The sequence below is a fragment of the Lentzea californiensis genome, from assembly GCF_024648825.1.
Classification (GTDB): Bacteria; Actinomycetota; Actinomycetes; order Mycobacteriales; family Pseudonocardiaceae; genus Lentzea; species Lentzea californiensis.
The window spans coordinates 394,534-452,204 of the sequence record NZ_JANBBE010000004.1 but is presented as its reverse complement, the minus strand read 5'-3'; the positions used below and the strand labels follow the sequence as shown (position 1 = coordinate 452,204).

Sequence of the window (57,671 nt, the reverse complement as noted above, 5' to 3'; positions counted from 1 at the left end):
GCTGCGCAGAAGCGCACTCCTGTTCACGGCCGCGGTGCTCACCGCGGCCATCGCCACACCGGCCGCGGCGGGCACTCCGATCCTCGACCCGGTGGCCACCGCCTCGGCCTACGCACTGACGGTCAACGGCCAGACAGAGGGTCTCTCGATCACGTGGCGCCCGTCCGACGAGACGGACCCGTCGATCAGTCTCTACAAGAACTTGGTCGGCCCGAACGCCCTGCACGCGGGCTGGGGCGTGCACGTGTCCGACCCGGACGTGGCACCGCAGTTCCCCTTCATCGACTACGTCCTCCGCACCCGCGTAGTCGGCCAGAACATCATCCCGGAACGCACGCTGTCCTTCGCGCTGGTCGATTCGCGCGGCGCCTTCATGACGTTCGGCAACCTGGACGACAAGACGTACTGCAATCTCAATCCCGACTACCCCAACGGCCACGGCAGCAAGAGCGACTTCGGCCTCTACCTCCGCAACGCACAGGGCGAAATGGTGCGAGCACCGGGTACGGGTCTCGGCGTGGCATTCAACGTCCCCGGAGTCGACGCGGGTGACCAAGCCGCCCCGGACGGCCAGGAGCGCACCACCACCGTGCACTTCAAGCGCAGGGTGACGACGGTGGCGGGCCTCGCCCCGTGGGCCGGCCAGTTCCCCGCCACGTACGAGGCGGCGGCCGGCCTGAACCTCGTGGTGACTCAGCGCCTCGGCGACAACCCGCCGGTCGTCTACGACTTCCTCGTGGGCGGAGGCGCCTGCGCGGCCTGATGGCCGGGCTCCGCACGACCGAACTCCGCCCCCACCCCGCTTGGCCGCCAACAGCGGCCAAGCGGGGCACCACGACATCGCCACGAACGACGACGACACAGGCGCAACAGAAAGCCCAGGCCTACCGTCACCACAGCCGGCCGCATCTCAGCGGAGAACCATCCGCCGGCGGACGCCCCGACGAGCACGATGCAACGCCGCCGCCCACCCCAGGCGCGGCGTTGTTTTTGGTTCGCCTGGCGAAAGGCTTAACTGAAAAGAGTCACCCAGCTACGGCCCGTCAAAGCGCTCCGGACAATTTCACTCTTTCGGCGGCAGCCGCCTTTCGCGACCGATCAAGATGACTCCATAAGCACCAATCTGTCCTCCGCAGCGGACAGGTAGCGTTACTGCTCCCGCACCATCCGTAACAGGACCACGGGAACGAACGAGAAAAAGTCGTCGCACCGTTTTACCCCGAGGATCCGCCTGATGGAGACACGCCAGCTTCTCGCGTTCACGACCGTGGTTCAGACAGGGAGCTTCACCAAGGCCGCTGCCACGCTCAACTGTTCGCAGCCGACCATCACCACCCGCATCAAGGCACTGGAGGAGGCCCTCGGCGTCGTCCTTTTCCGACGCCTCCCCAGAGGTATCCAGATGACGTCCGCAGGCGTGGAACTACTCCCGTTCGCGCGAAACATCATCAACCTCACCGAAAAGGCCCGAAAAGCCATCACGATGAACGGCGAGCCGCACGGCAAACTCGTCATCGGTTCCGCACAGAGTTTGACCGACTACCGTCTGCTACCGCTCATCGAATACATGTGCTGGCGTTACCCGTCGGTACAACTCTCGTTGCACTCGCGCAACGCGCTGAACAACCTGAACTCGGTGCGCGACGGCCAACTCGACTGCGCCTTCTTCATCGGCGCCATCGAACCGCGTGAGGGTCTGGAGACGACGGTCCTCTGCCCCGAGCCGCTGGTCATGGTGGCGGGCCCGAACCACATGCTCACCCAGCGCCAGTCGCTGGCCGAGGACGACATCACCAGCAGCACGCTGATCCGGGCGGAGAACGGCGCCTCGTACCACGAGCTGTTCGAAAATTCTCTCGGCTACGACGACACCCGCGCCCCGGTCCTGGAACTGGACTCGGTGGACGCCGCGAAACGAGCGGTCGCCTCTGGCCTGGGCATCGCACTGATGCCGGAGGTCACGGTGTCCGCGGAACTGGCCGACGGCAGGTTGGTCCGCTTGCCCTGGTCCCCGACGTTCCGCGTGTACACGCAGTTCGGCTGGCGCCAGGACAACTCGACGAACCCCGCGGTGACGGCCCTGGTGTCGGCTGCGGCCCAAGTGGTGAGCGACCAGGTCGCCTCGCTGACCTGACGCGTGGGTGGGGTGACACCACCCCACCTACACCGCCGGCGCAGGCCCGGAACTCCCCCGCACCACCAGTTCGGGCAGCACGTCCTCGACGTCGGTCGGCGAAGCACCGCCGATTACGGCCACCAGCGCCCGAGCGGCCCGGGCCCCGAACGCGAACGTGTCCCGGGACAGCGCGGTCAGCCGCCCGTGCTGGCACAGCACCGAGTCGTCCCAGGCCACGATCGACAGCTCGGACGGCACAGCGACTCCGAGCGCGGCTGCCACCTCGGCCCCGGCCACCGCCATCACGTCGTTGTCATAGACGATCGCCGTCGGCGGCTCCGCCATGCCCAGCAGTTTCCGCGTCGCGCGAGCCCCGGACTCGGCCGTGTAGTCGCCGGCCACCACCACACCGTCCACAACGGACGACGCGAACGCCGAGTCCCGCCGGACCGTGTGCAGCAACGACGCCAACCCGGCCACCCTCGCGATCCGCTTGTGCCCCAGAGCTTTCAGGTGCTCCACCACGGAGGTCATGGCCGCGTAGTCGTCGGCCCAGACCGAGGCGAGCGCCCCGTGGTGCCCGGCCCCACCGACGACCACGGCCGGCAACCCGAGCGACGGCATCAGCTCGACCCGGGGATCCGACACCAGCAGGTCGACCAGGAACACCCCGTCGACCCGGTGCTCGGCCCACCACCGCTGGTACAACTCGATCTCCTCCTCACGGGAGGACACCACCTGCAGCAACAGGGCGCAGGACATCTCGGACTGCATCCCGGCGATCAGCTGGAAGAAGAACGCCTCGTCCCCCAGCGCGCGAGGCGGCCGCACCAGCACCAGCCCCACCGCGTCGGCGGACGCGGACGACAGCGCCCGAGCGGTGACCGACGGCCGGTACCCGAGCGTCGACGCGACCTCCAGCACCCGCGACCGCGTCGACTCGGACACGCCGGAGCGCCCGTTCAACGCTAACGACACCGCTCCTTTGGACACCCCTGCCGCCGCCGCGATGTCCTTGATCGTTGGCCTCTTCACCCACTGCCCTTCAAGCGCCGCACCCTGTCCGGAACAAGACAACAAGACGGTCGGAGACTAGCCGGAGATAAACCGGTTTAGCTAGGGTCCGCGACCAAGGAGGTGGGTGTCATTGGCTTCCTCCTCAGCGGAAGGCTGAGGAGTCCTGTCGGGCTCGCGCCCGTTGGTTCCTGCTTCCTCACCCTCGAAAAGGAGGTTGCGACGGTTGCCTCGCCAGCGAATGCCGGGTCGGTCTGACACCATCTCCACAGGCTGTGACCGCCAGCCCGGCGGCCAGAACGTTCTTCGCGGCGTTCACGTCCCTGTCGTGGACAGCGCCACAGCGGCATGTCCATTCCCGCACGCTCAACGGCAGGGCATCGACTCGCACGCCACAGACCGAGCAGGTCTTGCTCGACGGGAACCACCGGTCGATCGCGATCACTTCACGGCCGCGCCAGACCGCCTTGTACTCCACCATGGATCGCAGCTGCGACCACGAGGCGTCGGAGATGAGGCGCGTCAGACGGCCGCTGCGGAGCATTCCGGAAACGTTGAGGTCCTCGATCACGATCGTTTGGTTCTCACGAACGAGCCGAGTGCTCAGCTTGTGCAGGAAGTCCCGCCTCCGATCGGCGGTGCGAGCACACAAGCGCGCGACCTTGCGACGAGCCTTCTCCCGGTTGACCGATCCTTTCTGCTTGCGGGCGAGCGCGCGCTGCGCCCTGACCAGCCGTTCTTGATCCTTTTGCTGATGTCGCGGGTTGGCGATCCGCTCCCCTGTCGACAGCGTCACCAGCGACGTCACACCCACGTCCACGCCCACCGCGGTTGCGGATGGCGGGTAGTGATCCACACTGCTCTCCACCAGGAGAGACACGAACCACCGTCCAGCGGAGTCCCTGCTGACGGTGACGGTCGAGGGCTCCGCTTCCTCGGGCAAGGGCCGGGACCACACGATCGCCAGCGGTTCGTCCATCTTCGCCAGCACGAGCCCGCCGTCGCGCCAGCGGAACGCCGACCGCGTGTACTCCGCCGACGCGCGAGACTTCTTGCGCGACTTGAAACGCGGATGACGGGCACGCCCTGCGAAGAAGTTTCCGAAAGCGCCTTGCTGGTGCCGCAGCGTCTGTTGCAGTGGAACGCTGGACACCTCGCCGAGGAACGCCAACTCCTCGCTCCGCTTCCACTCGGTCAACATGGCCGATGTCTGGCCATAGGTAACACGCCGCTGCCCGCGATCCCATGCCTCAGCCCGGGCGGCCAACGCCTTGTTGTAGACAAGACGCACGCAGCCGAACGTGCGCAACAGCTCCGCTGCCTGCGCACAGGTCGGGTAGAAGCGGTACTTGAACGCCCGCTTCGCCAGCGTCTTGCTCATAGTTCACATTCTGGCAAGAGATCATCTGCCGCTGACTCCGCGGGTGCACACCCCAGTGCCTGGACTGGCACGGACGCGCGGGGTCCCTTTTCCCTGCCCGACAGCAGGACCACCCGTTGATTGGAGCTTCAATGAAGAGGCGCACGTTCCTCGCGGGCCTGGCGGCGGTGCCCGTCGCAGGATGCGGACTGTCCGGCACGTCCAGCACGTCCACAGGCGGAACCGGCCAGGTCACGGGAGAGATCACCTTCCAGACCTGGTCGCTCAAGCCCAAGTACACCGACTACGTCAACGGTGTCGTGGAAGCTTTCCAGAAGCAGCACCAGGGCACCACGGTGAAGTGGGTCGACCAGCCCGCGGACGGGTACCTGGCCAAGGTCATGGCGGACGCGAGCGCGGGGAGCCTCCCCGACGTGATCAACGTGCCACCGGACCTGAGCTTCCCGCTCGCGAAGGCGGGCCAGCTGGTCAACCTCGACGAGTCGCTCGAGGACGCCAAGCCCGAGTACCTCGGCAATGCCTGGCAGGCGTTCGAGATCCCCGGCAAGGGCGGCTGCTACGGCTTCCCCTGGTACCTCAACACCGGCCCGATCTTCTACAACAAGGCGCTGTTCAGGCAGGCGGGCCTCGATCCGGACAAGCCGCCGACGAACTTCAGGGAGCTGGAAACCCAAGCCCTGAAGCTCGCCGAGAAGAAGATCGCGATCCTCGGCCAGACCCCGAGCATCGCCGACTTCGGGCTCTACGGCGTGAAGCTGTTCGAGAACGACAAGTTCACGTTCAACGCGCCCAAGGGCGTCGAGTTCGCCGAGAGCTACAAGCGCATGTACGACGCGGGCGCGCTGATTCCCGAGGCGCTCACGCAGAACTACACCGGTGCCGGCGCGAAGTTCATGGCACAGCAGACGGCGCTCAACTCCGGCAGCGCGTACGACCTCGGGAAGTTCAAGACCGACGCGCCCAGTCTCTACGCGAACATCGGCATCACCACGCCCATCACCAACACGGGCAGCGCCAACATGTTCCTGCACGGCGTGAGCGTGCCGAAGAGCAGCAAGAACCAGGCGACGGCGCTGGCGTTCGGCAGGTTCGTCACCAACGCCGAGAACCAGGTGAAGTTCGCCAAGCTCGCCTCGATCTTCCCGAGCACCTCCAAGGGCGGGGACGACCCGTACTTCACCACGGAGGACGGCACCGACGAGGCGCGCGTGCGGGTGGCGGCGGCCAAGCAGCTCAAGACCGCGGTGAACTACACGCCCGTGCAGTTCAGCGACCAGATGCGGGAAGCCCTCCTGCAGCAGCTGGCCGACGCCATGCTCGGCAAGAAGTCGCCGAAACAGGCGCTGGACGACGCCGTCGCCGAGTGCAACCGGCTCCTCAAGTAGGCCCGAACATGACTCATCGCCCGTACACGCCGTGGCTGTTCCTGGCTCCAGGACTGGCCATCTGCCTGCTGTTCGTCATCTTCCCGTTCCTGAACATGATCGTGCTCGCGTTCACGGACGCGAGCGCGCTGGGCGGCGGCCAGTTCACCGGTGTCGACAACTTCGTGCGGATGGCCCAGGACCCGAAGTTCTGGGCGGCGGCGCGCAACAGCGGTCTCTACCTGGTGGGTGTCGTCCCGCCGCTGGTGCTGTTGCCGCTGCTGATCGCGATGCTGGTGCAGAAGGTCGTGCCGGGCATCGGGATCTTCCGGACGGCGTTCTTCACGCCGGTGATCGCGTCCACGGTCGTGGTCGGGCTCATCTGGACGTGGCTGCTCGACAGCCGCGGCCTGGTGAACAACGTGGTGGAGGCGTTGGGCGGCAGCAGGATCGGGTTCCTGACCGACTCGACGCTGCTGCTGGTCAGCTCGATGGTGGTGACGGTCTGGCGCGGTCTGGGCTACTACATGGTGATCTACCTGGCCGCGCTCGCGAACGTGCCGAAGGACCTGCACGAGGCGGCGATGGTCGACGGCGCGGGACCGGTCAGGAGGTTCTGGTCGGTCACCGTGCCGAGCATCAGGCCAACGATGGTGCTCGTCGCGGCGCTGAGCGCGGTCAACGGGTTCCGCGTGTTCTCGGAGATCTACCTGCTGTCGGGCGGGTCCGGCGGGCCGGGCGGGGCGAGCACCACGCTGGTGATGCTCATCCAGCTGACCGGCCGCGGCCTGACCGGTGAGGTCGGGTACGCGTCGGCGCTGAGCATCGTGCTGTTCGTGATCCTGCTGGGGCTGCTGCTGGTCACCCTCAAGCTCAACCGCAGGGAGGACCAGCTGTGAAGCGCGCCCATCTGCACCTGGCCCTGCGCTACCTCGGACTGCTGGCCGTCCTCGCGATCAGCATCGGGCCGTTCCTGTGGCAGTTCGCCACGAGCATCAAGGGTCCCAGCGAGGACGTCTTCGTCCCCGACTTCATCCCGGACGACCCGACGTTCGGGAACTACGCCGCGGTCGCCGACGTGGTGCCGGTCTGGAACTTCGCGCTCAACTCGCTCGGCGTCGCGAGCGTGAACGTGATCACGAACTGCCTCGGCGCGGCCATGGCCGGCTACGCCCTGGCACGGCTCAGGTTCCGGGGCCGCAGGTTCGCCGCGGTGGTCTTCGCCAGCAGCATCCTGGTGCCGTTCGAAGCGATCATGATCTCGCTGTTCCTGGTGATGCGCGGGTTCGGGCTCACCAACACCCTGACCGGGGTCGTGCTGCCCGGCGCGGTCGCCGCGCTCAACGTCCTGTTGCTGCGCAACGCCTTCCTGGCGCTGCCCGCCGAGGTCGAGGAGGCCGCGATCATCGACGGCGCCAACGCGTGGCAACGCTTCACCCGCCTCGCGCTGCCGTCGGTGAAGGGCACGCTGGTCGTCGTGGCGCTGTTCTCGTTCATGTTCAGCTGGGACGACTTCCTGTGGCCGCTCATCGTGCTGAGCGACCAGGAGAAGTACACGCTCACCATCGGCCTGGCGTACCTCCAGGGCACGTTCGTGCAGAACCAGCGGCTGGTGGCGGCGGGCACGATCATCGCCGTCGTGCCGCTGATCCTGTTGTTCCTGTTGCTGCAGAAGCACTTCTTCCGCGGAGTGGGAGAAGGCGCGATCAAGGGATGATCTATTGCGTTTCGGCGTGAACTACACCCCTTCCCACGGCTGGTTCCACCACTGGCTCGACTTCTCGCTCGACGACGTCAAGGCCGACTTCGAGTCCATCGCGCGCCTGGGCCTCGACCACGTGCGGGTCTTCCCGCTGTGGCCGGTGTTCCAGCCCAACAGGGGCCTGGTCCGGCCCCAGGCCGTCGAGCACCTCGCCCAGGTGCTCGACGCGGCCCACGAGACAGGCCTGGACGTGCAGGTCGACGTGCTGCAGGGCCACCTGTCGAGCTTCGACTTCTACCCGTCGTGGGTGCAGACCTGGCACCGCCGCAACATCTTCACCGATCCCGACGTGATCGACGGGCAGCGGTTCTACGTCCGCACGCTCGCCGAGGCGCTGAGGGACAAGCCGAACTTCCTCGGGTTCACCCTGGGCAACGAGGTCAACCTGCTCACCGAGTCGAACCCCTGCGCACCCGCACAGGCCGGCGAGTGGATCGACGCGCTGCTCGACGAGTGCGAGAAGGCCGCACCCGGTTTCCCGCACGTCCACTCCGAGTACGACGCTGTCTGGTACGAGAGCGAGCACGCGTTCCTGCCGGAACACGCCGCCAACAAGGGCGCGATGACGACCGTGCACTCGTGGGTCTTCAACGGCACCGCGCAGCGCTACGGGTCGATGTCACCGGAGAGCGTCCATCACGCCGAGTACCTCGTCGAACTGGCGAAGGCGCACGCCGAGGACCCGCGACGGCCCGTGTGGCTGCAGGAGGTCGGCGCCGCCCAGCCGGAGATCACCGCGGAGCAGGCACCGCGGTTCGCCGAGCAAACGCTTGCGAACGTGTTGACCTGCTCGAACCTGTGGGGCGTCACGTGGTGGTGCTCGCACGACGTCGACCGTGCGCTGGTGGACTTCCCCGAACGCGAGTACGAGTTGGGGTTGCTGACGACGGAACGCGAGGTCAAGCCGCTCGGCGAGGCGATCGCCCGGATCGTGCGCGAGGCAGCGTACGAACCGGTCGAGCGCACGCCGATCAAGCTGCACGGCGACCGGCCCTCCTGGGGACCGGGCGGTGCTTTCTTCGAAGAGTGGATGAGCCTCGCGCGGGACGGCGTGCGGGCCTCGATTGCACGGGGATGAACCAAAGGGGATTGAATACTGTGCACGACGAACGCGCGCTGCTGGAAGAACGACTCAACCGCACGCTGAAGGAGCGCATCCGCCCGGCCGTCTACGGCGAGACCGCGCCGCTGGACCTCGCCGTCTGGACCGTGCCGGACGAGCCCGTCCCGGTCGCCGAGGCACTGCGGGCCACCTACGAACCGGCCGGCGTCGGCGACGCCTGGGGCGCGCCGTGGAGCACGAGCTGGTTCCGGCTGACCGGCAGCGTCCCGGAGTCGTGGCAGGGCAGGCAGGTCGAGGTCGTGCTCGACCTCGGTTTCACGCACCCCGGCCCCGGCTTCCAGTCCGAGGGGCTCGCGTACACGGCGGAAGGCCTGCCCATCAAGGGCATCGAGCCGCGCAACACCTACCTGCCCGTCGACGGTCGTGAGGTCCTCTTCTACCTGGAGGCGGCCGGCAACCCGACGATCCTCGACTTCCACCCGTTCCTGCCGACCCCGCTGGGCGACAGGGAGACGGCGGGCACCGAGCCGTTGTACAAGATCCTCAAGGCCGAGCTCGCGGTGTTCCAGCCGCAGGTGTGGCACCTGATGCTCGACATCGAGGTGCTGCAGTCGCTGATGAGGGAGCTGCCAGACCACGACCCGCGCCGGCACAAGGTCCTGCACGCGCTGGACCGGGCGATGGACGCGCTGGACCTCAACGAGGTCGCCGCGACCGCCGAGCTGGCCCGCGAGGAACTGGCGGGCGTGCTCTCGTTGCCCGCCAACGCCTCCGCGCACAAGGTCTCCGCGATCGGGCACGCGCACATCGACTCCGCCTGGCTGTGGCCGCTGCGGGAGACCGTCCGCAAGTGCGCGCGCACGTTCTCGAACGTCACCAAGCTGATGGACGAGTACCCGGACTTCTACTTCGCCTGCTCGCAGGCCCAGCAGTACGCGTGGATGAAGGAGCACCACCCGCACGTCTGGGACCGCGTCCACGAGAAGGTCCGCAGTGGACAGTTCGTGCCGGTCGGCGGCATGTGGGTCGAGTCGGACACCAACATGCCCGGCGGCGAGGCGATGGCCCGCCAGCTCGTGCACGGCAAGCGCTTCTTCCTGGACAACTTCGGCGTCGAGACCGAGGAGGTCTGGCTGCCGGACTCGTTCGGCTACAGCGCCGCGCTCCCCCAGCTGATCAAGCTGTCGGGCTCGCGCTGGTTCCTCACCCAGAAGCTGTCGTGGAACCAGATCAACAAGTTCCCGCACCACACGTTCTGGTGGGAGGGCATCGACGGCACGCGGATCTTCACGCACTTCCCGCCCGTCGACACCTACAACTCGTCTTTGAGCGGCGAGGAACTGGCGCGCGCTTCGAGGCAGTTCGCCGAGCACGCCAAGGCCTCGCGGTCGCTGGTCCCGTTCGGCTACGGCGACGGCGGTGGCGGCCCCACCCGCGAGATGATGGAGACCGCGCACCGCGTCGCGGACCTCGAAGGTTCACCGACCGTTCGTGTCGAGCCGCCGCGCGAGTTCTTCCAGGCCGCGCAGGACGAGTACCCGGACGCGCCGGTGTGGGCGGGCGAGCTCTACCTGGAGAAGCACCGCGCCACCTACACCACGCAGGCCAAGACCAAACAGGGCAACCGCCGCAGCGAACACCTGCTGCGCGAGGCCGAGCACTGGTCCACCGCGGCGGCCCTGGCCGGCCACGAGTACCCGTACGACGACCTCGACCGGTTGTGGAAGACCGTGCTGCTGCACCAGTTCCACGACATCCTGCCGGGCAGCTCGATCGCCTGGGTGCACCGCGAGGCCGAGGCCACCTACGCCCGCGTGGCGTCCGAACTGAAGACGCTGACGACACAAGCCATAGACGCGCTGAAGGGTGACGGTGACGAGGAACTGACGTTCGACGTGCTCGGCGGTGACACCCCTCGCCCGTTCGTCGCGCCTGAGAACGGCGTGCTCGACAACGGCCGGCTGCGCGTCACGATCGACGCCGACGGCATCGTGCTCTCGGTCCTCGACCTGGAGGAGGACCGCGAAGTCCTGCCACCGCACGGGTTCGCGGGCATGCCGCAGCTGCACCGGGACAACCCGAACCAGTGGGACGCCTGGGACATCGACCCGTTCTACCGCAACTGGAAGGCCGACCTGATCCCGTCCGAGCGCGTCGACGCGCAAGATGGCGTCATCGTGCGGGCGAGGTTCGGCCAGTCGGTGCTCACCCAGACCATCCGGCTGCGCGAGGGCGCCAAGCAGGTCGACTTCGACACCGAGGTCGACTGGCAGGAACGGGAGAAGCTGCTCAAGATCGCGTTCCCGCTCGACCTGCGCGCCGAGGTCTCCGCGGCGGAGACCCAGTTCGGCCATCTGCACCGGCCGGTGCACACGAACACCTCGTGGGAGGCGGCGAAGTTCGAGATCTGCGCCCACCGCTACCTGCACGTCGGCGAACCCGGCTACGGCGTCGCCGTGGTCAACGACTCGACCTACGGCCACGAGGTCACCCGCACCACCCGTGACGACGGCGGAACCACCACGACCGTGCGCCTGTCCCTGCTGCGCGCACCGAGGTTCCCCGACCCCGAGACCGACCAGGGCGAGCACCGCTTTCGCTACGCCCTCGTGGTCGGCGCCGGCATCCCGGAGGCGATCGACGCCGGGTACCGCATCAACCTGCCGCCACAGGCCGTCCGGGGTTCGGCCGCACCAGAACCACTGGTGCGCACGGACAACCCGGCGGTGAGGGTCGAGGCCGTGAAGCTGGCCGACGACCGGTCGGGCGACGTCGTCGTCCGGCTCTACGAGGCGCACGGCGGCCGTGCCCGCGCCTCGATCAGCACTTCCTTCGCCCACACCCGGATCCAGGAGACCGACCTGCTCGAACGGCCCCTGGCCGGCGCGTCGGCAGAGGTGGTGCTGCGCCCGTTCCAAGTGATCACCCTGCGATTCACGAGGTAGCGCATGAAGAAGCTGTTCCTCGCCCTGCTGCTGGTGGCGCTCGCCGCGCCACCGGCCCAGGCGGCCACCCAGAAGCGAACCGTCGTCTACTACCAGACCCAGTACAGCAACGGCGCGACCGGCACGTACGTATCGCCCAAGCCCCTGGTCGACCGCAACACCGGCGTCACGGACGTCCTCGTCGCCGCGATCCACCTCAACGACAACAAGGTCGTCCACCTCAACGACCACCCGCCGTCGCACTCGCGGTACGCGCAAATGTGGACGGACCTCGCCGCGATGCAGGCCCGCGGTGTCAACGTGATCGGCATGGTCGGTGGCGCGGCGCCGGGTTCGTTCCAGCGGCTCGACACCCGCTTCGCCGAGTACTACCCGTTGCTGCGCGACACGATCCGCACCTACAGGCTCAACGGCGTCGACCTCGACGTGGAGGAGCGGATGTCGATCGCGGGCATCCGGCGGGTGATCGACCAGCTCAAGACCGACTTCGGCGCGAACTTCATCGTCACGCTCTCCCCGGTGGCGAGTGCGCTCTGGGGCGGCGGCAACCTGTCGGGCTTCAACTACGAGGACCTGTACCGCAGCCACGGTTCGAAGATCGCGTGGTTCAACGGCCAGTTCTACAACGGCTGGGGCAACGCGGGCAGCACCGCGCACTACGACCAGATCGTCAACCGGCGGGTGATCCCGGCGAACAAGGTCGTGCTCGGCGCCCTCACCAGCTCGGCCAACGGCGGGTCGGGCTACGTGAACACGACGACGCTGAGGAACACCGTCACGAGCCTGAAGACCAAGTACACCGACTTCGGTGGTGTGGCGGGCTGGGAGTACTTCAACTCGCTGCCCGGCGGCACCACCGAGCCGTGGCGGTGGGCGGCGGACGTGACGGCCATGCAGAAGTAGGCCGGATGGCGTAATTCGGGCGGGGTGTGCAACGCGCACCCCGCCCGATGCGATTAAGGGGCGGGGTAGCCCCGGCCATCGGAGGCCGGGGATCTGGGGCTTTGGGGGAATTTTCGCATGCCTTCTGCAAGATCGCTGGCGGTCGCGGCCGCCGTGCTGGTGGGGGTGCTGGTGCCGGGTGTGGCACACGCGGCACCACCGTCCAATGACGACTTCTCCACTTCCACGCAGGTCACGACCCTGCCGTTCAGCGACACGCAGGACATCAGCGGTGCGACGAGGGCGGCGGACGACCCGTCCTGGTGCCAGACGTCCATCGAACGCTCGGTCTGGTACTCGTACACGCCTGCCGAGGACGTGATCCTGCGCGCCACGACGGCGGGCAGCAGCCAGAGCATGATCATGTCGGCCAACACGGGCCTGCGCGGTGAGATGCGCGGCGTGGACGAGGCGTGCAGCACCGGTGCCTCGTCGCCGATCACGTTCCGCGCCAAGGCGGGCACGACCTACCACTTCCTCGCCGGCTACTACGGCGGCACGCTCAAGTTCGCGCTCGACACCGTCGCCCCGGCGCCCAACGACCACTTCGCCCAGGCTCAGCCCGTCGCGCTGCCGTTCACCGCGCAGCCGGACGTGAGCGTGGCGTCGTTCGAGGCCGACGAGCCCGAGTCGACCTGCGTGTACGAGGAGCAGCGGCCGTCGGTCTGGTACTCCTACACGGCTCCGGCCGAGGCGCTGTCCGTGGTGCCGAAGGTCCAGGGAAACACGTCGGCCGTCACGGTGTACACCGGCAGCGACATCGCCGGACTCACCCAGGTCACCTGCGCCGACGGCAACGTCTCGCAGCGCGCGGTCTTCCGCACCACGCCCGGCACGACCTACTACCTGCGCTTCACCGCCGCGCACCGCACCTACCAGCCGATCTCGGTGAGCCTGGCCGAGGCGCCGCCCCTGCAGCCCTACATGGGCCTCAGCGGCAACGGGAACACGGTCTACAGCGACGTGGTGCTCAACCCCGGCTCGAACAACCCCGTCGACGGCGAGCTCACCGCCGAGTGGAACTTCGGCGACGGCACGACGCTCCCCGCCCAGAAGGGTTCGGTGTCCCACCGCTACCAGGCCGACGGCACCTACCAGGTGACCATGAAGGCGACCTCTGTGGACGGTCGCACCGCCACCGTCACCGGTGAGATCAAGATCGAGACCCATGACGTGGGCATCACGAAGTTCGTCGTCCCGACGTCCGCGCGAGCGGGTCAGAGCAAGCCGATCACGGTGCACGTGGCGAACACGCGATACCTGGAGAAGACGACCGTGACGCTCTACCGGTCCAACGGTTCGTCGTGGGACGAGGTCGGGAAGCTGACGCTCGACGTGGCCGCGCACCCGACGCGCAAGGTGCAGTTCCCGTTCTCCTACACCTTCACCCCCGAGGACGCGGCGATGGGCAAGGTGGCCTTCCGCGCGGTGACGTCGCTCCAGTACCCCGCTCGGGACGCCCGCGCGCTGGACAACGAGGTCATCTCGATCGCCACGACCGTGCGTCCGGCCGCCGTGACCAACTCGGCCATGAACTGACTGGGGGACATCATGAAGAGAACGTTCATCGCCACGATGGCGGCCGCGCTGGCGACCGCCCTGCTGCCCGGCGTCGCTCTCGCCGCCGACCCGCCCGCGAACGACGACTTCGGCAGCGCCACGACGATCACCGCGCTGCCGTTCAGCGCGAAGATCAGCACCGCCGGTGCCACCAGGTCCACCGACGACCCGACCGCGTGCCACTACTGGGGCGAGTCGACCGTGTGGACGCGCTACACCGCGCAGGAGGACGGATTCCTGCGCGTCTCCTCCTCCGGCGGACCCGCCATCGGCGTGTACACCGGCGACCGCGGTGCGCTCGCGCTGGTGCCGGGTGCCTGCACCTACAACTCCGGGTTCCCCGCCGACGTGTTCCCGGTGAAGGCCGGCACGACCTACCACTTCGCGCTCATCGAGAGCTACGCGTGGAACGGCCGTGAGTTCACCTTCGACCTCACGACGATCCCGGCCGCCGCCAACGACAACCGCGCGTCGGCGACCGTCACCGGGTTCCCCGCGACGCTGGAGGGCGACCTGCGCCGGGCGACCAGCGAGCCGGACGAGCTCACGGCGAGCTGCGGTCCCGACGCCGATCAGTCCGTCTGGTACCGCTACACCCCGGACCGCACCCGCTCGGTGCACGTGAGCCGGTCGGGCTCCACCGTGCTGAGCGTCCGCCACGCGGCCGATCTGTCCGAACTGGACTGTGCGGGCAACTCGGACTACCACGGCCTGGTGTTCACCGCGACCGCCGGTGAGAGCTACCTGATCCGCGCCGCCCAGAACGCCGAGCAGGCGGGCCAGTTCGAGCTGAACCTCGTGAACGCCCCCGCGATCAAGCCCAGCGCGTACGCGTCCCCCGAGCAGCCGTCCGTCTTCGACGACGTCCAGTTCACGCCCTACTCCGGGGACTCGCTCGGTCGTGAGCTGGTGAGCGGCGAGATCCAGTTCGGCGACGGCGCCACCACGCCGTTCACCGGCACGCAGGCCGTCGGCCACCGCTACGCCAAGGACGGCAAGTACACCGTGCGCGTCACCGGGACCACGAAGGACGGCCGCACCGGCACGACCGAGCAGGTGCTGGAGGTGGCGACACACGACGTCAAGCTGACCGGGCTGTCCCTGCCGGCCACGGCCCGTGCGGGCGACACCAAGCGGATCAAGGTGTCTGTCACCAACACGCGCTACGACGAGAACGTCCGCGTCTCGCTGAAGCGCAAGACGACGAGCGGCTACTACGAGGAGATCGGCTACCTGACGCAGCGAGTGGCGGCGTCGCCCACGGGCAAGGTCGAGTTCCCGTTCGCCTACACCTACACGGCGGCCGACGCGGCCGCGGGCCAGGTGGAGTTCAAGCTCGTGGCGGAGCTGGACCGCTGGGAGTACGACGACGCGCAGCCGGCGGACAACGAGCTCGTCGCCGTCACCGCGGTGCGCGCGGCGGCCAAGACGCCCGCGAACGCAGCGATCAGCTAGCGTCACCTGAGCCCTCCTGTCCCGGTCTCGGGGCAGGAGGGCTCTGTCGTACGAGCTTCTAGTCGAAGCGGAAGGTGGCTGTCTCGAGGTTGTCGAGCATCCACTGACGCCGCACGAGCGGTGCGCCGGTGTCCCTGCGCAGCAAGGGAAGCCGGCGCACCATCTCTTCGAGCAACACGCGTTTCTCCAGCCGCGCGAGCCCGGCGCCCAGGCAGTGATGCGGCCCGTGCCCGAAACTCATGATCCGCGTCCGGCGCCGGATGTCGAACGTGTCCGGCTCGGCGTAGCGCGCGGGATCGCGGTTGGCCGCGCTGAGCCACCCGCTCACCCACTGCCCCGCTCTGATCTCCTGGCCGCCGATCGTGACGTCCCGCAGCACCAGCCTGCGCGGGGCCGGGAAGATCGGGTACCAGCGCATGGTCTCCTCGATCGCCCCCGGGATCAGCGACGGGTCCGCGCGCAGTTCCTCCCAGCAGCCGAACTCGGTCAGGAACAGCACGGCGTTCGGGATCGTCGCGGCGGTCGTGTCCACGCCGGCGCCGAGCAGCATCGCGCAGTAGCCGATGAGGTCCCAGTCCGACATCGGCCTGCCGCCGACCCGATAGCCGGTGGCCTGCACGGCGAGCAGCTCGGCGATCAGCCCGTCACCCGGCTCCGCGCGCTGGCGGTCGAGCTCGGCGGCGAAGAACTCCGCCATCTCGGCCTGCCGCGGCACGGTGTTGGTCGTGACGGAGTCCTGGTACCACTGCTCCAGCCACTCGGTCATCCGCTCCTCGACGCTGAGGTCGAGGCCGAGCAGGTGGCATATCACCCTGGTGGGCAACGGCTTGGCAACGCGCGGGACCACGTCGAAGCCGCCGGGTTCGAGCCCGTCGACCAGCTCGGTGGCGATGGTGCGGATCTGCGTCTCCAGCCGGGACATCACCCGCGGGCTGAACGGGTCGGCGACCGCGGCCCTCAGGTCGCGATGGCGCTGCCCGTCCGCGGCCCACATGCCGCTCAGCACGGGGTTGGCGAGCGGCCTGGTCTCGTCGTCGAGGCCGTAGCCGGACGAGAAGTGCTCCTCGTCGGAGAGCACCCGCTGGACGTCGCCGAGGCTGAAGACGTGCCAGGTGTCGAGTGCCTCGTCGAAGTGGACCTCGGTGGCGGGATCGAAGAACTTTGCAGGTCGCATGGGTAAGTGGGCGACAGTCATGCCCTCGATCGTGGTCCCTTACCCGCCCTGCCGGGATCCGCTGATCCGGCTACCGGGGTCCGACGTAAGGGGTCTCACGGCGCGACCTTGGGTGATCGTCCGATGTAAGGGGTCACCCCTCAGGCGCAATCTCATCGTCATCAGGAAGACGAACCGAGGAGTGAGTCACATGGAGTGGACGCCCGAAGCGATCAAGGCGGAGATGGACTACCGGCAGGCAGCCCTGCGGGAGGACGCCCGCCTGACCCGCGAGTACTACCGCAGCGGCGGGAAGCCGCGTTCGTGGTGGCACCGCATGACACACCGCCACGAGCCTGAGGTTCCCGCCGGGCCACAGGCTGCGTGATGCCGGGGGTGGTCGTAGGGGGTGCGGTTCCTCTCGTCCAGGAACCACACCCCCTACGACCCGTGCTTTGATCAGGCCTTGGGGAGCCAGGCCTTGACCTTGTCGGCGTTGGCGTCCGCCCACTTCTTGGCGGCGTCCTCGGGCTTCATCTTGTCCTCGGCGATGTACTTCGCCACGGTGTTCTGGTCCTCGTTGGTCCACTTGAAGTTCTTGACCAGCTGGAAGGCCGGGCCGTTGGCGTCGGCGAACTTCTTGGACACGAGCTTGTCGAGGTCGTAGTCCGGGTAGTCGCAGGCGATCTTCTCCGCGTCGGCGTCACAGCCCGGCGTGTACGCGGGCAGCTTCACCTTCTCGAGTTTGACCTCGTTGAGCAGCCACTGCGGCGAGTAGAAGTAGCCCAGAACCCACTTCTTGTCCTTCTCCGCCTGGCGGAAGGCCTGGATCAGCGCGGTCTCGCTGCCGCCGTAGACGACCTTGTAGTTGAGGTTCAGGTTCTTCACCAGAGCCTCGTCGTTGGTCACGAACGACGGGTCGCCGTCGAGCAGCTGGCCCTTGTCGCCGGACTCCGAGGTCTTGAACTTGTCCGCGTACTTGTTGAGGTTGTTCCAGTCGAGGATGTCGGGGTGCTCCTTGGCGAGCCACGGCGGCACGTACCAGCCGATCTGCCCCTTCACGCCCGTGGACCCCGCGCTGACGGCGGTCTTCTGCTCGTCGATGTACTTCTTGCGCAGGTCGTCGTGGCCCCAGTTCTCCACGACGGCGTCGACCTCACCCGTGCCGAAGCCCTGCCAGGCCACCTCTTCTTTGAGCTCCTTCTTGGTGACCTTGCACTTGAGCTCCTTCTCGGCCACGTACGCGAGAACAGCCGCGTTCGCCTCGTAACCGACCCACGGGTTGATCGCGAGGTTGAACGTGCCGCAGTCGCCGGTCGCACCCGAGGAGGTGTCACCGACCTTGGCGCCACCGCAACCAGCCAGGGCGAGTGCTCCCACGAGCACTGCTCCGAGCACGTTATGCCTTGCCACTGTCCAGACCTCCTAGTTGGTCCACCGCTTGGCGGCCGCCTGGGTGAGGCGGTCGAGCATCACGCCCAGCACGACGATCGCGACGCCGGCCGCGAGCCCCTTGCCGTACAACTGGCCCTGCGAGAACCCGGCCACCACGTCGTAGCCGAGCGCGCCGGCGCCGACGAGACCGCCGACGACGACCATCGAGAGCACGTAGATCAGTCCCTGGTTGGCGGCGAGGGTCAGCGCGCCGCGTGCCATGGGCAACTGCACCTTCACGATCGTCTGCCACGAGCTCGACCCCAGCGCCGTGGACGCCTCGACGGTCGCGGGCGACACCGCGCGGATGCCGTCCGCGATGATCTTGATGGCCACCGGCGCCGCGAACACCACGGCCGCGATGATCGCCGTGAAGCGCGACGCGGAGAACAACGCCAGGAACGGCACCAGGTAGACGAAGGCGGGCATCACCTGGGCGGCGTCGAGGACCGGCCGGATGAACCGGTCGGCACGCGTGCTCCGTCCCATCCAGACACCCACGACCACGCCCAGGACCATCACCATGATCGTGGCGACCAGCGTCGACGCCAGCGTGATCATCGAGTCCTGCCACAGGCCCGTCGCGATCAGCAGACCGACGCACACGGCCGAGACGATCGCGGGCCGCACACCGCCGATCATGAACGACAGCGCGACGATCACCAGCGCCACCAGGAACCACGGCGACTCGGCCAGCAGCGCCTGCAACGGGTTGATCAACGCGAACGTGACGAAGTCCTTGAAGCCGTCCGTGATCACCGGCAGCGAGTCCTGTGCCCACTCCGTCACGGCGGTCGCGCCCTTGCGGATCGCGGTGCCGATCTCCACGTCCGACTGGAACTCCGCCGCCCACAGGTAGGTGTAGGAGAGGTAGACGCAGACACCGGTGACGCCGAGACCGCCGAACAGCGCCCAGCGCGGAAGCGTGCGGCGCTCACTCGCGGCGGCCGTCGTCACGCGGTCCAGCACGATCGCCAGCACCACGATCGCGAGGCCCGCGTTGAACGCCGTGCCGACGTCGAGGGTCTGCAACGCCTTCACGACGGTCTTGCCGAGGCCCGGCGCGTCGATCAGCGCGGCGATCGTGACCATGGCCAGCGCGGCCATGATCGTCTGGTTGACGCCGAGCACGATCGTCTTGCGCGCGGACGGCAGCAGCACCTTCACCAGCGTCTGGCTCCGCGTCGCACCAAGGGACTCACTCGCCTCGACGGTGTTGCGCGGCACCGAGCGGATGGCGTGCGCGGTGATCCGGATCGCGGGCGGTGCCGCGTAGATCAGCGTCGCGATCGTCGCCGAGGCGGGGCCGATGAGGAAGAACAACGTCAACGGCGCCAGGTACACGAACGTCGGCATGGTCTGCATGAAGTCGAGCACCGGTGTGAGGATCCGGTTGGCCCGATCGGACAGTCCCGCCCAGATTCCCAGCGGAATGCCGACGAGCAACGAGATCACGACCGCGGCGAGGGTCAGCGAGAGCGTGTCCATGCTCTCCTGCCACAGGCCCTGCAGGCCGAGGAACACGAAGCCCGCGACGGCGAGCAGCGCGATCCGCCAGCCGGCCACCACGAGGCTGACGAAGCCGGCGATCGCGACCACGCCGAGCCAGCCGATCACCGGCACGGGCCGGCCGAACGACGGCTGCGCGATCAGGGCCTGGATGAAGGTCACGAACTCGTCGATGACGAGCCGGATCTCGTTGAAGAAGTAGAGGAACAGCGGGTTCGAGTTCCTGGACGCGCCGACGGCGTCGTTGACCTCGTTGATCCACCGGTGCAACGGGGTGAGGTCGGCGGCGCCGAGCGAGAGCGTCCAGGCGTTGCGGAACACCAGCCACAGCGCCAGCCAGGCCAGCACGACGCCGGCGAAGATCAGGGACTTCTTGTGCTGGAACACCCGAGGTGGCTGCCGAGCGGCGGCGACGGCGACCATGTCACGCCTCCCCGGCCACGACCCCGAGGATCTCCTCGTCCGCGACCACACCGAGCAACTCGCCGTTCCGCACGACCTTCACCGGCTTGTCCGCGCTCAGCACGCTGCGGACGGCCTCCCGCACCACGGTTTCCGGCGACAGCTCGGGCCCGTCGAGCTCGTCGTCCGGGCGTGGCGGACGCATGATCCACTTCAGCGTCAGCACGTGCGACTTGGGCACGTCCCGCACGAAATCGCGCACGTAGTCGTCCGCAGGTGCGCCGACGAGCTCGTCACCGGTGCCGACCTGCACGACCTCGCCGTCGCGCATGATCAGGATGCGGTCACCCAGTTTCAGCGCCTCGTTCAGGTCGTGGGTGATGAAGACCATCGTCTTGCCGACCTCGCGGTGCAGCCTGATCACCTCGGACTGCATGTCCCGCCGGATCAGCGGGTCGAGCGCGGAGAAGGGTTCGTCGAAGAACAGGACATCGGGATCTCCGGCGAGTGCGCGCGCGAGACCGACGCGTTGCTGCATACCCCCGGAGAGCTGATCCGGATAGGACTTCTCGTTTCCGGACAGTCCCACCAGGTCGATCACTTCCTGGGAGCGCTCCCCGCGTTTCGCGCGCGGTACCCCGCGGATTTCCAGTCCGTAACCGACGTTCTCGGCGACGGTCCGGTGCGGGAGCAGACCGAAGTGCTGGAACACCATGGAGAACTTGTTCCTGCGCAGGTCGCGCAGGCGTTTCGGGTCCGCTTCGAGAATGTTCTCGCCTTCGAACATGATCGTGCCCGCGGTCGGTTCCACCAGCCGCGTGAGACAACGCACCAGTGTGGACTTACCCGAACCGGACAGTCCCATCACCACGAACATCTCGCCGGGAGCGACGTCGAAGTCCACTCCCCGCACGGCGGCGACGGAACCCGTGCGTTCCATCAACTCCTGCCGTGACAAGGCTTTGAGCTCGTCCGAGGCCGCCAGCTGAGATGCCTTGGGGCCAAACACCTTCCACAGGTCCCTGACCGAAATCACGGGATCCACGCCAAACCACTCCGACCTGTTGCGGACTGCGCACACCGTTTCTCGATGCGCGACAGCATTGACCTTCGCACGGATACGGTCAAGGGCCGGTACAAATAAAATCCTTTGTGGACAACCAATCATCCCATGACTTGACTAGGTCTGATCGATGGGGAAAAAGTGAACTGAGCGGTCTCCTGCACCGTTCTTCCCCCCGACGAGGAGCTGTTCGTGCAAGCCCCCAGAATCGCTCTGGCAATGACGTTCCTGTTGACACTTGCCGGTTGCGGCAGTGGATCGACGGCGTCACCGCGCTCCAGTTCGGCAGCACCCACCGAGCCCTGCGACTCCATCACCATCGCGGTCAACCCGTGGGTCGGCTACGCGGCGAACGCGGCCGTGGTCGCGTACCTCGCCGAGAAGCGGCTCGGCTGCAAGGTGACGAAGAAGGAAGTCGACGAGCAGACGGCCTGGCAGGGCCTCGACTCCGGCGAGATCGACGTGATCCTGGAGAACTGGGGTCATGAGGACCTGAAGCAGAAGTACATCGAGGAGAAGCACACCGCAGTGCGGGTGGGCCCGTCCGGCAACAAGGGTGTGATCGGCTGGTACGTGCCGCCGTGGATGAAGAAGGAATTCCCGGACATCACGAACTGGCAGAACCTCAACAAGTACGCGGAGAAGTTCAAGACCGTCCAGTCCGAGGGCAAGGGCCAGGTGCTCGACGGCGACCCCTCGTTCGTGACGAACGACGAGGCCCTGGTCAAGAACCTGAACCTCAACTACAAGGTCGTCTACGCGGGCAGCGAGGAAGCCTCGATCAAGGCGTTCCGCCAGGCGCAGGAGAAGAAGACGCCGCTCATCGGCTACTTCTTCGAGCCGCAGTGGCTGCACCTCGACATCGAGCTGGTGAAGATCGAGCTGCCCGAGTACACGGCGGGATGTGACGCGGACCCGGCCAAGGTCGCCTGCGACTACCCGCGCTACGAGCTCGACAAGATCGCGTCGAAGAAGTTCATGGACAAGCGCGGCCCCGCGGCCAGGCTCGTGCAGAACTTCCAATGGAGCAACGACGAGCAGGACACGGTCGCGTCGTTCATCGCCAAGTACAAGATGTCGCCCGACGAGGCGGCGAAGCGGTGGGTCGAGGCGAACCCGGACCGGGTCGAGGACTGGCTGACGAAGGCCAAGCCGTAACTATCGGCCTCAACTCCGGCCGCGCGACCACCACTTCTCGTCGGGCCCGGAGATGTCCTCGACGCTGAGCCTGCGCACGGACCCCGCTCGCTTGAGCCGTGCCACCAGCTGGTCCTGACGTTGCGCGAGCCGGCGGTAGATCTCCACGGCGGAGGTCTCCCGCCCGCTCCGCCGCTCGACCGTCCGCCAGTTCCCGAGGAACTCGAGCGTGAGGTCGGCGACGGCCTGCCCGGCGTGCGCGGTCAGCGTGTCGGCGGGCGAGGCGAACCGTCCCGCGTGGAACGCCAGGTTCCTGGTGACGTAGAGCCACTCCAGCAGCGCGGCGGCGGTGTCCTCCTGCTCGCGCAGCCAGCCCGCCAGGACCTTCGAGTCGGCGAGCCTGGCGCGCCAGAGTTCCGTGAGGTCCTGCACGAGACCACCCTCGCTCTCGGCGAGCGCGGTGATGGCCTTCTGGGCGGCGTCGAGCCGGGCGTCAGGGCGGTTGTGGCGGATGAGTGCCTCCAGCCAGGCGTCCACCGACTTCAGGTGGTGCTTCACGCCGGTGGTCGGCACGTGCGCGTCGAGCGGTTTGCGCAGGTCCGTGTCGTGGTTGGTGACCACGACGTGCAGGCTGACGAGGTGCTGGCGCAGCATCTGCAGCGCACAGGCCTTGGCCAGCCACGCGATCTTGCCCGGATCCAGCCCGGTCGCCTCCAGCGCACTCCACGCGAGCCCCGCGCTGGCCATCGGCGCGTCGACCTGCCGTGCCAGGTTCGCCACCCGCATCGCACTGCGCAGCTCCGCGGGCCAGTACGCGGTGAGCGGGTAGGCGTTGCCGACCGTGCGCCGGTGCTCGGTACCGCGCGTGACCCGTCCGCCCGGCTCGCTGACCTGCCAGACCGGCGCGATGGTCAGTTCGGTGAGCCGCTCCCCCGCCGCGTACTGGTCGAGAACCTCGCTGAGAATCCGGCGGCCCCTCAGCGCCGCCGTGTGCACGTCCGCCGCCTCGACCGGCACCCGCACCAGCACCGACGACCCGCTGACCGCCTCCTTCAGGAAGTCGTCCTTCGGCAACCTGTTGCGGTGCAACGGCTCCTGCCGCGCACCGGGCAACAACCCGTCCAGGTGCCGGAGCACCCGGGCACCTCTCACCACGAACGCGACGACGTGCTTCTGCCTGCGGGGCCACAGCACCTCGGCGAGATCACCGCGCTTCTTGAGACACCGCAGCAGGTCCGTCCTGAGCTGCCTGCCGTCCCTGCCGTGCACCGCCACGACCACCGCGACCTCGGCGATCATTCTGGCGCGCAATGGGAGCTCGACTCCGTTCCACAGTGGAGTGATCCACTTCCGCACCGCGCCGCGCAACTTCTTCGGATCGAGCTTCGCCGCGGCGTCGGCCGCCACCTGGGGATCGAACCTCTGGCCGTCGGCGGCGATGGCCGCGTCGACCTTCACCAGGACCCTGCGGGCCTTGGCGAGTTCCAGCCCGCCGCCGTGGGCATAGGCGGGTTTGGCGGCGTCCATGCACGCGAGCGAGGTGGCGATGATGCGCCGCAACAGGTTCCACCGCGGCTGGTCCTCGGTCGCATGACTCTCCAGCGCGGTCTGAACCCGAGTGACGGCGAGGTACGCGCTGTTGAGCCCCGCGACGTGCTCGCCGAGGTGCGCGTCGGGGTCGAGCGCACGCAGCACACCCTGCAACAACGCCCGCTGCCCGCGATCGAGCCCGGCGTCGTCGAAAGCCTGCCGCAGCCGGGCGTCGAGGTACTGGTAGCGCACGTGACGCACCATAGAGGTCATGGACAACCGGAAAGCGGTCTTCGCGGGCATCGACGGCCAGGCACTGGCGGGCCGCCTCGAGCTGCCCGCAGGCGACGTCGTGGCCACCGCCGTGTTCGCGCACTGCTTCACCTGCGGCAAGGACTCGGTGGCCGCCGGCCGGATCTCCCGCCGCCTGGCCGAACGCGGAGTCGCGGTGCTGCGGTTCGACTTCACCGGCCTCGGCCAGTCCGACGGCGACTTCGCCAACACCACGTTCACGTCCAACGTCGACGACCTCGTCTGCGCCGCGGGCCACCTGCGCGACACCATCGGAGCCCCGAGCGTCCTCATCGGACATTCGCTGGGCGGCGCCGCGGTGCTGGCCGCCGCACACCAGATCCCGGAGGTGAAGGCCGTCGTGACGATCGGCGCGCCCTTCGACACCTCGCACGTCGAACACCTGCTCGGCTCGTCCAAGGAGCAGATCGAGTCGCTGGGCGTCGCCGAGGTCCAGCTGGCCGGCCGCCCGTTCCGGATCAGCAACGGCTTCCTGCTCGACATCAACCAGCAGAACCAGACCGCGTGCATCTCCGGCCTGGACCGGGCGCTGCTCGTCATGCACTCCCCGCAGGACGACACGGTGGGCATCGACAACGCCAGGCTCGTCTTCGACTCGGCGCGCCACCCCAAGTCGTTCGTCTCGCTCGACGGCGCCGACCACCTGCTGACCGACCGCGCGGACGCCGCGTACGTGGCGGAGGTGCTCGCGGCCTGGGCAAGCCGCTACCTGGCCTGAATGCGAAAACCCGCAGCGAACGAGTCGCTGCGGGTTTTCGTCAACCGTCGGGGCGACAGGATTTGAACCTGCGACCCCCCGCTCCCAAAGCGGGTGCGCTACCAAGCTGCGCCACGCCCCGGTTGCACTCATCTTACCGCCACCCGCTAAAGTATTGATCGCAGCCCCACACGGGGGTGGCAACGCGGGCGTAGCTCAATGGTAGAGCCCTAGTCTTCCAAACTAGCTACGCGGGTTCGATTCCCGTCGCCCGCTCGCGACCGAGGTCGGCCCATGTCTGCGGAGAGCGCAGACCGGGCCGGCCTCTCGTCATTTCTCTGGGGGCCGAGCCCCCAGACCTCACGCCGGGGGCCGCCCCCGGAACCCCCATCTGGGTTGCCCCTCCGAAATGGTCAGCCCCGCTCAGTGAGCTGGGTCACGCCGAGGCGATGCCGATCTGCGTGCGGCGGTGCGCCGGGTCGTCGATCTCGTCCACCACGGCCAGCGCGAAGTCCTCGTAGGTCAGTTCGTCCGCCGGATCGGCCGGGGCCAGGCGGTACGTGCCCGTGGACGTGCCGCCGAAGTTGCCGGACGGGCTCATCACCAGCCAGTCCGCCGCGGATTCGGCCAGCACCTCGACGCCCGCGGCGTGCCCCAGGCAGAACGGCCTGTGCTCGGCGGGGAAGTCCGGGCCGTCGACGACGCGCACGCCCGGTGCGGTCTCCAGCAACGTGTAGATGCCGACCACGATGATCCGGCCTGCACCGGACGCGACGAGGGCGCGGGCCGCCTCGGTGTAGAACTCGGCCGGGTCGCGGGAGAGGTCGGCCACCGAGCTCACCGCCACGTCGTGGCCCGCCGCCACCTCGGCCGCGGCCTGCACACCGGGGTCGCGCCCGATCCTGGTCACCTGGTGGCCGCGGGCTTCCGCGACGGCCGCGATCTCCTTGCCGGCCTTGCCGGACGCTCCGAAAACAACGATCTTCGCCATGGGCGCGAAGGTAGGGTGCGGGGGTCCGGTTCCCGCAACGATATCGGGGGTGAGCAGGTGAAATGCACCCACGACCTGCCGTACCAGATCGGTGACAAGTGGACCGCGCACGTGCTGCGGGCGTTGCAGGACGGGCGGCGGCGGTTCACCGGGCTCCGCGCCACGATGCCGGGCGTGACGCCCAAGGTGCTCGCCGAGACGTTGCGGGCGATGGAGCGCGAGGGCACGGTTTCGCGCGAGGCGTTCGCGGAAAACCCGCCGCGGGTCGAGTACGAGTTGACGGAGCAGGGGCGCAGGGTGCTCGGACTGCTCGACCTGTGTTGTGACTGGGCCCGAGAGAACCTGGTGGAGACGTGAGGCTCGAACAGATCGTGCTCGACAGCAACGACCCCGGCCGGCTCGTGCGGTTCTGGGCGGAACTGCTCGGCGGTGAACCGGTGGACCGCGAGCACGGCTGGTCGCACGTCGAGCCGCCCGGTGGCGTGCGGATGTCGTTCCAGCCGGTGCCGGAGCGCAAGGACGTGAAGAACCGGTTCCACCTCGACTTCGAGGTCGAGGACATCGAGGCGGCGGTCGTGAAGGCGGTGAGCCTCGGGGCGACCCGCGAAGGTGTCGTGCACACCGACGAGAAGGGCAGCTTCCAGGTGATGCGCGACCCGGAGGGCAACGAGTTCTGCTTCGTCCGCTGAGCCGCTACTGGACGGCGCGCCAGAGCACCTCACCGAAGCGGATCGCGAGGACCACGAGCAGCACGCCGATCGCGAAGCTGATGAGGCACCGCACGACGAGCAGCAGTTTGGCGCCCTTCACGCCGCCATGAGTAGTCCGCGGCGAGCAACGGCACCAGAGTCCTTGGGGGACCAATACGATGCCGTTGTGACCGATTGCCTGTTCTGCCGCATCGTCGCGGGCGAGATCCCGGCGACCGTCGTGGCGGAGACCGACACGACGCTCGCGTTCCGCGACATCGACCCCAAGGCGCCCACGCACGTCCTGGTGATCCCCAAGGAACACCACACGGCGATCGGCGACGTCGGCCCGGTGCTCGCGGGGCAGGTCCTCGCCACCGCGCACCAGGTCGCGAAGGCCGAGGGGATCGACGAGTCCGGCTACCGCCTCGTCTTCAACACCGGCCGCGACGGTGGCCAGACCGTCTTCCACGTGCACTGCCACGTCCTCGGTGGACGCGGTCTCACGTGGCCTCCGGGATAGCCATCTCCCGCACGAACCTCGCGTCGACCGGGTCACCGTGGCCCGGCACGACGATCCGCGGTGCGAGTTCCAGCAGCAGGCCGAGGACGTGGCGCCAGTTCTCCGGCGTCGCGTCCGGGCCCGCCTGGGCCGGAGCGCCCTGTTCCACCAGATCGCCCGCGAACACGACGCCGGCGTCCGGCACGTGCACGACCACGTCGTGCGAGGTGTGCGCGGGGCCGAAGTGGTGCAGGTCGACCCGGCGGCCGCCGACGTCCAGCGTGACGGTGTCGCGGAACGTGTGCGTGGGCGCGACGAGCGTGCCCTCGAACGGTTCGTCGTAGTACTTGGCACGGTCTTCGAGCAGCGACTCGTCCACCACGCAGCCCTCGTGCGCCCACACCTCGCACGGCAGGAACGCCTCGGTGGCCAGCACGTGGTCGAAGTGGTTGTGCGTCAACACGATCCGCGACGGCCGGACCTCCCGCGCGAGGGCGAAGTCAATGCCGGAGTCCACGAGCAGCGAGTCGCCCGACCCGGTGACGAGACCCAGCGTGAGGTCGAGTTCGGTGTGCCGGCGGATGAAGACGCCGTCCGCGATCTCGATCACCGCAGCACCCCGTCGACCAGCACGGGAGCGGCGGTGCTGACGTTGATCCGCACCGCGAGGTCGACGTCGGCGGAGTGGCCGTTCTCGACCAGCTCCCGTCCCGACCCGCAACCCCTCACCGCGGCAGGCACGTCGGTGGTCCGGAACGCGGTGGCCGCGAGCCTGGCCTCCGGCGACGCCGTACCCGTCAGCGCGGCCAGCACCGCTCCGGCGCCCAGGTAGTCCTCGACGCACGGCCGCAACGGCCCGAACTCGCGCGGTCCCGAGTGGAGGATGTCGAGCCCCCACCGCTCGCCGCCGGGGATCACCCCGATGGTCCCTCCCAGCTCCTGCGCCCGCCTGGCCACCGCCGTGGCGTTGCGCAGGCAGGCCGCGAGCACGTGGGCACCGGTCTCGGCGGCGAGGAAGCACAGGTTCGAGCCGTTCGGCGACGGCAGCTCGACCAGTCCGGTCTCCCCGGTGAGTGACGCTGGTCGCAGAGTCCTCCCCGACGAGGGCCTCCACCGCGACGGGCGCACCTGGCCGCCGTTGCCCACCACCAGGTCGACGGACGTCGTGAACGACAGCACGTCGACGATGACCAGCACGTCACAGCCCCGCAGGGCGTCGACGCCCTCGGGCCCCCATTCCAGCCTCAGCTGGTACCCCTCCTGGCTGAACACGCCCACCAGCGTGTCAGACTCCTTGACGTGCGCGTTTATCTGGCAGCAGACCACGCTGGCTTCGAGCTGAAGTCCCACCTGTCCACCGCTCTCACCGAGCAGGGCTACGACGTCGTCGACGTCGGCGCCCACGAGTACGACGCGCTGGACGACTACGTGTCGTTCTGCGTCGACGCGGCCGAGAAGGTCGTCGCCGACCCCGGCAGCCTCGGCGTCGTGATCGGTGGCTCGGGCAACGGCGAGCAGATCGCCGCGAACAAGGTGAAGGGCGCCCGCGCCGCGCTGGCGTGGAACGTCGACACCGCGCAGCTCGCCCGCCAGCACAACGACGCCCTGCTCGTCGGCATCGGCGCCCGCCAGCACACCGCCGAGGAGGCGACCGAGATCGTGTCGGCCTTCCTCGAGACGCCGTTCTCGGGCGAGCCGCGCCACCAGCGCCGGATCGACCAGGTCAGCGCCTACGAAGACCGTGCCTGAGGGCCACACGCTGCACCGCCTCGCGCGGCTGCACCAGCGCCGGTACGCGGGCAGGCCCGTGTCCGTCACCAGTCCGCAGGGACGCTTCTCGGCGTCCCTTGTGGACGGACGCACGCTCGTTCGCGCGGAGGCGCACGGCAAGCACCTGTTCCACGTCTACGGCCCGGACGCGATCGTGCACGTCCACCTCGGTCTCTACGGGACGTTCACCGAGTCACCGCTGCCGGTCCTGCTGCCCGTCGGCCAGGTCCGCATGCGCATGGTCGGCGAGACGCACTGGACGGACCTGCGCGGCCCGACCGCGTGCGAGGTGCTGAACAAGGCCGAGGTCAAGGCGATCCGCGACCGGCTGGGGCCCGACCCGTTGCGCCGCGACGCCGACTCGGACCGCGCCTACCAGCGGATCATCCGGTCGAAGCAGTCGCTGGCCGTGCTGCTGATGGACCAGAGCGTCCTCGCGGGGGTCGGCAACGTCTACCGCGCCGAGGTGCTGTTCCGGCACAACGTGAACCCGCTGCTGGCCGGCAACAAGGTCAGCCGCGAGCTGTGGGACGCGATCTGGGCTGACCTGGTCGTGCTGATGAAGGACGGCGTGAAGGTCGGGCAGATCAACACCGTCCGCTCCGAGCACATGCCCCGTGCCATGGGCCGCGCGCCACGCGTGGACCGGCACGGCGGTGAGGTGTACGTCTACCGCCGTGCCGGGGAGCCGTGCCTGGTCTGCGGCACCGAGGTCCTGACCACCGAACTGGCGGCCCGCAACCTCTTCTGGTGCCCTGCCTGCCAGCCCTAGAAGTCGAACCCGCCGCCCATGTCGCCGAAGTCGAAGCCACCGGTGTCGCCCGCGTCGGCGACACCGCCCACGTCACCCATGCCGGCGTCACCCATGCCCATGTCGCCCATGCCGTAGTCACCGACACCGTGCATTCCGGAGAACATGGCGTCCATCAGCAGGAACGTGCCGACGCCCCAGGCACCGGCCACGAGCGCTGGCTTCCACCACGGCTCGGAGTACCAGCCACGCGGCACCGGGCGTCCGGCGACCACACCGCCGGGGTAGTAGTAGGGCGTGCCCGAACCGGAGTTCGGCGACGCCGCGTACTGGTGACCCTCGACGGCGACCTGGCGGTCCTCGCTGACGGCACCCGCCTGCTTCTGGGCCGCGCTCTCGGGCAGTGCGGGGCCGGGGTCCATGCCCATGGCCTCCCGCGCCGCGCGCACGTAGTGCAGGCCCTCCATCGCGGTCTCGGTGACCAGCCGGGCCTGCGGGATCGTGCGGGCCTGCTCCATCTGCGAGCCCGCGGCGGTGAAGCGCTCGGACGCGTCGGCCATCGCCTGCGTCGAGGCGGCGTTGCTGCCGGTGAGGCTCATCACCTGCCCGCCCAGCCGCTCGACCCAGCGGCGCGCTTCCGCCTTGGCGTCGTCGAGCTCCCGCGCCTTGCGCGCGTTGCTCTGGCTGACCAGGTAGAACACGCCCGCGACGAGCAATACCAGTACTACGACCCACACGATGGTGCCCACGGCATTACCTCCCACACCAGGTAATCCGTCAACGAGCAACGACCGCCGTGAGTTCCGTCAGAACACCTCGGGGCAGTGCGGCTCAGTCACACCGAGGAACGCCGTCGTCAGCGCGTCCACGTGTCCGGGCGTGTGCTCGACCACGCGGTGTGCCCGCTTGAGCACGGAAAGCCGTACGCCGCCGAGGAAAGCACTGCCGAGTGCGGCGACGTCCAGCGACACGTCGGCGGGGTCCTCGGTGCGCGCCACCGTCGCTTCGCCGCCCTTGACCGTGAAGCGCCAGCGGCCGGAGTTCCACGGGCAGAACGAGTCCTCGACCTCGAGCACACTGTCCACATCGGACGAATAGGTGCGCAGCGGCAGCGCCCGGTCGACGTCGACGAGGCGCACCCACAACGCGTCTCCGGCCTCGCGCCGCACCTTCCGCGGGTTGTCGACCATGTGCGTGATCGGGTCGTCCCAGGCGGTGTAGAAGGAGATCTCCCCGGCAAGGTCCATGTCCAGCAGGAACCGGTAGAGGTCGGCGTAGGCCTGTTCGGTCGTGCACACCAGCTCGCGCACGTGCAGCTCGTTGGCCGGGCCGCCCGGATCGCGGTTCCCCTTGACCCGGAACACCACATAGCCCTCGGGATGCAGGCAGTAGCGGTACGAGGTGAGCCCGTCGCGGTCCACCTCGCGGTCCGCGAGGTGGACGTCCCAGGTGTGCTCGACGCGGCTCAGCCAGCCGACGCGCGTCGTCCGCACCTGCTCGTGGAACTCACGCATGACGGGCAGCGCTTCTTCTCGCGACACCTGACGGATCCGTGCGTCGCTGACGTGCACACCAGGGTGGAACGCCATACGCGTGGGCATCGTGAGCATGGCAATACTTGTCGCGAACTCGCCGTAGCCGTACCTGCGGTAGATGGAGCCCTCCGACGCCCACAGCATCGCGAGCGCCTCACCACTCTCGTGCATGCCGTGCAGTTGCGTCTTCATCAGCAACGACGCCACGCCACGACGCCGATGACCCGGCTTCACCGACACCACGGTCACCGCGCCCGCCGGGGCCTGACGACCACCGGGAACGGTGATCTCGCGGGTCAGGATCCCGGCGGTGCCGATCATCTCGTCGCCGTCGAACACCGCGTGCGCCCGGTCCCGTTCGAGGACCTTGAGCCACTTGCTGTCCTCCCCCGAATGATCGCCGAGGAACGCCCAGGCCATCACCCGCTGGAAGTCGGGGAGATCGGATTCGTCGATGGTCCGGACGCTCAGCGCCGAGTCAGCCATACCAGCAGTGATACGCGGGTGCGGCGCGACTCGCAGCTCGATTACCGCTGGACCGACTTGACCTCGCAGAACTCGTCCAGCCCGAACCTGCCGAACTCGCGCCCGTTGCCCGACTGCCGGTACCCGCCGAACGGCGCGCTCGTGTTGAACGCGGCGGCGTTGATGTCGACCTGCCCGGTGCGCAGCCGCCGGGCGACCCGCAGGGCGCGCTCGGTGTCCGCGGAGAACACGGCGCCCGCCAGCCCGTAGATGGTCGAGTTCGCGATCCGCACCGCGTCGTCCTCGTCGGCGTACGGCATGACCGACAGCACCGGCCCGAAGATCTCCTCCTGCGCGATCGTCATCTCCGGCGTCACCCCGCCGAACACCGTCGGCGCGACGTAGAACCCCTGCGGCAACGGCGCTTCGGGCCCGCCGGCGGCCAGCGTCGCACCTTCCTCGACACCCTTGCGGATGTACCCGACGACCCGGTCGCGCTGCGCCTTCGACACCGCCGGCCCGATCCGGGTGGACGGCTCGGCCGGATCCGCGGGCGTGTACTTCTTCGCGGCCTGCGCGGCCAGCTCGACGGCCTCGTCGTGACGCTCGGCAGGCACCAGCAACCGGGTCCACGCGCTGCAGGCCTGACCGTTGTTCATGAACGAGTTCGCGACCGCGATCTTCACCGCCCGCCCGAGGTCGGCGTCGTCGAGCACGACGCACGCGGACTTGCCGCCCAGTTCGAGCGCGACCCGCTTCACCGTCTCCGCGGCCGCCGCGGACACCCGCCGCCCGGCCTTCGTGGAACCGGTGAACGACACCATGTCCACGTCCGGATGCGCGGCCAGCGCCTCGCCGACCACCGCCCCGGTGCCGTGCACCAGCTGGAACACCCCGGCCGGAGTGGCGGCCGAGACGACCTCGCCCAGCAGGTCGGCGGTGCGCGGCGCGAGCTCGCTCGGCTTGAGCACCACGGTGTTGCCCGCCGCGAGCGCCGGCACGACCTTCGCGACCATCTGCTGCAACGGGAAGTTCCACGGCGTGATGGCCGCGACCACCCCGACCGGCTCGCGGAAGACCAGCGAGTTGCCGATCTCCTCGGGCTCGAAGTACCCGCGTTCCAGCACGTCCGCGACACCCTCCGCGATGGCGACGGGGTTCGCGACCTGCACCTTCTGGCTGAAGGTGAGCGGCGTGCCCATCTCCCGGGTCATGGCCGCCGCGAGCTCACCGGCCCGCTCCTTCAGCCCGCCGATGATCGCCCGGACGACCTTCGCCCGTTCGTCCGCCGAGGTCTCCGCCCACGCGGGGAACGCCTTGACCGCCGCGGCCACGGCCGCGTCGACGTCGGCCGGTGTGCCCTCGGCGAGCGTGCCGATGACTTCCTCGGTGGCGGGGTTGACGACCTCGATCACGAGAGCCCTCCAAGCGGATGTGACACTTGCAACGCTGATGTGGTCCACACTGTCACATCTGCTTGCGCGGGTCACGCCGACCTGGGTGCTGAACGGGAGAAGTGGTGGTCAGGCCGGTGGCCGGAGAAGCCGTGCAGGCAGCGGCCACACCCGGCGCCAGGTATCCGGTACCCCACACCCCGGCATCTGACGCCCGGCGCCCCACGTCAGGCGCCCCACGTCAGGTAACCGGCGTCAGGCGCCCGCGTCCGGTGTCCGGTGTCCGGTAACCGGCGTCAGGTGCTTGGTGCCCCGTGTCTGACGCCGAACAGACCGCCACCCCCTGAGCGTCACAACACCCGCCCAAAAGAGGCCACACAACAGCGAGCACCTCGCGAGGCCGCGAGCCACGGACGCTGCGCCCGCCGGCCGTTCACCGGCCAGAAGCAGCCATCGCACCTCCCAGCCGCCGCTCCCGCAGCACTCGCAGGTGCACCGCGGCCCAGGTCCGATAGGGCCGCCACGCCTCGGACACCTCCGCCAACGGCCGCCCGTACCGCTCGGCCACCTCGTCGGCAAGGCGAGACTCGTTGTGCGGCACGGCATCCGGAGCGTTCGCCCCGCGCAGCACGACCAGCTCGGCCGCGAACGGTCCCAGCCCCTTGACCTGCTGCACCGCCAGCACGGCGGCCGCGGGTGTCATCGCGCGCAACGTCACGGCGTCCAGCAGCCCGTCCAGCGCCGCCTCCGCCACCGCCCGCAGGTACTCGGGTCTGCGGCCGGGCAGGTCCAGGTCGAGCGCCAGTAACTCCGCGGGTGCGGGGAACACGCCGTCCCGCAGCAGCGAAGCCTTCACCGCCGCCGCCTGCGCCATGCGGACTCGCTGCGCCAGCACCGACCAGGCCGCCGCCTCGTACGGCGAGTAGAAGCCGCACGGCCGCAGACCGGGCAAAGACGCCTGCGCCGACGCGATCACCGGATCACGTGAGGCGACCTCCGGCCAGGCCCGCCCGTCGACGTCCAGCGACAGGAACCGGCACACCTGTGCCGCCGCCAGGTCGAGATCACCGTCGCCGGACAGGGACAGAACGGCAGTGGCGCCGTGCTGGGTCACGGAGACCTCAGCACGACGCCACTCACCTTCGACCAGGAACGCCGCCCGCAGCGCCTCACCTTCGCGCTCGGGCAGCGCCGACGGCGTGAAGCCCTCCCAGAAAGCCCTGGAGGTCGCCAGGGACCAGGGCCCCTGAACTGCGACTTCGACGCGGTGATCTGCCATGTCAGGAGACGCTAGTAAGCACCCCTGACAGAAAATCCGGCCGAATGGGCCGGACGGCCTCAGCTGAAGTCGAGTTCACCCGTACGGGTTCGCTTGAGCTCGAAGAAGTACGGGAAGCCGGCGAGCATCTTGGCGCCGTCGAAGATCGTGCCCGCCTCTTCACCCCGCGGGATCTTCGTCAGCACCGGGCCGAAGAACGCGACACCGTCGATGTGGATGGTCGGCGTGCCGACGTCCATGCCCACCGGGTCCATGCCGCGGTGGTGCGAAGCCCGCAGCGCCTCGTCGTACTCGGTCGAGTGCGCGGCCTCGGCGAGCTCGGCCGGCAGTTCGGCGTCGGCCAGCGCGAGCTTGATGATCTCGTCGAAGTCCTGGTTGCCCTCGTTGTGGATGCGCGTGCCCATCGCGGTGTACAGCTTCGGCAGCACCTCGTTGCCGAACTTCTGCTCCGCGGCGATGGCCACGCGAACCGGGCCCCAGCCCTTGGTCATGAGCTCCCGGTACTGCTCGGGCAGGTCGCGGCCCTCGTTCAGCACGGCGAGGCTCATCACGTGGAAGCTCAGGTCGATGTCGCGGACCTTCTCCACCTCCAGGATCCACCGGGAGGAGATCCAGGCGAACGGGCAAAGAGGGTCGAAGTAGAAGTCGACCTTCGCCTTGTCGGTCATGCGTGCCCCTTTAGTGACGGTCGGTGGCGTTATCGCCCCATCAGCCCAACCAGATCACCCTGTCATCTCTTCCCGAGCGCCGGTTCCGTGATTGGATGCGGGAGTCATAACCATTCCCGACGACGTCAGCGCGTAACCACACGCGCGGCAGACGAGGTGACCAGTGGCCGCGCCCAACCTCACCCGCGACCAGGCTCAGGACCGTGCTGAGCTGCTGGAAGTGGAGTCCTACCGGATCGAGCTGGACCTGACCGACGGCGGCGGAAAGCCGGGTTCGGACACGTTCCGCTCCACCACCACAGTGGTGTTCCGCAGCCGGACTCCGGGTGCTTCCTCGTGGATCGACATCGTGGCGGCGACCGTGCACCGCGCTGTGCTCAACGGCAGCGAGCTCGACGTCTCCGACTACCGCGAGGAGGACGGCGTCAAGCTGCCGGACCTCGCGGAGACCAACGAGCTCACGATCGAGGCCGACTGCCGGTACATGAACACCGGCGAGGGCCTGCACCGGTTCGTCGACCCGGTCGACGGCGGCGTGTACCTGTACTCCCAGTTCGAGACCGCGGACGCCAAGCGCATGTTCGCGTGCTTCGACCAGCCCGACCTCAAGGCCGTCTACTCCATGAAGGTGACGGCGCCGCACGACTGGAAGGTCATCTCCAACGGCGAGATCACCGCCACGGAGGCCGGCGAGGGCGGTGCGGACGTGCACACGTTCGCCACCACCAAGCCGATGTCGACCTACATCGTGGCGCTGGTCGCGGGCCCGTACGCCGAGTGGCGCGACGAGTTCGCCGAGGGCGACTTCACGATCCCGCTCGGCATCTACTGCCGCGCCTCGCTCGCTCCCCACATGGACCACGAGCGGCTCTTCACCGAGACCAAGCAGGGCTTCGGGTTCTTCCACAAGGCCTTCGGGGTGCAGTACCCGTTCGGCAAGTACGACCAGTGCTTCGTGCCGGAGTTCAACGCGGGCGCGATGGAGAACGCCGGCTGCGTCACGTTCCTCGAGGACTACGTCTTCCGCAGCCGCGTCACCCGCTACCTCTACGAGCGCCGCGCCGAGACCGTGCTGCACGAGATGGCGCACATGTGGTTCGGCGACCTGGTGACCATGCGCTGGTGGGACGACCTGTGGCTGAACGAGTCGTTCGCCACCTGGGCGTCCGTGCTCGCGCAGGCGGAGGCCACCGAGTACCGCCAGGCCTGGACGACGTTCGCGAAGATCGAGAAGTCGTGGGCGTACCGGCAAGACCAGCTGCCCTCGACGCACCCGGTCGCCGCCGACATCTCCGACGTGCAGGCGGTCGAGGTCAACTTCGACGGCATCACCTACGCCAAGGGCGCCTCGGTGCTCAAGCAGCTCGTCGCGTACGTCGGGCTGGAGAACTTCCTGGCGGGCCTGCGGGTCTACTTCGGCAAGCACGCCTGGGGCAACGCCACGCTGGCCGACCTGCTGGGCGCGCTGGAGGAGGCGTCGGGCCGCGACCTGTCGTGGTGGAGCGCGCAGTGGCTGGAGACGACGGGCCTGAACCTGTTGCGCCCCAAGTTCACCGTTGACGCGTCCGGCAAGTTCACCGAGTTCGCCGTGCTGCAGGGCGGCGCCCGTCCGGGTGCCGGCGAACTGCGCACGCACCGCATCGCGATCGGCGTCTACGACGACGACGGCACGGGCAAGCTCGTCCGCACGCACCGCCACGAGCTGGACGTGACGGGCGACCGCACCGAGGTCCCCGAGCTGGTCGGCGTGCACCGCGGCAAGATCGTGCTGGTCAACGACGACGACCTCACGTACTGCACGATGCGCCTCGACCCGGACTCGCTGGCCGGGCTGATCGACCACATCTCCGACATCGCCGAGCCGCTGCCGCGCACGCTGTGCTGGTCGGCCGCGTGGGAGATGACGCGCGAGGCCGAACTGAAGGCCCGCGACTTCGTGAACCTGGTGCTCGGCGGTCTGGGCCGCGAGTCCGAGGTCGGTGTGGTGCAACGGCTTCTGCTCCAGGCGCAGACCTCGCTGTCGTCCTACGCGGACGCCTCGTGGCGCCCGGAGGGCTGGCGCCGGTTCGTGGCGAAGGCGCTGGAACTGGCGCAGGCGGCCGAGCCGGGCTCCGACCACCAGCTGGCGTTCGTGAACGCGCTGACCTCGTCGGTGCTCGACGACTCCACTGTGGACGTCCTGCGCGGCTGGTACGACGGCACCGCGGTGCTGGAGGGCCTGGACGTCGACACGGACCTGCGCTGGCGTCTGCTGCAGGCGCTCGTCGCCCACGGCAAGGCGGACCTGCCGGAGATCAACGCCGAGGAGGAGCGCGACCCGACCTCCACCGGTCACCGCCGCGCCCAGTCCGCGCGTGCGTTGCGCCCGACGGCCGCGGCCAAGGACGAGGCCTGGGACCGGGCGGTCAACGACGACGACCTGCCCAACGCGGTCAGCGAGGCGATCATCGCGGGCATCTCGCACCCCGGCCAGAAGGAGCTGCTCGCACCGTACGTCGAGCGCTACTTCCGCGACGTGAAGGGCGTGTGGGACCGCCGCTCCTCCGAGCGGGCGCAGTCGATGGTCGTCGGCATGTTCCCGGCGTGGTCGATCGCGAAGTCCACTGTGGAGGCCGCCGACGCGTGGCTCGCCGACGAGCACCCGCCGTCGCTGCGCCGCCTGGTGTCCGAGGGCCGCGCGGGCATCGTGCGAGCGCTGGCCGCGCAGGAGTTCGACCGCTCCTGAATCCGCTTGGCAGGAAGGCCCCGTGTCGCTTTGATTGCGGCACGGGGCCTTCCCGTCTTCTGGGGGTGTGCTTGTTCCGCTACGAAGTCGTGCACTGGCACGAGACCGACGATGACGAGGTCGTGGAGGTCGTGGCGCGCGCCATCGACGTCGACGGGCTGTTCAACGACCCGGTGCCGGTCGCGCGTGAACGAGTCGTGTTGCGCGGGTGCCCGCGCGAGTTCGCGGATCTCGCCGGGGACTTCGCGCTCGAGGTGTGCGTGGACGACGAGGCGCAGTGGTGGGATCTCACCGACCTGGTCGTGCACGGCACCGTGCCGAACGCCGAGCTGGTGGACGTCGTCGCCAGTGCGGCCGTGCGCTTGGACGACGCCGGCTCCGCTTTCGGGCCCGCGCCACGACATCTGCTGTTCCGCGACGACGAGCAACTAGGTGAGTTCCTCGGCGCCGACGGGCTTCCCCGGCCCTGGCACGGCCACGAGTGGCCGCCCATCACGTTGATCGGGGTCGAGCACCCTGAACGCGTTCGACCGATGCGGCAGTGCTCGCACCTGTACACCTTCGGGGATCGCCTGCACGCGCTGGACCGGCACGGCAGGGTCATGGCCAAGGTGCCGATCGCCCTGGACACCGCGTCGGTGACCCCGTCCGCGCTGGGCGACGGGCTCTTCGACGTCGTCCTCGACCAGCCGCCCACCCGGGAACCGCCGCGCCGGCGCGACCGCCCGGCGCCGTCGGCGCGTGCGGTGTGGGACCTGTGGCGCGAGGGTGTTCCGGCCGAACGCAACCTCTGGGCACCCTTCGACGACGACGGACGCGAGGCCTGGGGTGACCTGACATACCTGGCTCGCAAGCGGTTCGAGTCCGACGAGGTGGGCGGCAGGTACGAAGTGGACGGCCGGTACGTCACCGACTGGAGGAGTCTGCATCTGGCGTTGAACGAGGCGCTGGTGGGACCGGGTGGCTACTACGGCAGGGAGATCAACGCGTTGCAGGACTGCCTGCACGGCGGCTGGGGCGTCAAGCCGGGCTTCACCCTGGTGTGGAAAGACGCGCAGGTGGCCGGGGACGCGATCCCCGGCTACCTCCGGCAGGTGGTGGAACTGATGCGGGAACGCGGCATCACCTTGCGACTGGAGGAGAAGGCATGATCGGCGAACTGGTGGAGCGCTGGCACCGCGGCTGGATCACGGCCGACGGGCTGACGTCCGAGTACCGCGACCGCTACCTGGTCGTCCACGTGAACCGGCCGCACCGGGTGTTCGAGTGGATCGCGACGGACGACGCGGAGACCGCCGCCATGGCCAGAATCGTGGCCGCGTCGAGAGAACCGAACTGGCTGAGCGTCCCCACGCACGCACCCCACAAGGTGGTGGAGGAACTCGAAGCAGCCGGTCTGGTCGTGGCCCGCCCGGACGAGACGTTCATGCAACGGGTGCTGGCCGGTCACCCGGCACCGGAGCCGCCCGCGGGCTACGTGGTGGAGGTGACCAGGAGCCCCGTGATCGGCGTCCGGGTGCTGGCGGACGGCGAGGTGGCGGCCAGCGGGTTGATGGCCGTCGTCGGACGGGACGCGGTCGCCCACCGCATCGAGACCGCGGAGGCGCATCGGCGGCGGGGCCTGGGCAGCGTCGTGATGGGTGCGCTGACGAAGGAAGCGGTGAAGGACGGGGCCGAGACCGGGCTGTTGTTCGCCTCCACCGAAGGCGTGCACCTCTACGTCAAGCTCGGGTGGGAGAAGATCTCCGACCTCGTGGTGGCGCAGAACGCGGTCAGCGCGTAGAAAACGCCCCCGGCTCGGTGCCGGGGGCGTTCTCGAGAAGGGGGATCAGGAACGGGGCGCGTGGCCCGCCTGGTCGGTCAGCATGCGCAGGCCCGACACGAGGCCGCCCGCGAGGTCGCCCTCCTTGAAGGACGCCACCATGCTCATCACCGCGAGCTTGGCACCGCGGTCGGCGAGACGGCGGTGCGACTCCTCGCCCGTGACGATCTCGACGACGCGCTCACCCGGCGACACGGCCACGAGGACGTGGTGCGACGGACGCTCCGTGGAGCCGTGCAGCTCGTGCGCGCGCTCGTGGGCGTTCGAGCCGAGCTCGCCCAGGTACACGCTGAAGTCGAGGCCCGTGCTGCGGCTGGAGAGCGTCAGCGCCTCGTCCAGCTGCGCGAGCTGGGCGGGCGTGAACGGCAGCTCCGGCGCGTGCGGCTCGTACATCTTCGCCACGGACACCCGGCCGCTGTTCGTCACGACGGCACCGAGGGGCAGCGTCGACGGGTCGACGGCCTCGATCGCTTTACCAGTTGCCACGTGCGCCTCCCTTGGCGGTCGAGCCCGAGGTACCGGGCTCGGCGGCGCTGTGGTGCTCGACGCTCAACCCCGCCGGGTTCGCGCTCCACCACACCGGGGCGTAGCCCCACTCCTGGCCGGGCCTGTACCGGGGAATCCGGGTGGCCTTTGGCCTCACCGTCAGCAGCGTGATCACGCCGTAGATCGCCAGCGGGATCAGCGCGAAGACGAGAACGGTCTCCACGATGGTCACGGCGGGTACGGTAGCCGAACTCAGCCGCGTGCGAGCGGCCGGGCCAGCAAGATCGCAGTCAATGCCACTATCGAGCCCGCGACGACGTACACGGTGCCCAGCGACGTCGCGTCGGCGAGCGGACCGGCGAGGCCCGCGCCCAGCGGCGAGAGTCCCCAGGCGAGCACCCGATAAGCGCTGGTCACACGGCCCATCATCGGACCTGGCGTGAGCCGTTGCCGCCGCGTCGCGGACAGGACGTTCCAGCCGGCGGACGCCACCCCGCACAACACGCACGCGAGCACCGCCACCAGCAGCCACGGCGTGAGGCCGAACAACGCGAACGCGGCACCGAGCAACGCCAGGAACGCGACCATGACCCGTCCGGCACCCCACCGCGCCGCGAGCAGAGGAGACAACCGGGCGCCTAGCAGAGCACCGGCCGCCATGCACACGACGAGGAACGGAACCACCGGTTCGGCGAGGCCGAGTACCTGGATGGAGTAGAGCGCCATCATGGCGTTGATCGCGGCCGCGCAGACAGCTGTGATTGCAACGGCAACTACCAGTGACCGCAGGCCTGGAGTTCGCACCAGGAACCGCGCACCCTCGGCCAGTTGTCCGCGAAGATCGCTCCCGGAACGGTCGGGAGCGACGTCCGGCACTCGGGACACGAGCACCGCGGCGACGACGAACGACAGCGCGTCGAGCGCGAAACAAGCCGCCGGGGCCCACCAGAAGAGCACCGCGGCGGCCAATGGGCCGGCGAGGTCCATGCCGATCGTCTCGACCGTCACGAACCGGCCGTTGGCCGCCTCCAGATCGTCCGGCCCCGCGAGCTCGACCAGCAGCACCTGGGAGGCCGAGTCCGCGAACGTCTCCGCGGAGGTCAGCACGAAAGCCGTGGCGCACAAGACGACGACCGTCGCGTGTCCGGTGTGGACCGCCAGCGCGAGCAGTCCGGTCACCCCGGCGCGCAGCCAATGTGCCGCGACGACAACGGTTCTCGGTCTCCAACGGTCCACAAGGGCGCCCGCGGGCAGCGCGACGAGCAACCACGGCAGGGTCAGGGCCACGGCCACGGCGGACACCGCGAGCGGGCTGCGGGTGCTGGCGGCGGCGAACAAGGGCAGCGCGACGACGCGCACGCCGTCGCCCACGAGCGACACCGCCCAAGCTCCGGTGAGCGCTCGGAAACCCCGTCCATGCACGCCTTTTGCCGTATGACGCACGTCACGTTCCATCAGGTTGAACGCTACAGAGCGTGTCCATACCGGCCGGTAAGGGCAGCGTGTGCTCTCGTGCGGCGCAGCGGTTACACCCGGTCAGCCCTCACCCGGTCGGAGGCGAACGGGTGCCGGTTTGGGGTCTTGTTCCCGGAACACTCAGCTCTTAGCTTTTCACCTATACGGGTCTTGCGCACCCGCCCCGAACGAGCTGGAGGACACAAAATGTTCACGATGACCCGCCCCCAGGCCGTGACCTTCACTCTTCCGAGCTACAAGGACGATTCAGTGCGTATCACCGCGAGTGACTCCGTCCGGATCACGATGGACGACTCCGTTCGGATTACCGCGACCGATTCGGTGCGGATCACGGCCCGCGACTCCGTGCGCATCACCATGGCGGACTCGGTGCGCATCACGGCGAGCGATTCGGTCAGGATCACGTGTGCCGATTCCGTCCGGATCACTGCGCGTGAGGACTCCGTCCGGATCACCGCTCAGCAGGATTCGGTCAGGATCACTGCGCGTGAGGACTCCGTCCGGATCACCATGGACGACTCCGTGCGCATCACCGCGCACGACGACAGCGTGCGCATCACCGCGCACGACGACTCGGTCCGGATCACGGCGCACGACGACAGCGTCCGCATCACCGCGCAGGACTCTGTCCGCATCACGATGGACGACAGCGTGCGGATCACCGCGCACGACGACTCGGTGCGCATCACGGCCCACGACGACAGCGTCCGCATCACCATGGACGACTCGGTCCGCATCACGGCACAGCAGGACTCCGTGCGCATCACCGCACGTCAGAACGACTTCTCCCTCGCGGCCTGACCCAGCTCGGACGGCGGGATCAGGCCGCCGGCTCACCCAGGTACGGCAACCACTGCGGATCAGCCTCGGCCACTCCGGCGAGCAGCCGCCAGTGCGGGCCACGCGGCGCCGCGGGAACGACGCGCAGCCGCCAGCCCAGCTCGGACAGCATCTTGTCCGCCTTGCGGTGGTTGCACTTCGCACAGCAGGCGACGCAGTTGGTCCAGGTGTGAGGTCCGCCACGCGAGCGCGGTACGACGTGGTCGATCGTCTCGGCCCGCCCGCCGCAGTAGGCGCAGCGATAACGGTCGCGGTGCATGAGCCCGGCACGGGTCATCGGCACGCGACCTCGGTAAGGCACGCGGACGTAGGAGCTCAGCCGGATCACGGACGGCACGAGCACCTCGGACTTCGACGAGTGCAGCACCAGCCCGGAGGCGTCTCCGTGCACGACTTCGGCTTTCCCGCACACCACGAGGACGACCGCCCGGCGCAGTGACAACGCCGTGAGCGGCTCGAACGTGGCGTTCAGCAGCAGGACCTTGCGTCTTCCCCAGGGGAAGACCGCCGGCATCGGACCGGAACCTCCCCCGTCTCGATCCACATCCGGCACCGCCCGCAGCTCGGGCTGATTTCGGCATGGGAGGACCGTCGGCGCCGTCTCGCCTGGTGACGAGCCGCCGATAGGGGTCGGTTGTCGGTCTGGCACGCGACCACCTCCACCGGTTCAGCCATAGGAGACCACACTTACCAGGAAAAAATCACGTGTGATAAGTGACGTGTCACGGATGTGTGATCGAACCTGGGGTGAACGAGCTCCCTATCGGAGATGGTTTTCAAGAGCCGCTACTCTTGACAAGGTGACAGAGGCACCTTCCACTCCACTGCCTGCGACGATCGCCTACCCGATCGCCGAGCGGCTAAACCTCGCCGAGCAGATCCACGGGCGCGAAGTCGCGGACCCGTACCGCTGGCTCGAGGACACGGCAGACCCCCGCACCGCGGAGTGGTCGCAGGCGCAGGACGTGCTCGCACGCTCCTGGCTGGACGCGATGCCCGGCCGTGCACGCCTGGGCGAGCGCCTCAAGGAGCTGATGCGCACGGGTTCGGTGTCCACGCCGACCTGGCGCGCGGGCAGGGCGTTCTTCACCCGCCGCGGCCCCGAACAGGACCACCCGGTCGTCATGGTGCGCGAGAGCGACGGCACCGAGCGCGTGCTCCTCGACGTGAGCACCCTCGACCCGTCCGGCCGGACCACCCTGGACGGCTGGTCTCCCAGCCTCGAAGGCGAGCGCCTCGCCTACCAGGTGTCCGTCGGCGGCAACGAGCACTCGCTGCTGCACGTCATGGACGTCGCGACGGGCGAGCACCTCGAGGGCCCGATCGACCGCTGCCGCTACTCCTCGATCGGCTGGTTGCCTGGCGGCGAGGAGTTCTTCTACGTCCGCCAGCTCGACCCGGCCCTGCTGCCCGAGGACGAGAAGCTGTTCCACCGCCGCGTGTGGCGTCACCGCGTCGGCACGGACCCGGACACGGACCTCAACGTGCACGGCGACGGCGAGGCGCACACCTTCTACTACTCGCTGAACCTCTCGCACGACGGCCGCTGGCTGGTCGTGAGCGGCTCCCCCAGCACGCTGAAGCACGACTCCGTGTGGATCGCGGACCTGCACGGCGACGGCGCGCTCGTGCCCGTGGTCCTGACCGAGGCCGGCGTGCAGTGCTCGGCGTCCGTCGCCCGCGACGGCAGGCTCTACCTGCACACCAACCACGGCGCGCCCCGGCAGCGGCTGTGCGTGGCCGACCCGGCGAACCCCACCGAGTGGACCGAGCTCATCGCCGAGGAACCGGACTCGGTCCTCGACGGGGTGCGCTGGCTCAACGGCGACCTGGTCGTCCTGCGCACCAGGCACGCGGTGTCCGAACTGCACCTGCACGACGCCGCGACCGGTGCGTACAAGCGGGAGATCCCGCTGCCCGGCACCGGTTCGCTGCACGGCATGTCCGTTGTGGACGCCCAGACGCCCCATGACCAGGACACGCTGTGGTTCGGGTGGACGGACTTCGTGACGCCGCAGTCGGTGTTCCGGTTCTCGAAGGCCACGGGTGAAACGGTGCTGCACGAGGCCGCGCCCGGCCGCGTCGAACTGCCGGCCGTGACGACGCAGCAGATCGCGTACGCCTCCAAGGACGGCACGACGGTCCACATGTTCGTCGTCAGCGGCGAGCAGAAGCCCGACCTGCCCCGTCCCGCACTGCTCACCGGCTACGGCGGCTTCGCGATCGGCCGCGGCCCGGGCTACAGCGCGACCACGCTCGCGTGGGTAGAGGCGGGCGGCGTGTGGGTGCACGTGTCGTTGCGCGGCGGCGACGAGGAAGGCGAGGACTGGCACGTCGCCGGTATGCGCGCCAACAAGCAGAACGTGTTCGACGACTTCCACGCCGCGGCGGAGCGCCTGATCCGCGACGGGTGGACCACGCCGCAGCAACTGTCGATCATGGGAGGGTCCAACGGCGGCCTGCTCGTGGGCGCCGCGCTGACCCAGCGCCCCGAGCTCTACGCGGCCGTGGTGTGCTCAGCGCCACTGCTCGACATGGTGCGCTACGAGAAGTTCCTGCTCGGACGGTTGTGGGCCGACGAGTACGGCAGCGCAAGCGTTTCCGAGGAGCTGGGCTGGCTGCTCTCCTACTCGCCTTATCACCGAGTGGTAACGGACGTTGAGTACCCTTCTGTGTTGTTCACGGTGTTCGAGTCGGATTCTCGTGTGGACCCCAACCACGCCAGGAAGATGTGCGCGGCACTGCAGCACGCTTCGTCAAGTGATCCGACCAAGCACCCCGTGCTGATCCGCCGCGAGACCGAGGTCGGTCACGCGGGCCGGTCCGTCAGCCGGACGGTGGCTCTCGCCGTGGACCAGCTGACGTTTCTCGCGAATGCCACCGGCATGGAGTTGTAGGAGGGCACGACCAGGTGACCAGTCCCGTGGATGACGTCACGAACAAGGCCGCCGAGGCGGTCACCTTCGTCGACAAGTACGGCGCGGTGATCATCACCGGCGCGGTCAAGATCGTTGTGATCCTGATCGCCGCCTTCGTGATCAGGGCTCTGCTGCGCAAGGTCATCGACCGGATCACCACGCCCGGCAAGGAAGGCAAGAAGCCGGGCCTGCTCAAGCCGTTGCGGGAACGCGCTCCGCAGGCGCTCGGGAACCTCATCTCCGAGCGCCGCGAGCAGCGCGCCCGCACGATCGGCTCCGTGCTGAAGTCGATCGTCACGATCCTGATCTTCGGCATCGCCTTCCTCGAGATCCTGATCGTGGTGGACATCAACATCACGCCGATCCTGACCTCCGCGGGCATCCTGGGCGTCGCCATCGGTTTCGGCGCCCAGAACCTGGTGAAGGACTTCCTGGCCGGCATGTTCATGCTGCTGGAGGACCAGTACGGCGTCGGCGACGTCGTCGACCTCGGCCCCGCGACCGGCACCGTCGAGGCCGTCGCGCTGCGCACCACCACGATCCGGGACACCGGCGGCACGGTCTGGTACGTCCGCAACGGCGAGATCCTGCGCGTCGGCAACTCGTCGCAGGGCTTCGCGGTCGCCGTCGTCGACCTGCCGCTGAGCTACGGCGCGAACCTCGTCGAGGCCACCCAGGTGCTGGAGCGCAAGGTCGCCGAGGTGGCCGACAAGGACCCGCTGAAGGCGGACATCACGGCCAAGCCCGAGGTGCTCGGCGTCGAGAAGTTCACGCCGGAGGGCATCACCCTGCGGGTCACCGCGAAGACGCGCCCCGGCCGCCAGTGGGCGGTCCAGCGCAACCTGCGCGCGCAACTGATGCCCGCCCTCGAGGAGGCCGGCTTCACCGCCAAGTGAGTTAGAACACCCATTCGAGACGATGATCATCCGGCGTCCTGCCAGTTCACAACCCTATGGCGGAGCCAACAGCCGGGGCGGCCTGCAGGCGGTGGCCCTCGTGAGTCAGGATGGGTACGTGGGAAACCCCGTGAGCTTCTTCGAACAGGTCGGTGGCGAGGAGACGTTCCACCGCATCGTCGCGCGCTTCTACCAAGAGGTGAAGGCCGACGACGTCCTCCTCCCGCTCTACCCGGAAGAGGACCTCGGACCTGCGGAGGAGCGGCTGCGGCTGTTCCTGGTGCAGTACTGGGGCGGACCCCACACCTACTCGGACAACCGGGGCCACCCGAGGCTGCGGATGCGTCACGTCCCGTTCAAGATCGGACCGATCGAGCGGGACGCGTGGCTGCGCTGCATGAGGATCGCCGTCGACGAGGCCGGCTTGGACGAGGCTCACCGCAAGCAGCTCTGGGACTACATGGAGATGGCGGCGAACAGCTTGATGAACAGCTTCTCCTGACCGCCCATCACCCGTTCGGGTCCTTTAGCAGCGAGACGAATGGCAGGATGACCCCCCGTGCGCCGATCCTCCGACCTCACCCCCGAGATCGCCGAAGAGTCCGCCTGGTGGCGTGACGCCGTCTTCTACCAGGTCTACGTGCGTTCGTTCGCCGACTCCAACGGCGACGGCGTCGGTGACCTCGACGGCATCCGTTCCCGCCTCGGCTACCTGGAGCTGCTCGGGGTCGACGCCTTGTGGCTCACCCCGTTCTACCGCTCACCGATGGCCGACCACGGCTACGACGTGGCCGACCCGCGCGACGTCGACCCGATCTTCGGCGACCTGGCCGCGTTCGACCGGCTGGTTGCCGACGCGCACGAGCACAACATCCGCGTGACGGTCGACCTGGTGCCGAACCACTCGAGCGACCTGCACGAGTGGTTCCAGGAGGCCCTGCAGGCCGGTCCGGGCAGCATGGAGCGCGCCCGCTACATCTTCCGCGAGGGCCGCGGCTTCGACGGCTCGCAACCGCCGAACAACTGGACGTCCGTCTTCGGCGGCCCCGCGTGGACCCGCGTGCCGGACGGCCAGTGGTACCTGCACCTGTTCGCGCCGGAGCAGCCCGACCTCAACTGGGAGCACCCGGAGGTCCGCGCCGACCTGGAGCGCACGCTGCGGTTCTGGCTGGACCGCGGTGTCGACGGCTTCCGCATCGACGTGGCGCACGGCATGGCCAAGCCCGAAGGCCTGCCCGACATGGAGATCCGAACCCAGGTCCCGGGCGTGCTGTCCGACGACGTGCACGACCCGCGTTTCGACAACGACGGCGTGCACGAGATCCACCGCATGATCCGCAAGGTCATGGACGGCTACCCCGGCACCATGGCCGTCGGCGAGATCTGGGTGAAGGACGACGAGCGCTTCGCCGCCTACGTCCGTCCCGACGAGCTGCACCTGGGCTTCAACTTCCGGCTGGTCGAGGCCGGCTTCGACGCCGACGCCGTCCGCACGGCCATCGAGCACTCGCTGGCCGCGGTCGCCCTGACCGGCACGCCCGCGACGTGGACGTTGTCGAACCACGACGTCGTGCGTCACGTGACCCGCTACGGCGGCGGCGCGCTGGGCGAGCAGCGGGCCCGCGCGATGACGCTGGTCGAGCTGGCGCTGCCGGGCGTGATCTACCTCTACAACGGCGAAGAGCTCGGTCTGCCCAACGTGGAGCTGCCGGACTGGGCCCTGCAGGACCCGACCTGGGAGCGATCCGGGCACACCGAGCGCGGCCGCGACGGTTGCCGCGTGCCGATCCCGTGGGAGGGCACCAGCCCGCCGTTCGGGTTCTCCACGGCCGTGAACACCTGGCTGCCGCAGCCGAACGAGTGGGACCACCTCACGGCCGAGGCGCAGCTGGAGGACCCGGGCTCGATGCTCTCGCTCTACCGCGAGGCGTTGGAGCACCGGAAGTCCAACGCGGGCTTCGCCGGTGAGGAGCTCGAGTGGTACGGCGCCCCGGCCGGCTGCTTCGCGTTCCGGCGCAAGGGTGGCGGGCTGATCTGCGCCCTGAACACCTCGGGCGCGTCCGTGCCGCTGCCTCCCGGCCAGGTGCTGCTGTCGTCCGGTCCGATGGACGGCGACCAGCTGCCGCCGGACACGGCCGTCTGGCTCGTCTGAGTCCTTGCACGCGAAACAGCGCCCCAGGCCGTGGCCCAGGGCGCTGTTTCGCGTTCCGGAGGGTCAGACCAGCAGCGGCAGCATGGAGTGGCGGCGCCGGACGACCGCGCCGTAGCGTGCGTCGATCCGCACCCACGAGTCGGTCCCGGTCACCCGCACGTCGCCGTCCTCGCCGAGGAAACCCATGCCCGACAACGCGAACAGGATCCGCAGCGGGATCTTGACGTCCAAGCCGGACCCGCTGACGGTCAGCACCGTCTGGTCCAGCAACGAGGCCGGCGGCGTGCCCTGTGGCCCGGTGTTCTCACGCGCCACCTCGACACCCTCGTCCGCCAGCTTGGCGACGACCTCGACCGGCAGCCGGTCGACCATCAGCCAGCCGTCGGTGGGCGGCAGGGCCGAGCGCCACATCAGGTCCTTGGCAGGGCCCGGATCGATGCGTTCGTCGCGCATCACCGCGAGGCCCGTCAGCAGCTCCGAGCCGGACACCGTGACGTCCGCCGGAATCGCTTGTCCCGCAACGGTTCGCGTCGCGAGCGCGTCGAACGGCGTGGCCACCCACGCGTCGACCAGTTTCTCGTCGCGGTTGCGCAGCCGCACCACGGTCTGCGCATCGAGCCGCACGGCCCGCGCGGCGAACGCCCCGAGGTCGTCTCTCTCGGCCGCGTCGGCCAACACCAGCTCAGGCACCATTTCCCCCTGCACGCCACCCGGCGAGAAAGTCGCGCTCGGCCTCGGTCAGCCTGCGCGGTCGTGCTGTCGTCACGTTGTAGGGCGCCATGAGCGTCTCCGCCCTGACCACCACCGGGCTGTCCGCGTCACGGCTGCTACGCACCACGTAGTCGAGCGTCAGCGACGCGGACTTCAGCTCCCGCACCGACATCTCCACCAGGACGCTCTCGCCGGTGAACACGATCGGCGCGAGGTACTCGACCACGAGCTTCGCCACGACCATGCCCTCGGCCAGTTCCTTGACCCCGTGGCGGGCGGCCTCGGTGAACAGCAGCTCGATCCGGGCTTCTTCCAGCAACGTCACCGTGTTCGCGTGGTTGACGTGGCCGAACGCATCCATGTCCGACCATCGAGGCCGCACACCAGTGACGAAGACACCCATGCAGGGACCCTACCGTTGACCGACCTTCACAGGACCTCCACACCGGCCGATTGAAAAGCGATAGGCAGCTCTCGATACTCGATCTATGTCTCGCGTCGTGGTGTTCTTCCTGCAGGCCCTGCTCGCCTTCGCGGTCCTCGGTGGCCTGTTCGCCCAGGTCGCGGTGATCCCGGCGACCGCGGCGAACGAGGTCGACCTCTTCCCGCCCTACGAAGCGGTGCGGGTGCCGTTCGTGGCTTCCGCGATCATTTTCGTCGCATGCCTTCAGGTTCTGGCGGTGGCGCTGGGAGGGATGCTGCACCGAGCGGGCGAGGGCACCGTGTTCGAGTCCGGTTCGCTCACGTGGACCAGCGTCGCGATCGGTGCCATCGCCGCCGGGGCCGCTGTGCTCGCCTGGTTGTTCGTCTACGTCACGTTCGCCGAGATCCCCTCGCCCGCGGACGGCATGGAGGTCCTGGGCCTGTGGATGGGGTCCGCTGCCGGGACGGTCGCGGCGATCGGTGTCGCGCTGCTCGTCGTGGTCGGGCGGCATTGGCTCGGTCGCGCGATCGCCCAGCGCGCGGAGCTGGAGCAGGTCGTCTGAAACGACCGGGGCGCCGCGGAGGGGATTCCGCGGCGCCCCGGTTCTCGTTCGTGCTCCTACCTGACCATGCTCCGCACCTGGCGGGCGGCGACGGACAGGGTCGCGAGGTCCAGCTGGTGGACCCGGTTGATCTCCTCCAGCGCGCCACGCGCGCGGGCCAGGCGGGAAGCGTTGGCCTGCTCCCACTTGGAGATCTTCTCGGTCGCCGTGTCGCCCTCGTCGCTCGCCCTCAGCACGTCGACGGAGATGGCCCGCAGCGACGAGTAGAAGTCGTCGCGGAGAGCCAGCCGCGCCAGGGCGTGCCAGCGGTTGCCGCGCTCCAGGCTCGTCACCGAGTCCAGCATGTGGTCGATGTCGAGGTGGTCGGACAGCGCGAAGTACAGCTCGGCCGTCTCGCGGTGCGTGCGCTCCGGGCCCGCGCCGCCGGTCGGGCCGAACTCGCGTTCGGCCAGCTCGGCGATCTCGGTGACGTCGAGCAGGCCGTACATGTAGAGCAGCGCGGCCACCTTGCGGGCCAGCTCGGCCGGGACGCCCTGTTCGACGTACCGGTCGGCCTTGCCCGCGACGACGTCCAGTTCCTTGCCCTGCAACAGTTCGAAGGCGAAGGGGCTGAGCTCCTCGACCACGCCGCGGAAGCGGTTGATCGTGGAGCCGACCGGGAGCGGCTGGGGACGGTTGGAGAGCAGCCAGCGGGACGCGCGGTCCAGCAGGCGGCGGGTCTCCAGCACCATGCTGTCCTGGACGTCCGTCGGCACCACGGTGTCCAGCGCCTCGATCTCGCGCCAGATCGACGGCAGGTCGAAGACCTGGGTGACGACGGCGTACGCGCGGACCGCGTCCGTCACCGACGCGCTCATCTCCTCGGCCAGGCGGAAGGCGAAGGAGATGCCGCCGCCGTCGACGACCTCGTTCACGACGACCGTCGTGATGATCTGCCGCGCCAGCGGGTGGTTCGGGATCGCGGCGCCGAAGCGTTCGCGCAGCAGGCTCGGGAAGTAGTCCGGGAGCTTGCGGGTGAACGTGTCGATCGTCGGGATGTCGCTCGCCAGCAGGTCTTCCTTCAGCGTGAGCTTCGTGAACGCGAGCAGCGTGGCGAGCTCCGGCGACGTGAGGCCTTCGCCCCTCTTCTCCAGCGCCTTGAACTCCGCCGGGCTCGGCAGTGCCTCGAGCTTGCGGTTGAGCGCGCCGCGAGCCTCCAGGTCGGCCGTGAGGCGCGCGTGCACCGACAGCATCGGGGCCGCGTGCGCCCGGCTGACGCCCAGGACGTTGTTCTGCGAGTAGTTGTCCGCCAGCACGAGGTCGCTGACCTCGTCGGTCATCTCGGCGAGGACCTCGTTGCGCTGCAACTGCTCCAGCGACCCCTCCCGGACCAGCTGGTCCAGCAGGATCTTGATGTTGACCTCGTGGTCGGAGCAGTCGACGCCGGCGGAGTTGTCGAGCGCGTCGGTGTTGACCTTGCCGCCGGCGCGTGCGAACTCGATGCGGCCGCGCTGGGTCAGGCCCAGGTTGCCGCCCTCACCGATGACCTTGACGCGCAGCTCGTCACCGTTGACGCGGATCGAGTCGTTCGCCTTGTCGCCGACGTCGCCGTGCGACTCGGTCGACGCCTTGACGTACGTGCCGATGCCGCCGTTCCAGAGCAGGTCGACCGGCGCGAGCAGGATCGCCTTCTTGAGTTCCGGCGGGGACAGCTTCACGACGCCCTCGTCGAGCCCGAGCGCGACGCGGGCCTGCTCGGAGATCGGGATCGACTTGGCGGTGAGCGGGAAGATGCCGCCGCCCTCGCTGATCAGCGAGCGGTCGTAGTCGTCCCACGACGAGCGCGGCACGTTGAACAGGCGCACGCGCTCGGCGAACGACGTGGCCGCGACCGGATTCGGGTCGATGAAGACGTGCCGGTGGTCGAACGCGGCCACGAGCCGGATGTGCTCGGACAGCATCATGCCGTTGCCGAACACGTCACCGGACATGTCGCCGATGCCGACGACGGTGAACTCCTCGGTCTGCGTGTCCACGCCGAGCTCGCGGAACGAGCGCTTCACGCTCTCCCACGCGCCCTTGGCCGTGATGCCCATGGCCTTGTGGTCGTAGCCGATGGAGCCACCGGAGGCGAACGCGTCGCCCAGCCAGAAGCCGTAGCTCTGGCTCACGCCGTTCGCGATGTCGGAGAACGTCGCGGTGCCCTTGTCCGCGGCGACGACCAGGTACGTGTCGTCGGCGTCGTAGCGCACGACCTGTGACGCGGGCACGACCTCGTTGTTCACCAGGTTGTCGGTGAGGTCGAGCAGGCCCGAGATGAACATCTTGTAGCAGGCGATGCCCTCGGACATGAAGTTCTCGCGGTCGATGCCGGGGTCGCCGGTGGGGGCGATCGGCTTCTTGACGACGAAGCCGCCCTTCGCGCCGACCGGCACGATCACCGCGTTCTTCACTGCCTGCGCCTTGACCAGGCCGAGCACCTCCGTGCGGAAGTCCTCGCGGCGGTCGGACCAGCGCAGACCACCGCGCGCGACGCTGCCGAAGCGCAGGTGCACGCCCTCGACCCGCGGCGAGTACACGAAGATCTCGAACTTCGGCCGCGGCTGCGGCAGGTCCGGGATGGACTGCGGGTCGAGCTTGACCGACAGGTACGGCCGCGCGTTGCCGTCCGCGTCGCGGAAGAAGTAGTTCGTCCGCAGCGTGGCGTTGATCAGCGTGAGCAGGTTGCGCAGGATGCGGTCCGCGTCGAGGCTCGTGACGTCGTCGATCAGCTTGCCGGTCTCGACGACCATCGTCTCGGTGCGGTCGGCGCGCGTGGCGTCGTCGAGCCTCGGGTCGAATCGGGCCTCGAACAACGCGACCAGCGCGATGGCCACGCTGGTGTGGCCGAGCACGGCGTCCTCGATGTAGTCCTGCGAGTACGGCGTGCCCGCCTGCCGCAGGTACTTCGCGTACGCGCGCAGCATCGCGGCCTGCTGCCAGGTGAGCCCGGCCTGCAGCACCAGCGAGTTGAACCTGTCGACCTCGGCCTCACCGCGCCAGACGGCGGCGAACGCGTCCTGGAACCGCACGCGCACCTGGTCGAGGTCCGCCTCGGACAGCTGGGCGAGCGCGGCCTTGTCGATGCGCAGGCCGAAGTCGTAGATCCAGCACTGCACGCCGTCTTCGCGGGCGATCTCGTACGGCCGCTCGTCGACCACGATGACGCCCATGCGCTGCAGCATCGGCAGCACGTCGGACAGGGTGATGCCCTCGCCGGTCACGAAGAGCTTGAAGCGCCGCTCCCCCGCCTCGGCGTTCTCGGGCACGTAGAACACCATGTCGAGGTCGCCCTCGACGAGCGCCTCGATGCGCCGGTAGTCCTCGAGACCCGTGGCCGCGGAGAAGTCCTCCTTGTAGGCCTCGGGGAAGACCGTGGCGAACCGCTGGCCCTGCTCCGTGGCCGACTCGGCACCGAGCTCGCCGTTGCCACCGACGACGGCCTCGACCATGCGGTCGTCCCAGCTGCGCACGGCCTCGGCGAGCTTGGCCTGGATCGCGTGGACATCGGGCTCCAGCGTGCGAGCGGGGTCCGTGTGCACCATGAAGTGCACGCGGGCCAGCGCGGACTCGCCGATGCGCGCGCTGTACTCGAGGTTCAGGCCGCCGAGCTCGGCGAGCAGCACCTCCTGCATAGCGAGGCGGCTCGTCGTCGTGTAGCGGTCGCGCGGCAGGTAGACGAGGCACGAGAAGAACCGGCCGAACGGGTCGCGGCGCAGGAACAGCCGCAGCCGGCGGCGTTCCGCGAGCGCGATGACACCCGTCGTCACCTGGTAGAGCGTCTCGGCGTCCACCGAGAACAGCTCGGTGCGCGGGTAGTTCTGGATGACCTCGAGCATCCGCTGGCCGGAGTACGACTGCAGCGGGAAGCCGGCGCGGTGGATCACGTCGCGCACGCGGCGCTCGATCACCGGGATGTCGAGCACGTTCTCGTGCAGCGCGGTGGTGCTGAAGATGCCCAGGAAGCGGTGCTCGCCGGAGACGTTGCCCTCGGCGTCGAACGTCTTCACGCCCACGTAGTAGGGGTAGACGCTGCGGTGCACGCTGCTCTGCGCGCTCGCCTGCGTCAGCACCAGCAGGTCCGGGCTGAGCGCCTGCACGCCGTTGTCCGGCCCGGCAGTGAGGCTGCGCGCGGCGAGGCTGTCCTGGCGCAGCACGCCGAGGCCACTCGCGAGCACGGCCCGCAGCGCCGGTTCGCCGTCCTCGTGCACCAGCTCGTATTGCCGGTAGCCCATGAACGTGAAGTGCCCGTCCGCGAGCCACCTGAGCAGCTTCGAGCCGTCCTCGGTGGCCTCGGAAGGCTCCTTCTCCAGCTGCTCGGCCAGCTGCAGCGCCGTGGCGGCCATGCGATCGGTGTCCTCGACGACCTCGCGGACGTCGGTCAGCACCGACAGCAGCCGCGTCTCGAGCTCGCGGGCACGATCGGGGTCGGTGATGAGGTCGACCTCGATGTTCATCCACGACTCGGCCAGCGCGTCGGCGGGCGGATCGGCCGGATCGGCGGTCGGCAGCACCTCGGTGCGCTCGCCGGTCACCGGATCACGCCGCACCACGACGATCGGGTGCACGACGCGCTGCACCTGCACGCCACCCCGCGTGAGCTCGGACGCGACCGAGTCGACGAGGTAGGGCATGTCGTCGGTGACGACCTGGACCACGGTGACGGGACACTGCCACCCGTCGTTCCCGCGGGTCGGGTTCAGGATGCGCACCGCGGCGCGTCCGGGAACGCGGCTCTCGGCGAGCTGGTAGTTCGACCGCACCGCTCCGACCAGGTCCACCGGGTCGTCGTCGTTGACTTCCTCGGCGGGCACGTGCCGGTAGAAGAGGCGGATCAGATCGGCGAGTTCGGGGGCATTGGCGGCGGCCCGTTCGATCAGCTCGTCACGGACCTGCTCAGGACTGGCCGTTGGACTCCCATCACCCGCGGCGGGGGCCGCGGAGACGTCGTCGGTTCGGGTCGGGGCTCCAGTCGAGGTCATCTTCAGGCGACTCCACGCTATCCGGCACCTCTGTGTGCCGGGTCCGACCACACCCTAGATGGGGTGGCGGCCGTCACCGGCAAGGGGAGGTGCACTGACGGACCACTGAATCGTGGGCTGAATCGAGTCACATCATCAGTGGCGACAAGGCTTTCCGCACCGTGGACCCGACCGGGCACCGGCGGACTGCACCGGCCCCGACACCCGTTCGACCCACAGCTTTCATCCGATCATGGGCCCAGCGGCATCGTGACCACCGCCGGACCGCACCACCTCACCGGCCGGCCCACCACTGGTCGCCGGGCAGCCGCTCCCGCGACTTCTCTCCCAGCGCCGGGCAGGTGGGGTTGGGCAAGGCTTGAGGTGTGGTGCTGACCACCCTCACGCCCCCGGCAGCGTCCAGCCGGGAGGCCCGTCCGCCCGGAAGGGACGAATCGGGCCGGTGGTCTCGCTGTCCGACGCCGCCGGCACCGCGGCGATCGGGCCGGTTTTCTCCTGCGCGGACTCCGGCACGGACTCCAGTGCCGGCTTCGCGAGGAACTGGCTCGGCGACTCCGCTGTGGACCGCTGCGAACCGAAGGCCTGGCCCGCCCCGAACAGCGGGACCCCACTGGGCGGGGTCTTCGCCGCCGAATCCTGCTCGGCCCGGAACCGCTGACCCGCCGCCTCCAAATCCTGCTGGGCGGCAAAAGACGGGCTCGGCCGGAACAACGCCTCCGAACTCGGCGGGATGTCCGCCGCCGAATCCCGCTGATTCCCGAACCGCCGGTGCGCGCCGGACACTTCGCCCGAGGTGGCCGCGGAATCCGCTACCGGGTCCTGCTGCGCACCGAACGGACGGCCCGAGCCGAACACCGCGTCCGGCGAAGGTGCGGCCTCCGCCGTCGAGTCCTGCTGGGAAGAGAACGGCCGGCTCGAACCGAACACCGCGTCCGGCGCGGCCTCCGCCGAGGCCTGCTGGGCGCCGACAGGCTGCTCTGGCGCCGGCGCGTCCGGTCCCGGTGGCGTTGCCGACCAGTCCGAGGTGCTCAGGTCCGAGACTTCGAGCAGTTCCTCGTCGGTGCGACGGCCCGTTTCGTAGGCGACCAGTGCTTCGGCCAGCAGGTCGGCGAGGCTCAGCTCGCTCGGCCTGCGGCGGCTGCTGGGGCGGCCCGACCGGTCGGCGGGCTCGCTCGCCGAGGTGGTGCGCGGCGCGTCGCCCGCCGGGTCGGGCTCGCCGACCGCGCGGAAACGCTTCTCGGTCGGCGCGTCGGAGTCGGGCGAGATCGGCTCGCCCTGCTGCTCGGCGAGAGCCGCCGGTTCGGTGCTGTAGGCCGAAGGGGTGCCGAACGCCGGCGCGGAGCCGAAGGACTGGCTGCCGAAGGTGGTCTGCGTGCCGAAGCTGCTCTGGACACCGGACGCCGGCTGGGCCTGCTCCGGCTGCGACTGCACGCGCACCGGGGTCGTGGGGACGTCCGAGGGGTCGTCGTCCACGTCCGCCGAGCTCAGGAACGTCGCCGACAGCAGGTCCCGTTCCGCGGCCGGCGGGATCTCGGCCGGGACCGGCACGGACGGAATCGGGTCCGGGACGGGCGGGAGCGGCTCGTGCTCGGGTTCCGGCTCCTGGTCCGGGACCTCCGCCGGAGCGGGCGGGACGGGGATGGAGGCGGCGGGCCTCGGCTTCGGGGCGCTGAAGTCGAGACCGCTGAAGTCCAGGTCCGGGAGCTTGCGCTCGTCCGGGTCGGCGGCGGCCGGGAAGCCCGCCGCCGGGGTGTGCAGCGGGTACGCCGGGGCGTCGACGTGGGGACCGAAGTCCGGGGCCGCCGGTGGACGGGAGAACGCCGCGGCGAGGCCCGAGCGGCCCGGGCTGTCCGGGGAAGCCGGGTCGTCGCCGTAGTAGCCGGGGCGGGTCGAGATGCCGGAGTCCTCGAAGTAGTTCTGCGACGGTTCCTCGGCGGGGCTGTCCTGGCGCAGGCCCGACGGGGGTTCCACGCGCCACGACGGCGTTCCGGCCTCGGGCTCGGCGTCACGGCGGCGGCGGCCGCCTGCTCGCAGGCCCTGGGCCTTGAGCATGTCCAGCACGCTCTCCGACTGGGATCCGGACGCCTCGTCGCGCGCGGCGGCCTCCGCACGAGCGGCTTCCTCGCGGGCGGCAGCTTCCTTGGCGGCCTCTTCGCGTTCGACGGCCTGGCGGGCGACCTCCTGGTGCGCCGCCTCCTGCCGGGCGACGTCGCGACGGACCGCTTCCTGGCGCGCTGCCTCGCGGCGGGCTTCCTCCCGGCGCACGGCTTCCTGGCGAGCGGCTTCCTGCCTGGCCTGTTCCTGGCGCGCCGCCTCCTGGCGGACGGCCTCCTGCCGAGCAGCTTCCGCCTGGCGCGCGGCTTCCTGCCTGGCGGCTTCCTGGCGCGACGCCTCTTCGCGGGCCGCTTCCTGGCGAGCGGCTTCCTCGGCGGCCTGGGCCTCGCGTTCGGCCTGGGCGCGCTGTTCGGCGCGGGCCGCGCGTTCCGCCTCGATCTGGCGGCGGGCCTCGCGCTGCAGCTCCATGAGCTGCTGCTCGACCTTGCGCTTGCGTTCCTGCTCGACGGTGAGCGGCGGCTGCTCCTGCGGCGGCTCGGGATCAGGAAGTGGTGGTGTGATGGGGATTTCGGCGATGGTGGTCGGCCGGTCGTCGTCGATCTCGCCGGCGGCCACACGGGCGGCACGGCGGCGGCCGCTCACCATCGCGCCCGCGGACGCGATCAGGCCGGAGGCGGGGACGGTGCGGTCGGAGGAGGAAGACGAAGACGGAGAGGAGGAC

General features: G+C 69.1%; 50 protein-coding genes and 2 tRNA genes (2 of these 52 only partly in view). 28 read left to right on the top strand and 24 right to left on the bottom strand.

Translation table 11 applies throughout. From position 1 onward, the window contains the following. Positions 1-763: the 3' portion of a hypothetical protein gene (locus LX88_RS19160; protein ID WP_258949129.1), read on the top strand. The gene continues 2 nt to the left of window position 1, outside the view; 763 of the gene's 765 nt are visible here — the last part of the coding sequence; only part of the start codon is in view: it crosses the left edge, with 1 base visible at position 1; it ends in the stop codon at positions 761-763. 471 nt (positions 764-1,234) lie between these two features. Next, positions 1,235-2,134, top strand: a complete 900-nt coding sequence (locus LX88_RS19155; protein ID WP_258949128.1) for a LysR family transcriptional regulator — start codon at positions 1,235-1,237, stop codon at positions 2,132-2,134. 27 nt (positions 2,135-2,161) lie between these two features. On the opposite strand, the gene LX88_RS19150 is transcribed toward LX88_RS19155, so the two are convergent. Together LX88_RS19150 and LX88_RS19145 are read right to left on the bottom strand one after the other, a co-directional pair. Next, positions 2,162-3,151: a LacI family DNA-binding transcriptional regulator gene (locus tag LX88_RS19150; protein WP_258949127.1), complete on the bottom strand. Its 990-nt coding sequence runs from the start codon at positions 3,149-3,151 to the stop codon at positions 2,162-2,164. 178 nt (positions 3,152-3,329) lie between these two features. After that, the gene (locus LX88_RS19145) at positions 3,330-4,511 is read right to left on the bottom strand and encodes an RNA-guided endonuclease InsQ/TnpB family protein (protein ID WP_258949126.1); all 1,182 of its coding nucleotides are present in this window, start codon (positions 4,509-4,511) and stop codon (positions 3,330-3,332) included. A gap of 131 nt (positions 4,512-4,642) precedes the next feature. Here LX88_RS19145 and LX88_RS19140 point away from each other — a divergent pair, with 131 nt between their 5' ends. From LX88_RS19140 to LX88_RS19105, 8 genes are all read left to right on the top strand, one after another. Next, a complete protein-coding gene (locus tag LX88_RS19140; RefSeq protein ID WP_258949125.1) occupies positions 4,643-5,896 on the top strand; it encodes an ABC transporter substrate-binding protein in 1,254 nt (417 codons plus the stop codon). 8 nt (positions 5,897-5,904) lie between these two features. Further along, the gene (locus tag LX88_RS19135; RefSeq protein WP_258949124.1) at positions 5,905-6,774 is read left to right on the top strand and encodes a carbohydrate ABC transporter permease; all 870 of its coding nucleotides are present in this window, start codon (positions 5,905-5,907) and stop codon (positions 6,772-6,774) included. Further along, the gene (locus LX88_RS19130; RefSeq protein ID WP_258949123.1) at positions 6,771-7,592 is read left to right on the top strand and encodes a carbohydrate ABC transporter permease; all 822 of its coding nucleotides are present in this window, start codon (positions 6,771-6,773) and stop codon (positions 7,590-7,592) included. The genes LX88_RS19135 and LX88_RS19130 overlap by 4 nt, the downstream gene beginning before the upstream one ends. A gap of 16 nt (positions 7,593-7,608) precedes the next feature. Next, positions 7,609-8,715: a glycoside hydrolase 5 family protein gene (locus LX88_RS19125; RefSeq protein WP_258949122.1), complete on the top strand. Its 1,107-nt coding sequence runs from the start codon at positions 7,609-7,611 to the stop codon at positions 8,713-8,715. A gap of 20 nt (positions 8,716-8,735) precedes the next feature. Beyond that, positions 8,736-11,645 carry an alpha-mannosidase gene (locus tag LX88_RS19120; RefSeq protein WP_258949121.1) on the top strand — a complete coding sequence of 970 codons (2,910 nt, stop codon included), beginning with the start codon at positions 8,736-8,738 and terminating at the stop codon, positions 11,643-11,645. 3 nt (positions 11,646-11,648) lie between these two features. Beyond that, positions 11,649-12,548 (top strand): glycoside hydrolase family 18 protein, encoded by a 900-nt coding sequence (locus LX88_RS19115; RefSeq protein WP_258949120.1) that lies wholly within the window; start codon positions 11,649-11,651, stop codon positions 12,546-12,548. 117 nt (positions 12,549-12,665) lie between these two features. After that, positions 12,666-14,126 (top strand): PKD domain-containing protein, encoded by a 1,461-nt coding sequence (locus LX88_RS19110; protein WP_258949119.1) that lies wholly within the window; start codon positions 12,666-12,668, stop codon positions 14,124-14,126. Positions 14,127-14,138: 12 nt separating this feature from the next. After that, entirely contained in the window at positions 14,139-15,602 is a 1,464-nt protein-coding gene (locus tag LX88_RS19105) for a PKD domain-containing protein (RefSeq protein ID WP_258949118.1), read from the top strand. A gap of 58 nt (positions 15,603-15,660) precedes the next feature. Here the strand turns inward: LX88_RS19105 and LX88_RS19100 are convergent, their stop codons facing one another. Then, positions 15,661-16,797 carry a cytochrome P450 gene (locus LX88_RS19100; protein WP_258949117.1) on the bottom strand — a complete coding sequence of 379 codons (1,137 nt, stop codon included), beginning with the start codon at positions 16,795-16,797 and terminating at the stop codon, positions 15,661-15,663. A 169-nt stretch (positions 16,798-16,966) separates the two neighbouring features. Between LX88_RS19100 and LX88_RS19095 the strand changes: the two genes are divergently transcribed. Beyond that, positions 16,967-17,143: a hypothetical protein gene (locus LX88_RS19095; protein WP_258949116.1), complete on the top strand. Its 177-nt coding sequence runs from the start codon at positions 16,967-16,969 to the stop codon at positions 17,141-17,143. A gap of 71 nt (positions 17,144-17,214) precedes the next feature. Here LX88_RS19095 and LX88_RS19090 read toward each other — a convergent pair whose 3' ends face one another. The 3 genes from LX88_RS19090 to LX88_RS19080 are packed head-to-tail and all read right to left on the bottom strand — an operon-like array spanning position 17,215 to position 21,040. Continuing rightward, positions 17,215-18,168 carry an ABC transporter substrate-binding protein gene (locus tag LX88_RS19090; RefSeq protein WP_258949115.1) on the bottom strand — a complete coding sequence of 318 codons (954 nt, stop codon included), beginning with the start codon at positions 18,166-18,168 and terminating at the stop codon, positions 17,215-17,217. A gap of 12 nt (positions 18,169-18,180) precedes the next feature. Then, positions 18,181-20,121 (bottom strand): ABC transporter permease, encoded by a 1,941-nt coding sequence (locus LX88_RS19085; protein WP_258949114.1) that lies wholly within the window; start codon positions 20,119-20,121, stop codon positions 18,181-18,183. 1 nt (position 20,122) lies between these two features. Continuing rightward, the gene (locus LX88_RS19080) at positions 20,123-21,040 is read right to left on the bottom strand and encodes a quaternary amine ABC transporter ATP-binding protein (RefSeq protein ID WP_258949113.1); all 918 of its coding nucleotides are present in this window, start codon (positions 21,038-21,040) and stop codon (positions 20,123-20,125) included. A gap of 342 nt (positions 21,041-21,382) precedes the next feature. Here LX88_RS19080 and LX88_RS19075 point away from each other — a divergent pair, with 342 nt between their 5' ends. Then, positions 21,383-22,321 (top strand): ABC transporter substrate-binding protein, encoded by a 939-nt coding sequence (locus tag LX88_RS19075; protein ID WP_258949112.1) that lies wholly within the window; start codon positions 21,383-21,385, stop codon positions 22,319-22,321. A 9-nt stretch (positions 22,322-22,330) separates the two neighbouring features. Here LX88_RS19075 and LX88_RS19070 read toward each other — a convergent pair whose 3' ends face one another. Further along, a complete protein-coding gene (locus LX88_RS19070; protein WP_258949111.1) occupies positions 22,331-24,082 on the bottom strand; it encodes a hypothetical protein in 1,752 nt (583 codons plus the stop codon). A gap of 19 nt (positions 24,083-24,101) precedes the next feature. Between LX88_RS19070 and LX88_RS19065 the strand changes: the two genes are divergently transcribed. Next, the gene (locus tag LX88_RS19065; RefSeq protein ID WP_258949110.1) at positions 24,102-24,860 is read left to right on the top strand and encodes an alpha/beta hydrolase family protein; all 759 of its coding nucleotides are present in this window, start codon (positions 24,102-24,104) and stop codon (positions 24,858-24,860) included. Between the two features lie 47 nt (positions 24,861-24,907). Here LX88_RS19065 and LX88_RS19060 read toward each other — a convergent pair. Further along, a tRNA-Pro gene (locus LX88_RS19060) sits at positions 24,908-24,981 on the bottom strand. Between the two features lie 63 nt (positions 24,982-25,044). Between LX88_RS19060 and LX88_RS19055 the strand changes: the two genes are divergently transcribed. Further along, a tRNA-Gly gene (locus tag LX88_RS19055) sits at positions 25,045-25,115 on the top strand. Positions 25,116-25,275: 160 nt separating this feature from the next. Here the strand turns inward: LX88_RS19055 and LX88_RS19050 are convergent. Then, complete coding sequence (locus LX88_RS19050) at positions 25,276-25,830, bottom strand: NAD(P)-dependent oxidoreductase (RefSeq protein ID WP_258949109.1); 555 nt, start codon at positions 25,828-25,830, stop codon at positions 25,276-25,278. Positions 25,831-25,887: 57 nt separating this feature from the next. Here LX88_RS19050 and LX88_RS19045 point away from each other — a divergent pair, with 57 nt between their 5' ends. The 3 genes from LX88_RS19045 (at position 25,888) to LX88_RS19035 (ending at position 27,042) form a co-directional block, all read left to right on the top strand. Continuing rightward, positions 25,888-26,187 carry a winged helix-turn-helix transcriptional regulator gene (locus LX88_RS19045; protein WP_258949108.1) on the top strand — a complete coding sequence of 100 codons (300 nt, stop codon included), beginning with the start codon at positions 25,888-25,890 and terminating at the stop codon, positions 26,185-26,187. Then, the gene (locus LX88_RS19040) at positions 26,184-26,519 is read left to right on the top strand and encodes a VOC family protein (RefSeq protein ID WP_090071273.1); all 336 of its coding nucleotides are present in this window, start codon (positions 26,184-26,186) and stop codon (positions 26,517-26,519) included. Before LX88_RS19045 ends, LX88_RS19040 begins: the two co-directional genes overlap by 4 nt. 187 nt (positions 26,520-26,706) lie before the next feature. Then, positions 26,707-27,042: a histidine triad nucleotide-binding protein gene (locus LX88_RS19035; RefSeq protein ID WP_372511354.1), complete on the top strand. Its 336-nt coding sequence runs from the start codon at positions 26,707-26,709 to the stop codon at positions 27,040-27,042. Here LX88_RS19035 and LX88_RS19030 read toward each other — a convergent pair. Both LX88_RS19030 and LX88_RS19025 read right to left on the bottom strand, forming a co-directional pair. Then, complete coding sequence (locus LX88_RS19030; RefSeq protein ID WP_258949106.1) at positions 27,023-27,631, bottom strand: MBL fold metallo-hydrolase; 609 nt, start codon at positions 27,629-27,631, stop codon at positions 27,023-27,025. The two genes, LX88_RS19035 and LX88_RS19030, sit on opposite strands and share 20 nt — an antisense overlap. Continuing rightward, complete coding sequence (locus tag LX88_RS19025; RefSeq protein ID WP_443674877.1) at positions 27,628-28,293, bottom strand: 2-phosphosulfolactate phosphatase; 666 nt, start codon at positions 28,291-28,293, stop codon at positions 27,628-27,630. Before LX88_RS19025 ends, LX88_RS19030 begins: the two co-directional genes overlap by 4 nt. A 27-nt stretch (positions 28,294-28,320) precedes the next feature. Here LX88_RS19025 and LX88_RS19020 point away from each other — a divergent pair, with 27 nt between their 5' ends. After that, positions 28,321-28,770 carry a ribose-5-phosphate isomerase gene (locus LX88_RS19020; protein WP_258949104.1) on the top strand — a complete coding sequence of 150 codons (450 nt, stop codon included), beginning with the start codon at positions 28,321-28,323 and terminating at the stop codon, positions 28,768-28,770. Next, complete coding sequence (locus LX88_RS19015) at positions 28,763-29,563, top strand: Fpg/Nei family DNA glycosylase (protein ID WP_258949103.1); 801 nt, start codon at positions 28,763-28,765, stop codon at positions 29,561-29,563. The genes LX88_RS19020 and LX88_RS19015 overlap by 8 nt, the downstream gene beginning before the upstream one ends. On the opposite strand, the gene LX88_RS19010 is transcribed toward LX88_RS19015, so the two are convergent. From LX88_RS19010 to LX88_RS18990, 5 genes are all read right to left on the bottom strand, one after another. Then, on the bottom strand, positions 29,560-30,291 hold the full coding sequence (locus tag LX88_RS19010) for a hypothetical protein (RefSeq protein WP_258949102.1): 732 nt from the start codon (positions 30,289-30,291) through the stop codon (positions 29,560-29,562). The genes LX88_RS19015 and LX88_RS19010 overlap by 4 nt on opposite strands. Before the next feature lie 57 nt (positions 30,292-30,348). After that, positions 30,349-31,563 (bottom strand): GNAT family N-acetyltransferase, encoded by a 1,215-nt coding sequence (locus tag LX88_RS19005; RefSeq protein ID WP_258949101.1) that lies wholly within the window; start codon positions 31,561-31,563, stop codon positions 30,349-30,351. Between the two features lie 41 nt (positions 31,564-31,604). Beyond that, positions 31,605-32,957 (bottom strand): aldehyde dehydrogenase family protein, encoded by a 1,353-nt coding sequence (locus tag LX88_RS19000; protein WP_258949100.1) that lies wholly within the window; start codon positions 32,955-32,957, stop codon positions 31,605-31,607. Positions 32,958-33,369: 412 nt separating this feature from the next. Beyond that, entirely contained in the window at positions 33,370-34,215 is an 846-nt protein-coding gene (locus LX88_RS18995) for a DNA-3-methyladenine glycosylase family protein (protein ID WP_258949099.1), read from the bottom strand. A gap of 59 nt (positions 34,216-34,274) precedes the next feature. Next, entirely contained in the window at positions 34,275-34,883 is a 609-nt protein-coding gene (locus LX88_RS18990) for a mycothiol-dependent nitroreductase Rv2466c family protein (RefSeq protein WP_258949098.1), read from the bottom strand. A gap of 163 nt (positions 34,884-35,046) precedes the next feature. Between LX88_RS18990 and pepN the strand changes: the two genes are divergently transcribed. From pepN to LX88_RS18975, 3 genes are all read left to right on the top strand, one after another. Continuing rightward, positions 35,047-37,608, top strand: a complete 2,562-nt coding sequence (pepN, locus tag LX88_RS18985) for an aminopeptidase N (protein ID WP_258949097.1) — start codon at positions 35,047-35,049, stop codon at positions 37,606-37,608. A 71-nt stretch (positions 37,609-37,679) separates the two neighbouring features. Next, the gene (locus LX88_RS18980; protein ID WP_258949096.1) at positions 37,680-38,759 is read left to right on the top strand and encodes a barstar family protein; all 1,080 of its coding nucleotides are present in this window, start codon (positions 37,680-37,682) and stop codon (positions 38,757-38,759) included. Beyond that, complete coding sequence (locus tag LX88_RS18975; RefSeq protein ID WP_258949095.1) at positions 38,756-39,391, top strand: GNAT family N-acetyltransferase; 636 nt, start codon at positions 38,756-38,758, stop codon at positions 39,389-39,391. Before LX88_RS18980 ends, LX88_RS18975 begins: the two co-directional genes overlap by 4 nt. A 45-nt stretch (positions 39,392-39,436) precedes the next feature. Here LX88_RS18975 and LX88_RS18970 read toward each other — a convergent pair whose 3' ends face one another. From LX88_RS18970 to LX88_RS18960, 3 genes are read right to left on the bottom strand one after another with little or no spacing between them, the layout of a single operon-like run. Continuing rightward, the gene (locus LX88_RS18970) at positions 39,437-39,916 is read right to left on the bottom strand and encodes a DUF5130 family protein (RefSeq protein ID WP_258949094.1); all 480 of its coding nucleotides are present in this window, start codon (positions 39,914-39,916) and stop codon (positions 39,437-39,439) included. Continuing rightward, positions 39,903-40,148, bottom strand: coding sequence for an aa3-type cytochrome oxidase subunit CtaJ (ctaJ, locus tag LX88_RS18965; RefSeq protein ID WP_258949093.1), 246 nt, complete (start codon positions 40,146-40,148; stop codon positions 39,903-39,905). Before ctaJ ends, LX88_RS18970 begins: the two co-directional genes overlap by 14 nt. A gap of 20 nt (positions 40,149-40,168) precedes the next feature. Continuing rightward, a complete protein-coding gene (locus tag LX88_RS18960) occupies positions 40,169-41,371 on the bottom strand; it encodes an MFS transporter (protein ID WP_258949092.1) in 1,203 nt (400 codons plus the stop codon). A 270-nt stretch (positions 41,372-41,641) separates the two neighbouring features. Between LX88_RS18960 and LX88_RS44330 the strand changes: the two genes are divergently transcribed. Continuing rightward, complete coding sequence (locus tag LX88_RS44330) at positions 41,642-42,193, top strand: DUF2345 domain-containing protein (protein ID WP_258949091.1); 552 nt, start codon at positions 41,642-41,644, stop codon at positions 42,191-42,193. Positions 42,194-42,212: 19 nt separating this feature from the next. Here LX88_RS44330 and LX88_RS18950 read toward each other — a convergent pair whose 3' ends face one another. Beyond that, positions 42,213-42,881, bottom strand: coding sequence for an HNH endonuclease (locus LX88_RS18950; protein WP_372511352.1), 669 nt, complete (start codon positions 42,879-42,881; stop codon positions 42,213-42,215). A 151-nt stretch (positions 42,882-43,032) separates the two neighbouring features. Here LX88_RS18950 and LX88_RS18945 point away from each other — a divergent pair, with 151 nt between their 5' ends. From LX88_RS18945 to LX88_RS18930, 4 genes are all read left to right on the top strand, one after another. Further along, complete coding sequence (locus tag LX88_RS18945) at positions 43,033-45,129, top strand: prolyl oligopeptidase family serine peptidase (protein ID WP_258949090.1); 2,097 nt, start codon at positions 43,033-43,035, stop codon at positions 45,127-45,129. 86 nt (positions 45,130-45,215) lie between these two features. Beyond that, complete coding sequence (locus tag LX88_RS18940) at positions 45,216-46,046, top strand: mechanosensitive ion channel family protein (RefSeq protein WP_258949211.1); 831 nt, start codon at positions 45,216-45,218, stop codon at positions 46,044-46,046. Between the two features lie 118 nt (positions 46,047-46,164). Further along, positions 46,165-46,548 (top strand): globin, encoded by a 384-nt coding sequence (locus LX88_RS18935; protein WP_170176580.1) that lies wholly within the window; start codon positions 46,165-46,167, stop codon positions 46,546-46,548. Positions 46,549-46,605: 57 nt separating this feature from the next. Then, positions 46,606-48,198, top strand: a complete 1,593-nt coding sequence (locus LX88_RS18930) for a glycoside hydrolase family 13 protein (protein ID WP_258949089.1) — start codon at positions 46,606-46,608, stop codon at positions 48,196-48,198. A gap of 63 nt (positions 48,199-48,261) precedes the next feature. On the opposite strand, the gene LX88_RS18925 is transcribed toward LX88_RS18930, so the two are convergent. Both LX88_RS18925 and LX88_RS18920 read right to left on the bottom strand, forming a co-directional pair. Next, entirely contained in the window at positions 48,262-48,888 is a 627-nt protein-coding gene (locus LX88_RS18925; protein ID WP_258949088.1) for a DUF8010 domain-containing protein, read from the bottom strand. Then, complete coding sequence (locus tag LX88_RS18920) at positions 48,881-49,312, bottom strand: acyl-CoA thioesterase (RefSeq protein ID WP_258949087.1); 432 nt, start codon at positions 49,310-49,312, stop codon at positions 48,881-48,883. Before LX88_RS18920 ends, LX88_RS18925 begins: the two co-directional genes overlap by 8 nt. 85 nt (positions 49,313-49,397) lie before the next feature. Between LX88_RS18920 and LX88_RS18915 the strand changes: the two genes are divergently transcribed. Next, entirely contained in the window at positions 49,398-49,895 is a 498-nt protein-coding gene (locus LX88_RS18915; RefSeq protein ID WP_258949086.1) for a DUF2975 domain-containing protein, read from the top strand. A 56-nt stretch (positions 49,896-49,951) separates the two neighbouring features. Here LX88_RS18915 and LX88_RS18910 read toward each other — a convergent pair whose 3' ends face one another. Beyond that, a complete protein-coding gene (locus tag LX88_RS18910) occupies positions 49,952-54,895 on the bottom strand; it encodes an NAD-glutamate dehydrogenase (RefSeq protein WP_258949085.1) in 4,944 nt (1,647 codons plus the stop codon). A 381-nt stretch (positions 54,896-55,276) separates the two neighbouring features. Beyond that, positions 55,277-57,671, bottom strand: partial view of a hypothetical protein gene (locus tag LX88_RS43745; RefSeq protein ID WP_307790522.1) — the 3' portion only. 1,370 nt of this gene lie beyond the right edge of the window; 2,395 of the gene's 3,765 nt are visible here — the last part of the coding sequence; its start codon lies beyond the right edge, outside the window — the gene reads right to left on this strand; its stop codon occupies positions 55,277-55,279.

Coding starts and splice junctions, on each gene's coding strand:
- LX88_RS19155 (WP_258949128.1), top strand. CDS start 1,235: ATGGAGACACGCCAGCTTCTCGCGTTCACGACCGTGGTTCAGACAGGG.
- LX88_RS19145 (WP_258949126.1), bottom strand. CDS start 4,511: ATGAGCAAGACGCTGGCGAAGCGGGCGTTCAAGTACCGCTTCTACCCG.
- LX88_RS19140 (WP_258949125.1), top strand. CDS start 4,643: ATGAAGAGGCGCACGTTCCTCGCGGGCCTGGCGGCGGTGCCCGTCGCA.
- LX88_RS19135 (WP_258949124.1), top strand. CDS start 5,905: ATGACTCATCGCCCGTACACGCCGTGGCTGTTCCTGGCTCCAGGACTG.
- LX88_RS19115 (WP_258949120.1), top strand. CDS start 11,649: ATGAAGAAGCTGTTCCTCGCCCTGCTGCTGGTGGCGCTCGCCGCGCCA.
- LX88_RS19110 (WP_258949119.1), top strand. CDS start 12,666: ATGCCTTCTGCAAGATCGCTGGCGGTCGCGGCCGCCGTGCTGGTGGGG.
- LX88_RS19105 (WP_258949118.1), top strand. CDS start 14,139: ATGAAGAGAACGTTCATCGCCACGATGGCGGCCGCGCTGGCGACCGCC.
- LX88_RS19100 (WP_258949117.1), bottom strand. CDS start 16,797: ATGACTGTCGCCCACTTACCCATGCGACCTGCAAAGTTCTTCGATCCC.
- LX88_RS19095 (WP_258949116.1), top strand. CDS start 16,967: ATGGAGTGGACGCCCGAAGCGATCAAGGCGGAGATGGACTACCGGCAG.
- LX88_RS19085 (WP_258949114.1), bottom strand. CDS start 20,121: ATGGTCGCCGTCGCCGCCGCTCGGCAGCCACCTCGGGTGTTCCAGCAC.
- LX88_RS19080 (WP_258949113.1), bottom strand. CDS start 21,040: ATGGAACGCACGGGTTCCGTCGCCGCCGTGCGGGGAGTGGACTTCGAC.
- LX88_RS19075 (WP_258949112.1), top strand. CDS start 21,383: ATGACGTTCCTGTTGACACTTGCCGGTTGCGGCAGTGGATCGACGGCG.
- LX88_RS19065 (WP_258949110.1), top strand. CDS start 24,102: ATGGACAACCGGAAAGCGGTCTTCGCGGGCATCGACGGCCAGGCACTG.
- LX88_RS19050 (WP_258949109.1), bottom strand. CDS start 25,830: ATGGCGAAGATCGTTGTTTTCGGAGCGTCCGGCAAGGCCGGCAAGGAG.
- LX88_RS19005 (WP_258949101.1), bottom strand. CDS start 31,563: ATGGCTGACTCGGCGCTGAGCGTCCGGACCATCGACGAATCCGATCTC.
- LX88_RS18995 (WP_258949099.1), bottom strand. CDS start 34,215: ATGGCAGATCACCGCGTCGAAGTCGCAGTTCAGGGGCCCTGGTCCCTG.
- LX88_RS18990 (WP_258949098.1), bottom strand. CDS start 34,883: ATGACCGACAAGGCGAAGGTCGACTTCTACTTCGACCCTCTTTGCCCG.
- LX88_RS18975 (WP_258949095.1), top strand. CDS start 38,756: ATGATCGGCGAACTGGTGGAGCGCTGGCACCGCGGCTGGATCACGGCC.
- LX88_RS18960 (WP_258949092.1), bottom strand. CDS start 41,371: ATGGAACGTGACGTGCGTCATACGGCAAAAGGCGTGCATGGACGGGGT.
- LX88_RS18920 (WP_258949087.1), bottom strand. CDS start 49,312: ATGGGTGTCTTCGTCACTGGTGTGCGGCCTCGATGGTCGGACATGGAT.
- LX88_RS18915 (WP_258949086.1), top strand. CDS start 49,398: ATGTCTCGCGTCGTGGTGTTCTTCCTGCAGGCCCTGCTCGCCTTCGCG.
- LX88_RS18910 (WP_258949085.1), bottom strand. CDS start 54,895: ATGACCTCGACTGGAGCCCCGACCCGAACCGACGACGTCTCCGCGGCC.